The following is a 56,711-nucleotide window of genomic DNA, read 5'->3' as shown; positions in this document are numbered from 1 at the left end:
CCAGGCGCCACAACGGTCTCGCCATCACTCCCCTCGACCTGATCGAACAGGACATCCCCGATCTTCCGGCTCAGCGAGTAGTGTTCGGCCTCGTAGCCGAAGGAGCCGGCCATGCCACAGCAACCCGAGTCCAACGCGTCGACCTCGTAGCCGACCGTCTCGAGCACCGTCGCCGCGTGGCCGTCCTTCTTCGTCGCCTTCTGGTGGCAGTGGCCGTGATAGGTCAGTCGCTCGGCGAGTTCGCCGTTCCCGGTCGGCAGCCCCTCTGCGAGGTCGAACTGGTCGAGGTACTCGAGAACCCCGTAAGTGTTCGCCGCAACCAGTTCCACGTCGGGCCCCGAGAGCAGGTCCAGGTAGTCCGACTGAAACATGACGGCGTCGGAGGGCTCGACGAGGACGACCTCCCAGCCGTCCTCGAGTTCGGGCGCGAGCGCGTCGACGTTCGTCCGGGCGCGTTCTCGAGAGACATCCAGAAAGCCCTTCGAGTGCGCCGGCCGTCCCGTCGACGTCACGCCCTCGGGAATCCGAACGTGGACGCCCGCGGTCTCGAGCACCTGTACCGTCGCTTTCCCGGCCCGCGGGTGGTTGTAGTTCGTGTAGGTGTCGGGGAAGAGCAGCACCTTCCGGTCGGCTTCCGCTTCCGAAATCTTCGGCCCCCGTTTTGCGAACCAGTCCTCGAAGCTCTCGTTCGCGAATTTTGGCAGATCGCGCTCGCGGGCGATGCCGACCGTCTTCTCGGCGATGGTACCGGACCCCGGCACCGAGGCGGCCCAGTTCGAGAGCGGCGCGAGCGCGGAGCCGACGGCGTTCAGCCGGTCGACGTTCGCAAAGAGCTTATCACGGAGGCTCGAGCCGTTCTCCTGGTGGTTCGCGTGCTCCACTTCGGCCTTGAGCTTCGCCATGTCGACCTCGCTGGGACAGTCCCGCGCACAGCCCTTGCAGCCGATACAGAGGTCCATGATCTCGGCGAGAAACTCCTCGTCCGTCGATTCGGCGTCGAGTTCGCCGTTCATCGCGCTGCGGAGCATGTTCGCCCGGCCGCGGGTGCTCAGGCTCTCCTCTTCGGCCGCGCGGAAGGTCGGGCACATCACGCCGCCGGTGGTCTCCTGATCGCCGCGACAGCCGCCGCAGCCGTGACAGAGTTCGGCCATGCCCTGAAAGCCGTTCTCGTTCTCCCAGTTCAGGTCCGGCTCGAACCCTGCCTCGAACTCGTAGTCGGGGTCGAACCGCAGATTCTCGGTCATACTGTGGTCGCCGCAGACGTTCCCCGGATTCAGGAGCCAGTCAGGATCGAAGACCGTCTTCAGCTCCCGGAAGAGCTCCCAGACGTCGTCGCCGTACAGTTTGTGGTTCCACTGCGTTCTGGCGCGGCCGTCGCCGTGCTCGCCAGAGACGCTGCCGCCGTATCGGACGACGAGGTCCGTCACGGCGTCCGAGATCGATTCGAACTCCTCGAGTCCTGCCTCCGTCTTCGTGTCCACCAACGGCCGCATGTGCATACAGCCCGGTCCGGCGTGGGCGTAGAAGCTGGCGAAGGTGTCGTACTCCGCTAACACCTCCTGAAAGTCCGCGACGTAGTCCGCGAGATTTTCGGTCGGGACGGCCGTGTCCTCGATAAAGGAGATGTGTTTCGCGTCCGAGGTTCGCGAGAGCAGGATCGGCGCCGCGCTCTTGCGGAGCTTCCAGAGTTCGGCGATACCTGCCGGATCGTGAGCCTCGAGGGCGTCGAACGCCCGGACGGGGTCGCTTACGTCTCCGCCACCTGCGCCAGTCACGTCCCCCTCGTCGTCCGCGTCTTCCGCGTCGGCCGTCGGGTCAGGCACGTCCGCATCCGGCAGTCGGTCGGCCAGCAGCTTCCCCACTTGCTCGCGACCGTGATCGTCGTCCTCGGCGTAGAACTCGACGAGCAGCGCCGTCTCGGTCCCGGCGGGCAGTCGATCGACGAGGTCGGCGAACTCCTCCGTGTTCGACGCGAGTTCGATCAGGACGTCGTCGATGGCCTCGATCGCCGCCGGGTCGTGGTTTTTCACGATGGTGTCGACGTCGGCCATCGCCTCGAGCAGGTCGTGGTAGGTCAACAACGCGACGGACGTCGTTTCCGGCACGGGCTCGAGCGAGACGGTCGCCCCCGTGATCACGCCGAGGGTCCCCTCACTGCCGGCGAAGACCCGCGCGAGGTTGACCGTCGCGTCGGGATCCGGTTCGGCGTCCGTAGCGATCGTGGACCCGTCACCCGCGCTCTCGTCGAACGCCTCGGGTTTCCCGTAGGCCTCCGCAACCAGTCGGTCGAGGTTGTAGCCCGAAACGTTGCGCTTCAGTTGTGGGAAGACCTCTCGAATCGCCTCGCTCTCCTCGTCGATCACACGGCGCAGGGCGTCGTATATTCGCTCGAGCAACTCCCCCTCGGGATCGGCCCGCTCGCGAAGCTCGGCAACCGTCAGCTCGCCGAACTCCTCGACGGAGCCGTCGGCGAGGACGACCTCGCAGGCCTCGACGTAGGCGTCGGTCTTCCCGTACTGCAGCGAGTGGGCGCCGGTCGAGTTGTTCCCGATTGCGCCGCCGATCGTGCTGCGATTCCCGGCGGCGGGGTCCGGCGCGAACTTCAGGTCGTGCGACGAGAGTTCGTCGTTGAGATCGGCCAGCACTGTGCCCGCCTCGACGCTTGCTCGTTGCTCGTCCGGATCGACGGAGCGCAGGTCGCCCATGTGCGTCGTGAAATCGAGGACGACGGCCTCGTTGACAGCCTGCCCGGCGAGGCTGGTGCCCCCGCCGCGCGGGAGGACGGGAATGCCGTTGTCCGCACAGTATTCGACGACGTTCGCGACGTCCGCCGTCGAGCGCGGCAGGACGACGCCGATGGGAGTCATCTCGTAGGCGCTCGCGTCGGTCGCGTACAGTTGTCGAGAGTAGTCGTCGAACCGGACCTCGCCGTCGATTCGCTCCTGCAGGGCGGAGACGAGTTCGGGTCGGTCGACATCGCCGCCGACGTAGTCGTAGGCGGCCCGGGCGTCCGCCGCCGGATCACCCTCGCGCGGATCGTCCGGCGGCCCCAGATGAGTCTCGTCCGAGGTCGACGTCTGGTCGCTGTGGTCGGTCGTCGAGGGCGAGTCGTCGGTCGCGGACGGCGGATTATCGGTGGACATCGGTTTCGTCAGTTCGACTCCGGTCGGTAGACGGCGTTCTCGAGGTCGCTGCCCGTCCCGTCATCGAGCACGCCGACGTTGTGTGCGACGATGTCGGCCAGCCGGTCCCAGTGTTTCGGCGTGTGGCCGCCCGTGTGAGGCGTGATCAGGCAGTTCTCGAGGTCCCAGAGCTCGTGATCGTTGGGCAACGGTTCGGGCTCGGTGACGTCGAGCGCCGCGCCGCGGATGCCGTTGAACTGCAGCGCGGAGACGAGCGCGTCGGTGTCGATGATGCCGCCCCGGGCCGCGTTAACGATAACTGCATTCGGCGGGAGGGTCGCCAGCGCCTCGGCGTCGACGAGGTTGCGCGTCAGGTCGTTGAGCGGACAGGCGAGCACAACGTACTCGCTGCGCGAGAAGGCCTCGTGGATGTCCGCCTCCTCGAAGCTCAGCACTTCGTCGGTCGGGCCGCCCTTTTCGGGCGTGTAGCGGATGCCGATCGTCTCGACGTCGAAGCCCTCGAGTCGCTGGACGATCTCCTGGCCGATCGAGCCGAGACCGACGACCGTAACGGTGCTGTCGGTAAACTCGTGGGACTGGAAGTGACGCCACTCGCCGTTTTGCTTGCGCCGCCAGCCCTCGTGGAGATTTCTGGCGAAGACGAGCATGTTGGCGATCGACTGCTCGGCGATGCCGGGGGCGTGGATCCCGCCCGCGTTGGTGACGGCCACGCCGTGGTCGGCCAGGGCGTCCATCGGCACGTGGTCGGTTCCGGCGAACGTACACGCGAACAGTTCGATTCGGTCGGCGGCCTCGAGGAGGTCCTCCTCGATCGTAATGCCCGTCACGACCCGCGCTTTCGGGACGAGTTCGCGCTCCTCTTCGGGCGTTCGCGCGAGCGCGACGGTGTGGTCGGGAAGCCGGTCGCGAAGCGTCTCGGCGTACGATTCCATCGACAGCCCTTCCGTTCCCTCTCGCAGAACGACGACGTCTGGATTCGTGGTCATGGTGGTGAATGTGTGCGCTACCGCGGCCCGTCGCCGCTGCCACGCAGCTATACTCTACGGTTGTCATCGTCTCTCTTATCCTTTTTGTGTAGTCGGCGTCAACACTCATTGTGTATAATTAAGTCATTGGGGCGCGTCAGTGACTGGCATGAACGAGCCGATACGGGACCGCCTCGTTTCCCTCCGCCGCAGTTTGCACCGCCACCCCGAGCCGGCGTGGCGCGAGTTCTACACGACAGCACGGATCGTCGAGGAGATCAGGGCCATCGGCGTCGACGAACTGGCCGTCGGCCCGGACGCCTACGATCCCGCGGACCGGATGGCCGTCCCCGAAGACCACCGACTCGCGTCGTGGGGCAAACGGGCCCGCGAACGCGGTATCGATCCGGACCTGCTCGATCGGATGGCCGGCGGCAACACCGGCGCCGTCGCCGTCATCGATCGCGGTGACGGCCCCGCGATCGGGTTGCGGGTCGACATCGACGCGCTGTTCATCGAGGAGTCGGACGAGACGGGACACGATCCGGCCGACGAGGGCTTTCGCTCGGAGATCGACGGCGCGATGCACGCCTGCGGCCACGACGTCCACATGACCTGGGGGCTGGCCGTCCTCGAGGCCATCACAGAGAGCGATTTCGCAGGCAAACTGGTCGTCTTCTTCCAGCCCGCCGAAGAGACCAGCGGCGGCGGCTGTCCGATGGCCAAGAGCGAGTTCGCCGCCGATCTCGACTATCTCCTCGCGGCCCACGTCGGACTCGACCATCCGACGGGCGAGGTAGTGGCGGGGATCGAGAAACCGCTCGCGATGGCCCACATCGACGCGACGATTCACGGCACCTCCGCACACGCCGGGAAGGCTCCCAACGAGGGCGACAACGCGATGCACGCTATGGGGGCCGCGATCGTCAACGCCTACGGCATCCCCCGCCACGCCGACGGGATGACCCGGGTGAACATCGGCTACGCCGAAGCCGGCTCCGCGAGCAACGTCATCGCCGAGGAGGCCCACATGGAGACCGAAGCCCGCGGCGAGACCACCGAACTGATGGAGTACATGACCGACGAACTCGAGCGAACCGTCAAATCGGCCGCAACGATGCACGGCTGTCGGGCCGACGTCGAGGTGGTCAGCAAATCGCCGCGAGCCGACAGCGACCCCGAACTGCAGGCCCTCGTCAGCGAAGTCGCGAGCGGCGTTCGCGGAATCGATCACGTCGTTCCCGCCGCCGATTTCGGTGCGAGCGAGGACGCCACGTTCCTGATGGAGCGCGTCCAGCAAGACGGCGGGCTGGCGACCTACCTGATCGTCGGTACCGATCATCCGACGAGCCACCACACCCCCACGTTCGACGTAGACGAGGACAGCCTCGAGCACGGCGTCGACGTGCTCGTGGAGACGATCCGGGAACTCGAGCGTCAGCATCCGGTCCCACACGTCGAAGCCGCGGCAGATCTCGAGCGTCCAGTAGACGCCGAGGGCCCGGCGGACGCGGAGGGCGGTGAATGAGCCGGGATCGCGAGACGGAGCGGGCGCTCGTCAGCCTCGAGGACGTCGAAGACGCGCGCGACCGGATCGACGACGTCGTCCACCGGACGCCGCTCGACACCTCGAGCACGTTCGCCGAGCTGAGCGGCGCGGCGTCGGTCGGGCTCAAACTCGAAAACGTCCAGCGGACGGGCTCGTTCAAAATCCGCGGCGCGTACAACACGATGGCCCAGCTATCCGACGAGGAACGCGACGTGGGCGTCATCTCCTCGAGCGCGGGCAACCACGCCCAGGGCGTCGCGCTGGCCGGCCAGCTACTCGATATCGAGACGACCATCGTGGTGCCCGAAGTCACGCCCGCCGCGAAGATCGAGGCCACCCGCAGCTACGGCGCCGAGGTCGTCGTCGAGGGCGACATCTACGAACGGTCCTACGAGTACGCCCTCGAGCGGGGCGAAGAGACCGGCGAGACGTTCGTCCACCCCTTCGACGATCCGGCGATCATCGCCGGCCAGGGAACGATCGGCCTCGAGTTGCTCGAGCAGTATTCGGCGCTTGACACCGTCCTCGTCGCCATCGGCGGCGGCGGTCTCATCTCGGGGATCGGGACGGTGCTCAAGGCCCACGATCCGGATACTCGAGTCATCGGAGTGCAGCCCGAAGGTGCGTACCACGCGAAACCGTCGCTCGAGGCCGGCGAGATCCGCGAACTCGAGGACGTCGACACCGTCGCGGAGGGGATCGCGGATACGCGACTGCTCGAAACCACGTTCCTGAACGCTCGCGAGGTCGTCGACGACGTCGTGAGCGTCAGCGATCGCGAGATCGCGACCGCCGTGACGTTGCTCGCCGAGCGCGCGAAGACGGTGGTGGAGAGCGCGGGAGCGGCACCCCTGGCGGCCGCGTTATCGGATTCGGCCGATCTGGACCTCGAGGGTGACCACGTCGGCGTCGTCATTTCGGGCGGGAACGTGAATCTCTCCGAACACGCCGAACTGACTCGGGCCGGGCTCCACGAACTCGAGCGCTACACTGAGGCACGATTGGCCGTCGAAGGGTGGCCAACGACCGTCGGTGACGTGGTCGAAACCGTCGAATCGGAGGGCGCCGAACTCGACGTCCTCGAGCGTGCACGGCGGGGTCCCGCCGACGAGCCGAACCGAATTCCCGTGAGGATCGGACTCGAGGGGAGCGGCCGGGAGCATCTCGAGAGAGTGCTCGAGGCGCTGTCCGACGTAGACGGCGTCTCGGTCCTCGAACGCTCGCTCGCGTAAGGATCGATTGGCGGCTGGCTACCGGCAGTCGGCTGCGGCGCCAACGCGATTCGAGGCGAACGTAACGAAAGCGGGGAATCGGGCTCAGAACGGGCGTTGGTCGACCAGTCCTAGCTGTCGCATGAAGCCGAGCGCGTCGTCGTTGACCCATCGCTCGACGAGTTTGCCGTCCTCGACGCGGTCGAACATCGCGCCGGTGACGTCGATTCGGTTGCCCGTCGGTTCGACTCCGAGCAGTTCTCGCTCGTGCGTGCCGGTGGTCCGGAACCGAGTCGCGACGACGTCGTCGTCCTCGATCATCTGTTCGACGGCCATCTCGAAATCCGAGACGGCGCCGCGGAAGTTCTCGACGAGCCAGCGGTAGTCTTCGGGTCCGCGGACAGGCTCTTCGACCATCGGATTTCGGTAGACGAATTCGTCGGCGACGAGCGCATCGATCGCGTCGAAATCACCGCCGTTCCAGACGTCTTCGATGTCCTGTCGGACGGCCTCCATCGGTGTTCGTGAGGTCACTGACATTCACCGACGTGGTACACGCTCACAGGGTTCATAACCCTTTGCGCCTGCCTCTGATAGGTCAGAGAACGGCACTAGTATAACCCGGGGCGAAACTGCGGCCCCCGTTGTCCGATCGATTACGCTCGAACCGTCGCGCCCGCGGCGTCGATCGCCTCGAGGAAGATCCCGATCCCGAGTTCGATCTCGCGTTCGCTCGAGTCCAGCGGCGGGAGCAGTCGAATCGTCTTCTTGCCACAGCCGAGGGTGAGCATGCCGCGTTTCAGCGACTCTTTGACTACGGCGGTCCGTCGCTCGGGCGTATCGAAGGTGACCGCGAGCATCAGCCCCTTGCCGCGGACATCCTGGACGTAGTCGGGCGAGTCGTCGCGCAGCAGTTCCTTCGCCTGCTCCCCGCGTTGGGTCGCGTTGTCGAGCAGGTCGTGTTCCTGAATGGCCTCGAGGGTGAACGTGCCCATCATCGATCCCAGGAGATCCCCACCGCCGAACGTCGAGCCGAGCCGGTTCTTCTCGCTGGGGAAGATCTCGGAGCGCGAAATTGTCGCGCCGACGCGGAGCGCCTTCGCGGCGGAGATGACGTCGGGCTCGATAGGGTAGTGATCCGAAGCCCAGATTTTGCCGGTGCGGCCGACGCCGGACTGGATTTCGTCGACGACCAGCGGGATGTCGTACTCGTCGGTGACGTCCGCGACCTCCTGCATGAACGCCTCGCTGGGGAAGCGGTAGCCGCCGACGCCCTGAATGGGCTCGAGGGTGAGGAAGGCGATTTCGTCGGGGTTGATGTGCCCGCCCTCGGGCGACAGGGAGTTTCGAAGCTGCGAGCCGGCGCCGGTGAAGAAGCCGCAGTCGCAGGTGCTCGCGTCACAGCCGCGATCGGCACAGAACGGGATCGTCTCGATGCCGTCGATCTGTGGGTAGTGGCGCGTGTAGACCTCCTTCGATTTCGTGATCGAGAGCGTTCCGAAGGTGCGGCCGTGGAAGCTCCCCGAAAACGCTACGCCGTACTTCGAGGGGGCGCGGTAATCGTTGGTGATCTTCATCGCGTTCTCCATCGCCTCCGCGCCGGAGTTCGAGAGGAAGACCGTGTCCATATCGTACTGTCTCGAGACCTCGACGAGTTTGTCCATGAGGTGACTCGAGCCCGGCACGTCGGACTCCTCGGGGGTCGGGCCGGCGCCGAAGTACATGTCCTGGCCGGCAATTTTCATCGGCTCGACGAGGTCGAACTCCCGAAGCTTGTCGGTGAGCTTCGGGTTGTTGTAGCCGAGGGGTGCCGCGCCGATGTGGCAGGTAAAATCGAGTAGTACGTTGCCGTCGACGTCAGTCACGAACGGCCCGTCGGCCTCGCGGGTCACGTCCCAGACGAACTCGTGGGAGTACTCGCTCGGTGCCGCGTTCGCGCCGTGGAACTCGACCCACTCCTGGGCGTTGGGGCCGGGAAAGGCATCCACGTTCGGTTCCGCTGTATCCCTATCCATACACAGATAATGTGTACGTCATACATTAAATGTTGTTATAGATGAGCACGATAGTCGCCGAAGGAGACGCCCCATCGGGGCAGCAACGACAACTCTCGCCGTTCTGCGTAACTATTCGGAGTGTGATACGCAAAAACGAAATTCGCAGACGGGTCAGTCGTCGTCGCCCGGTTCGGCGGCCGCCGCCGGCTCGTCGTCGGACTGTCCTCGAGCCGAGCCGAAGATGACCGTCTTCTCCTGGAGCAGGACGCGGCCTCGCGAGCCGCTGAAGTCCTTGACCAGACAGAGCAAGGCGAGGAAGCAGACGATCGCGAACGGCGCGCCCGTGATGACGACCGCGTCCTGCAGCGCGCCGGCACCGCCCTCACCGCCGAGGATCATGAGGATCGCGGCGGTCAGACCGAGGACGATTCCCCAGAAGAGGCGGTTGATGGTCGACGGAGACGCCTTGCCGCCGGTGGTCATCATCGAGACGGCGAGCGTCGAGGAGTCCGCCGAGGTGACGAAGAACGTCGTCACGATGACCATGAAGCCGAGTATCAGGAACGAACCGATCGGTATCGAGACCCCGGCGACTGAGAACGATAGCGCGTCGAACAGGATGAATCCGGATACTTCTGGACCGGGACCCCCTGGTGCGATCACTTCACTGAAGTCGGCGAGGCCGGTGTGCTGTGCCCACACCGCAGTACCGCCGACGAACGTGAACCACGGGACGGTTGCCGCCGAGGTCGCGACGATACCGGTAAACGCGACCTCGCGGACGGTTCGTCCCTTCGAGATGCGGGCGATGAACAGCCCTGCGAACGGAGACCACGAGAGCGCCCAGGCCCAGTAGAAAACGGTCCAGGCCTCGACCCAGCCGGTGGCTCCCTCCTCTCCGGCACCGGTGTAGAGGCTCATCGACACGAAGTCGCTGATCATTCCGCCCATGGCCTGCGAGCCGAGCAACAGGAGGAACATCGTCGGCCCCGCGATAAACGTCACGACCATGATCACAGCGAACAGCCCCATGTTGAAGTTCGACAGTCGCCGGATCCCCTTGTCGACCCCGAGCACCATCGAGATCGTAAACAGGATCGTCATGGTCGTCACCACGATCAGGATGCCGGCGTCGCCCATGTCGATTCCCCACTGATAATCGAGCCCGCTGATGAACTGACTGCCGATGAATCCCAACGAGGTTGCGACCCCACCGATCGTCGCGAAGACGGCGAGGATGTCGATCACCTTGGCGGCCGGACCGTCGAGGTTTTCTTTCCCGAGAATCGGCGTAAGCGCCGAAGAAACCCGCAACGGGACGTTATCGTAGTTGTACGCGAAGTAGCCGATCGCGATGCCCATGATGGTAAACACCGCGAGCTGGGGCAACGCCCAGTGGAACAGCGTCTGCTGGATCGCGTACGTCATCGCCGCGCTGGATTCGGCTTCGACGCCGAACAGGGGGTTCGGATCGGCGTAGTAGAACAGTCCCTCCGTCGGCCCCCAGAACACGACTCCCGCGGCGAACCCGGCCGAATACAGCATCGTGAAAAACGAGAAGAAGCTGTACTCGGGGTCCTCGTCTCCCATCTTGATCTTCCCCCACGGGCCGACGATCAGGAACAACAGGAAAAGGACGATCAGGAAGACGATCACCAGCAGCGCCCAGTTCATGTAGCTGACCATCTCCCCTTGGACGGTCGTGATCCCGTTTGCGACGAAGTCCCGATCGATGAAGAACGCGACGATCACGCCGACCGTCAGCAGTGCACCGAACGCGAAGACGATCGGGTCGAGCTCGTCGAAGAACCGATCGACTGCCCCCTTCTCGTCGCTGCTCATGCGCGTTCACCCCCGGACCTCGAGCAGCTGGTAACCGATTGCACACACCGTCCCCGTGTTGCATCTACCATGCTTCGCGATAGCATACCGGACCAATTGTCAGTCTCTCGCATAAATATTTCCTTTTTGTATCTAACATACACAGTTTACGTTTATCGGACGCGTCTGTTACGGAGAGCCTCAACGATATGTTATACCGACCGATTGTTTTATTATTCTCACCCTACTCCACAATCACTGCGTACCCTCGGAATATAACCCAAAACCACAAACCGATGACTTCGGGATACCCATGTCTGGGTGAATGTGTGGATATTCGGACTAGGTCATATACCGTAGTCACTGCGGACGACAGGAGTGAGGCGGGCAACTGCGAGAGCGGGCCGGGTCGAAACGAGAGCGCGCCGAACGAACGACGTGGTGCTCGAGGCGGCAGTCGAGCACCGACGGGACAAACAGGACGGGGAGCCGGGATCGAAACTCTCCTCGACGTCTTCGGCTCGAGTCGACGCCACGCCGTCGTACGGCAGTCAGTTCGTGAGTTCCTCGAGTTTTCGCTCGCGCTCCGCGGCGCTCTCGCTGACCTGATTAGTGTACTCGTCGACCCGGTCCTTGATCTCCTCGCGGGCCGATTCGGGCGAGAACTCGTCGGACATGGTTAGGAGGCGCACGAACGCGCGGAGTTCCTCGTCGGTAAGCTGAGCGAACTCCTCGTTCTCGAGTTTCTCGACGACTTCGTCGACGTCGATCTGGCCGACCGGTTCGACGTTGAACTCGACGTTGACCATCCGGTAGTTCGAGCCGGCGAGGCGCTGTTCGGCCTGGCCGACGCCCTCCGAGAGCATGTCCTTGAACGGCGTGTGATAGCCGATCGTCCCGAGGTGCAGAAAGGCGAGCATATCGGTGATCCCCTGCGTGTAGGCGTCGCGTTCGTCGTCGTCGGGATCGAAGACGGTCTTGCGGTCTCGTTCCTCCATGTACTCGAACAGAATGCTGAAATCGAGAACCGCGTTTCGGACGCGGCGGCGAATCCGGTTGCGTTTCTGCTTTTTCGAGTGGTCGGTGTAGTCCGTCTTTCGCCCGAGGAGGAAGTCGCGATCGGAGGGCGTAAGAATTCCGCGCGGTCGATCGGCATCGGCTGCCGTCTCCAGAGACGCCGGCACGTCATCCTGACTCATACTGGGTACACGGGCATCCCGCGAATTAACGTTTCTGATTCAGCAAACATGTGTTTTAATTCACATATCGGCGATGTGGCGCTCGTACCGAGGACGAAGCACTCGAGGAAAGCGCGATCAGGGTCGTCGACGGGCGCACTCGAGGACGGTGTCGGTCAACACCGAGACGCCGATGTCGAGGCTCTCCTCGTCGATATCGAAGGTGGGCGTCTGGTGATTGGTCGGGTGGTCCGTTCCGACGAGGACGTACGAGGCCAGTCCGCCGGACTCCTGGACGCGTTCCATCAGGTAGGTCGCGTCCTCGCTCGCGCCGAGTTCCGCAGTCTCGATTACTTCGTGGACGCCGGTGGTCCGTCGCGCGACCTCGCCGACCAGGTCCCGCAGCGCGGGGTCGCTGTCGACGCTCGGCGACTCGCTAATCATTCGCGGGGTCACGTCGCAGTCGTGCATCTCCGCGGCGGCGTAGCAGACGCGCTCGAGTTCCGTCCGCGTGTACTCCATCAGCGCCGTCGTCTCCCCGCGGACCTCGCCTTCGATGGTGATCTCCTCGGCGATGACGTTGCTCGCGGTGCCGCCCTCGATGCAGCCGAAATTCACGCGGGTCATCCCCTCGTCGTGGCGCGGGATCGCGTAGGCGTTCTGAATCGCGGTCGCGACCGCCTGCATCGCGTTGGCTCCCTCGTTGGGGGCCTTCCCCGCGTGTGCGCTGGCGCCCTCGAACGTCACCGTGATGTGAGCCATCGCGAGCGGCTTCTCGACGCCGGCGACGACGGACCCCGTCGGATGATCGAGCCCCAAATGCACGGCGAGCAGGTAGTCGACGTCGTCGAGATACCCCCCTTCGGCCATCGCCTTGCCGCCGCCCGAAATCTCCTCGGCGGGCTGGAAGAACACCGTAAACGTCCCCGAAAACTCGCTCGCCGCGACCGCCTCGAGCGTGCCGAGCGCCATCGCGACGTGGGCGTCGTGGCCGCAGGCGTGCATGTAGCCGTCGTGTTCGGAGCGAAAGCTCTCGTCGGCCGGCCGGTGGCCGGGTTCGTCGGACTCGCTGATCGCCGTGGCGTCCATGTCGACGCGCAGGCCGACCGACGGCCCCTCGCCGCGATCGAGGACGGCCACGACGCCGGTGTGGCCGTCAGCCGTCTGCTCCAGCACATCCTCGCGAACGCCGGCCTCGCGGGCACGCTCGAGCCAGGGCTCGATCTCCGCTTCGTCGGGGACGGCCATCCGCGCGTCGGTCGCGAGACAGTCCCGACCGATCGCAATCTCGTCGACGCCGATCCGCTCGAGTTCCTCGACGATCCGCCCGGTCGTCCGGAACTCCCGCCAGCCGGGTTCGGGATAGCGGTGGAACTCCCGCCGGAGGTCGGTCAACCTGTTTCGCACGTCGTAGGCCATTCTTGCCGGTTGTAGGCGGGGGAGCTACTTAACCGTGGTCGATACCGGGAGGTGCCACGCGCTCCCCGTCGAGCACTCGATCTAGCGGGTGCGAAGTAACGGCGGAGTTGCAGTCCGCTCGAGTGCGGGCAAAGTGAGTCGAGTACGGGGCTGAAGTGAATCGGGTGAGTGGAGTACGGGACGAAACGAATCGGTGAGTCGAAAAGGGGGCGGAATCACCGTCCTCACCGTCGGCGATTCGATCGTCGAACTACCTGGTCCGGCTGACCTATCCGAGGTGCGCGATCGCGTCCAGCTCGACGCGAACGTCCTCGGGCAGCCGCGAGACCTCCACGCAAACTCGAGCCGGTGGTTCCGCGCCGAACTTCGCGCCGTAGGCCTCGTTGACCGCATCGTAGTCCTCGAGGTCGGTCAGGTAAACGGTGACTTTGACGACGTCCTCGAGACCGTCGCCGCCGGCTTCGTCGACGACCGCCGCGATGTTCTCGAGCACGCGGTCGGTCTGCTCTCGAATATCGCCGTCGACGACCTCGTCGGTCTCCGGATCGACGGGACCGTAGCCGGAGACGTACAGCGTGTCGCCAGCCCGGACGCCCTGCGAGTAGGGGTTGTCGTTGCTCGGTGCGCCGTCGGTTTCGATGGGATCCGTATCGGACATGTCAGTCGAATCGGTTTCAGAAGGGAATCGAGGGGTTGGTCGTGGGTCAGTTCGGTCGTTACGCGTCGTCGACTGCGTGTTCGATTCCGTCGACGATGACGTCCAGCGCCGTCTCCGCGAGGTCGTGGGTGAGCACGAGCGGCGGGATGCACCGCAGGATGTTGCCGTGGCGGCCGGCCGTCCAGACGAGGACGCCGTGTTCGAAGCAGTACTGCTGGATGTCGTCGACGAGGTCGCCGTCGGGCTTCCCGTCGCTGTCGACGAACTCGGCACCGATGAACAGCCCCTTGCCGCGGATCTGGCCGAGACGGTCGGTCTCGTCGGCGGCCTCCTGCAGGCGGCCCTGGATGTACTCGCCGAGATCGCGGGCGTGGGCGAGGAGGTCGTGTTCCTGGATGTACTCGATGGCGCGGGTGCCGGCGCGCATAGCGACGACGTGGCCGCGGTAGGTGCCGGCGTGGTCGCCCGATCCCCACGTGTCGAGTTCCTCTTTGTACATCGTCGCGGAGAGCGGGAAGCCGACGCCGCCCAGCGCCTTTGCGGAGGTCATCACGTCGGGCGTGACGCCCTCCCAGTCGCAGGCCCACCACTCGCCGGTGCGGCCGAGTCCGCTCTGGATCTCGTCGAAAATGAGGACGATATCGTTTTCGTCCGCGATGTCGCGTACGCCCTGAAGGAACCCTTTCGGCGGCGTGACGATGCCGCCCTCGCCCTGAATCGGTTCGACGATGATCCCGGCCGGATTCGCGAGGCCGCCGTAGGGGTCCTCGACGATGGCCTTGAGCTCCTCGAGCGCGTGATCGACCGCTTCCTGTGACGACTTGTCCTGGCGGAACGGGTACGGGTACGGCGCGTGGACGACGTCCGAAAGCAGCGGCGTGTAGTGGCCCTTGAACTTCTTGTTCCCGGTGACGCTCATCGCGCCGGTCGTCGCGCCGTGGTAGGCGCCGCGGAACGCGATGAGGCCGTCGCCGCCCGTGTTGTACTTCGCCAGCTTGATCGACGCTTCGACCGCGTCGCTGCCCGTCGGACCGCCGAAGACGACCCGATTGTTCCCCTGCATGCCGGCCGGCGCGATCTCGTCGAGCTTCTCGATCAGCTCGAGTCGCGCTTCCGTCGGGAAGTCGACCGTGTGGACGAACTTGTCGGCCTGCTCGTGGACGGCCTCGAGAACGTAGGGGTTCGAGTGACCGACGTTGAGCACGCCGATCCCGGCGAACATGTCGATGTAGGTGTTGCCGTCGGCGTCGCGGACCGTCGCGCCTTTTCCTTCCTCGAAGGCGATCGGGATATCGTTCGGGTAGGCGACCGCGCTGCTGTCGATGTCCTCCTGTTTCTCGAGCAGCGCTCGCGTGTTCGGTCCGGGAACGGAGTCGACGTTCGGTGCGTCATCGAAGTGGATGTCGTCGATCGGCGGTCCTGCCGTCATACGTGACCTCAGGTGAAACAGATATTAATATCTTGTCCACAGTATCCATACAGAGCATATACAGATTTTGAACACACTGACGAGCGAGGTCGATCGGGAACGATCCGCCGCGACCGACTCGAACGGACCGTTTTACACACAAACCCCCTTAGGACTGGCAGTCCAACGAGGAAACATGATCCCGCCGATCGCGAACCGCTTCGTCGCTGGAGAGTCACCCGCACAGGCGCTCGATCACGTCCGACAACTCAACGGTCGAAACGTGCGGGCGATCGTCAACCTGCTTGGCGAACACCACGATGACCGCCCGCCCGTGCGATCCGACGCCGCGGAGTACCGGGCGTTGGCCGGCGACATCGCGAACTCGAACCTCGAGGCTACGATCTCGATCAAGCCGTCTCAACTCGGGCTCGACCTCGGGGAAGACATCTTCCGCGAGGAACTCGAGGACGTCGTCGCGGCGGCGGCCGACCACGGCGTCTTCGTCTGGATCGACATGGAAGACCACACGACGACCGACGTCACGCTCGACGCGTTCGAGGACCTCGCTCGCGAGTACGGGGGCGACGACGAGTACCGGGTCGGCGTCTGCGTGCAGGCGAATCTGAAACGCACCCGCGCTGACGTCGAACGGCTCGCGGACGTCCCCGGAAAGGTCCGATTCGTCAAGGGAGCGTACAACGAACCCGACGAGATATCCTACTCGAGTTCGGCGCGGGTCAACCACGAGTACGAGGCGCTGCTCGAGTACGCGTTCGAACACTACGACCGCGGAATCGCGGTCGGCAGTCACGATCCGGCGATGATCGATCGCGCAATCGAGCTTCACGAGGAACACGGCACCGAGTTCGAGATTCAGATGCTCATGGGCGTTCGAGACGACGCCCAGTACGAACTCGCCGCGGAGTATCCGGTCTACCAGTACGTCCCCTACGGCGACCGGTGGAAGTCGTACATGTACCGTCGCGTCACCGAACGGAAAGAAAACCTCTGGTTCGCCCTCCGCGCCATCCTCGGACGCTAAAGGGAAGGGCTCATAATCCCCTAGTGTGAGTTGGAGTACATGGCTTCGTGGAAGCGAGATTTCGCGAGCGGGCTCATCGTTCTCGGCCCCATTCTCGTCACCCTCTACGTAATTTACTGGCTCTACGGGCTCGTCGCCGGGCTCACTCCCGGGCTCATCCTCGAGGCGGAAGCCCTCGAGCCGCTGATCCCGGGTGACGGCGGCCAGGCCCAGCAGACTCGGGAACAGCTCGCGCAGTTTCTTCGCGTCGTCGTCGCCCTGACCGTCTTCACCATTCTCACCTTCTCCGTCGGCTACCTCATGCGGACGACCGTCGGCGGACTCGTCGAACGCGTCGTCGACAACGTCGCGAACCGCGTCCCCGTGATGCGAGTCGTCTACAACGCCTCGAAGATGGCCGCCGAAACGGCCTTCGGCGAACAGGACTCCCTCCAGAAACCCGTCAAACTCGAGACCTGGAACGGGCTGCGAATGACGGCGTTCAAGACCGGAAAAGTCACCGACGACGGACGCGAAGTGCTGTTCCTCCCGACCTCGCCGAACATCACCACCGGGTTCGTCATCGAGGTCGAATCCGATCGGATCACCGAACTCGACGAGGACGTCGAGGACGCCCTCACCCGCGTGTTGAGCGCCGGGTTCGGCGACGCGAACCGGAATCGCGGGATGGAAGCCGGCGTCTCGATCGACGTCGTCGACGAGGCGAAAGCCGGCTCGCTCGAGAACTCGAAGAAGGGGGCCGGCGACGGCGCGACGGCGGAGAACGACGACGACTGACGGCGACTGACGGCGACTGATGGCGACTGACGGCGACTGACGGCGACACGAACCTCGCGGTTGTCGATCGCGGTACATTTATGCGTTGGACGGCTGTCATCCCTCAGTACCGATGTTTCCGGTAGCCTCCACCGAATCGATATTTAGCGGCGACATGAACCCGCTCACGCGCGCCTATCGAGACGTCGTGATCTACGACGACGCCGGCGCCGACGCGGAGCCCCTCTACGAGGGACCGATCGTCGTCCACGGGAATGGCTGGCTCGAACTCGAGGGCGGTCGACTCCTCTCGCCGAGTGCGGTCCACCACATCGACATCTACGACGATATCGACGAGAGCGGGGATCGGGGCGCTGACGAGCGGAACACTGACGACGACAACAGCGGCGACTATCGGACCAGTCGGTTCAGTCCTCGCTGACGTTCGGTGATTACCAGTAATCGGTCTGCGGTTTCGGTATTGAGAGTTAGGTGCGGTAATGAAACACCCGGTTGGGCAACGCCAGATGCTTACTGGTCGGCAGGAATCCTACCAGATCCGGGTGATGTTCGTAGCCTGGTGCAATGATACCCTGAACGTATCTTTCAGTGCCAGTCGTCGATTTCGGAAGCGGCCGTACCGAACGACAATAAACCGAGTTGATCTACCGACACTGTTATGCCATTTGCTATCGTGTAACACACAGCGTCTTCTCGAGTGATCTCCTGATTGCCCGAGCAACTCACGGAGACGGGGAGGGGTATTACGACTCCGATTGGATCCGCTCGCGAGAAGGTGTGAGAATATGGATGAAACAGACTTTGCTGGCGTGACCGAAAACCAGAAGGAGACGTGGAAATCTGGCGATTTCAACGAGATCGCCCGCCAAAATGTGGTCATGGCTGAGGCGCTCTGCGAAGCGGTCGATCCCCATCCCGGCCAACGCGTGCTGGACGTCGCGTGTGGCAGTGGAACAGCGGCACTGGTTGCGGAGCGACGATACTGTGAGGTCACAGGCATCGACTACGTCTCCGGATTGATCGATCGTGCCGAGGCGCGTGCCGAGGCCAATGGGCAAGATATCGACTTCCACGTCGGTGATGCTCAGGACATGCCGTTCCCTGACGACAGCTACGATGTGGTGCTCTCCGTGTATGGGGTCCAGTTTGCGCCCGATCAGGAGCGGGCAGCACGCGAGTTGCTTCGGGTGTGTAAATCCGGTGGCAAAATCGGTCTGGCGGGTCCGATGCCGGAGGGTTGGAGTAGAGATTGGTTCGCTGCGCACGCCGAGTACGTGCCTCCACCGCCTGACGTTCACTCTCCCCTTCGCTGGGGAACGAGCGAAGGGCTTGAAGAACTACTCGGTTCAGGTGTTCGGTCAATCGAGAATAATCGACGGACGGCCCTCCAATACTACCGGTCGATCGACCACGCTGTGGAGGTGTTCAGCACGTACTTCGGCCCGACGATCCGAGCGCTCGAGACGATCAATCCCGATGACCAAGAGAACCTTCTAGACGACCTCGGTACCGTCATGAGTCGATACAATCGCGCGACGGATGGGACTGCAATCGTTGAGAATCAGTACCTTCAGACCGTCGCGACCAAAGAGTGAGTTCAAAATAGCGGCCATCGACCGGCGTTCTCGGCCCTCTTCTACCGAAACCTGGTTGACGGTTATGAACGCCGTATGTGCCACGTTCGTGTGAATATTCAGTCCGGTAAGTGAGGGATACACCCTCCGTATTTCGCACGCCGTTTCTGACAAACAACGTATTATTTAGCAGGCTGAGTGATGGGAAAATCTCCTGATATACCGCGAGTTTCACGGATGATTCGGAATACCGAGACCGTGCTACTATCGAATCAAGTCTCGGAGAGCAGCGACCCATAGCCGGACGCCCCCTCCAACGTCCCGCGACCGTCGCTACACGCCCTGACTCATCAAGTGACTGCGCAACACGTCACCCTCCTTGTTCCCAGAGGCGGTGTTGACGACGACGACCGTCTCGCTCCCGTCGAACTCGCCACGCTCGGCGAGTTCCCAGACCCCGCTGGCCGCCGCAGCCGGACTGGGGGCCAGCTCGAGTCCTTCGTGCTGGGCCACCTGCACCGCGGCCTCGAGGATATCCCGGTCCTCGGTGGCCACCGCGCCGCCGTCGGTCTCGCGTAGCGCTTCGAGTACCCGCGCACTCGCGGGCGGATCGGCGATCTCGATCTCGCCGCAGATGGTGTCCGGCGTTTCGACCGACTCGTGCTCGTCCCGGTCGTTTTCGAATGCGTCGACGATGGGGGCACAGCCGTCGGCCTGTGCGGCGTACAGTCCGGGGAGGCCGTCGACCAAGCCGAGTTTCTGGAGTTCCGTCGCGGCCTTGTACGCCCCGACGAGACCGACGCCGACACCGGTCGGGTAGACGACGACGTCGGGGACCTCCCACTCGAGTCCCTCCACGATTTCGTACAGCGTCGTCTTCGCGCCCTCGTGGCGGTACGGCGTGACGAACGACTGAACGGAGTACCACTCCTCGTTCTCGGCCAGCCCCTCCTCGAACGCGCCGACGGCGTCGTCGTACCGGCCGCCGACGACGTTCATGTCGCCGCCGTGGACGTTGATCATCGCCTTGTTCGAGAAACTCGAGCGCGAGGGGACGTAGGAGTGTGAGGCGAGTCCCGCTCGGCCGGCGTATGCGGCGGCGGCCTGTCCCCCGTTCCCCGTCGTGGCGAGCGCGACGTCGCTCGCGCCGTGCTGGCTGGCGGCCGTCAGGGCGACCGACTGGCCGCGATCTCTCGTCGATCCAGTCGGATTTCGTCCGTCGTCCTTGATCAGCAGTCGCTCGACACCCAACTCGTCGGCCAGGTCGGGACAGTCCACCAGCGCCGTCGCACCTTCGTTCGTCGTCACCGCGGACTCGCGCGTGAACGGGAGCAGTTCCTCGTAGCGCCACAGCGAGTCGAACGGCCGGGCGGCGAGCGTCTCCCGATCTAGTTCGATCGTGTCGTAGTCGTACGTTGGGTCGAGAAATCCGTCGCAGTCGGGACAAGTGTGGTGCTCCGCCGCGGCGTCGAAGGAAGCCCCGCAGTCGACACAGTCGAGGCCGGTAAAAGCGTCCGTCGTCTCCATAGGTGAGTGTTCGTGGCCCGCGACTTGTAGCCACTGAAAGGCGATACGCGTCCGTCCGGGGGATGGCTGTGCTTACTCGGTGTAGAGCACGCCGAACGCCGCGTTCGAGTGCCACCGACCGTAAACACCGACAGTCGGGAGCCGACAGTGGGGACTCGAGGTCGGTGGAAACAGAAGCGAAGACGGCAGAAACGTCGCGGTTAGTTGTCGCCGGTCTTCTTCTGCCACTCGTAGCTGCGGCGTTTGGCGGATTTGCCGAAGCCACAGGACGAGCAGACTTTCTTCTTCGTGTGATACGATTTCTCTCCGCAGCGACGGCACTTCGTGTGTGTCGTCGTGTTCTTCTTTCCTTGGCTCGGGGTTCCTGCGCCAGTCATGGAGTGATCGAAACGACGTTATCGCCGCGTATAATGGTTGTGTCTTCGGCCGGCGTCTCTGCGTCCACTTCGCCCTCGAGGGGGATCGTCACGTCCTCGAGCACGAGATTCATGTGCTGATCGTAGCCAGCGAGGTCGCCGTCGTACTCGTCGCCACTCTTGAGTCGTACCGTGACACGTTCGCCGAGCGACGCCTCGAGGACATCCAGCGGTCGTCCACTCATACGAAAGAGCGCAGGTGATGGACACTTAATCGTACCGGTCCTGACTCCATCGAATCCCATTTCAGGGGCGACTAAACCTCGCTTTCCGACCGTGTTGAGAGCGATCGTACTGTCTCGTGCCAACCTTGCGCACACAGTGCGGTTCCGATCCGTAACACCCAGCAAACAGTTTGACATCCTCCTCCGCCTGAAGGCGGAGGAATCCCGAGTCACGCGAATCGAAGTGGTTCGAGACGGCAAGCCGTCTCGTCATGCCGAAAGGCGCAAGCGCCTTTCGTAGCAATTCGCGTACATCGCAAATCTCCGATTTGCTCAGCGTTGGGATATTAGGGTTTGCAGTCTCCCTGTTCTCTCGTTTTGAACGTCCCGCTCTCGCGGTCGAACAGGAAGACTCCCGGCTGTGCCAACCAGCCGTTACTCATATCCCCCGTCGGGGGACTCTGAGTTATCTTTCGTCGGATATTCACTGCACCGTTCACGTCCGCATTCATCGTCGTTTCGCATGATGAACAGACGTACAGACCACGCTCCACGCGGTTGCGGTTTCGAATCTGCCCGCAACACGAACACGTTTTGCTCGTATTCTCCTCGTCTACGCGGTCAACGAGGATCCCGTGTTCCTCGGCCTTGTATTCGAGCAGGTTCGTGAAGCGGTTGAACTCCCATCCGTGGAGTTTCTTGTTCCCCGACTGGCCCCAGTTCCGCGAGTCACCGTTCTCGTCTTCACGGATGTCGCTGAGGTCGCCAACTGCGATCTTCTCCACGCCTTCTTCGACACACCGATGGACAATGTGTTTTGAGAGCGTGTGGAGGAAGTGGTCTTTGCGCCAAGAGAGTTTCCTCCGGGCTTTCCGCGCACGCTTTGACGGCCCGTTCTCACCTTCGGTCTGGTACTCGTCGCGGGTGAAGTAGTGCTTGTCCTCTTTCAGCACATTCCCCGGATACAACTCCGAAGAGCCGTCTTCGTAGTCAATAGCGAGGTAGTTGCTGATACCGAGATCGATACCCGCCGTGTTGTCGCCGGGAGCGTCTTCGACTGGAATCTCTTTCTTACAGACGAGGTGCAGTTCCCACCCGCCTCCGTTCCAGACGGCACGCACCTGCTGGATGTTCTCGACTTCTACGTCGGGCCGAGTTTCGTACTCGGCGAGGATGAAGTCTGACCGCGACTCTTTCAGGTTGAATCCTTTCGAGAGTCGGAGTTGGCCGTGCTTGTCGTCGTGCTTGATCGCTCGCTTCTTCCAGGTGACGGTGGAGCGTGGGTGGTCGTCGCCACGTTTCCGGTAGCCCGGTGGGTTGTTGCCGTCGTCGGAGTTGTACCAGCCGGTGAACGCCTCAGCAAGTTCCTCGAGAACTCGCTGGCTTGACTGAGAATGCAGGTCACTGTAGCGTTCGTGGTCTTTCAACTCCGATTTTAATTCGGCTTCGTCGGGTATCTCGCCGTCTTCATCCCACCGGCCTTGAATGTAGTAGCGTCCGACGTTCCACAGTTTTGATGCTGCGAACCCGCACTGGTCGAGGTCGTCACGAACCTGACTGTGGTTCGTGATGCGTGCGACGTAGGTGCGGGTCGTCTCCAGCATTAGACTGTGTTCATAACCAGTTATGGAATAGTGTATGTTAAAATCTATGTTTAACGTGGAATATCCGGGTCTGTCGGTGCCGGAGGAATGTGTCACTGAGTGACGGCGCGTATCCACGGCCTGAAGGCCGTGGTATTGAGCCTGTCCAACCTATAAGTGTCCACTCGTCGAACACCGACGCATGGGAAACACCAAATTCACCCTCATCGAGTTGCATCTTGACGGCGACACCCAGTTCGGACTGGGTGCGCTCGATACCGCACTCCCGTTCGGTACCACCGAGGAGTCGACTGAGACGACGGAGTACGAGACCGAAACCGAGGACGAAGCCGAGGATGACGGCTCGGGCGGCAAGGCTATCGGCGCAATCGTCGCGCTCGTCTTGCTCGTCGCCGCCGGCGTCGCCGCCAAGAAGTTCCGCGGCGACGACGAGCCCGAACTCGAGGAGGAAGAGCAGCCGGACGTCATCGTTAACTAATACTGTCGGACAGAACTACGTGAAGATCGGTCGCGAATTCGCGACCGACTTCGTATTGACTTCTGGCCGACAGTATAACCCGACCGATCGCCATCGATCCGAACCGGCCGAACGCTTTTGCGCGTGCTTCCCGTACCGACAAACGTGAACCTCTATCGTAGCGCCCGGGCCGTCGCCGGGGCGTCCGGTGACGACGTAATCGACTGGCAGTCGGCCGCCGACGCCGCGAAGGCGGTGACCGATCCCGGCTCGCTCGAGCTCGAGCCGGGCGAGCGCGAGGCCTACGCACGCGACGTTCGTGACGCACGGGAAGCCGTGCGAACGGTGGCGGACGTCGAGTTCGACGTCCCCGACACCGTCGAGATCCAGAACCGCCACCACTGGATCGACGCCAACATCGCGACCTTCGAGCGCGTCATGGGCACCCTCGAGAACCAGTTTCAGACCGGCGCCTTCCCCGGCGTCGCCCGGACCGTCAACACGGGGACGATGACCGTCCTCCTCGCCTTTCTCGGGCGGAACGTGCTCGGCCAGTACGACCCGCTCCTCCTCGCGGAGAACCCCGAGGAGAGCCACGCGCTGTACTTCGTTCGACCGAACATCCTCAACGCCGCCGAAAAACTCGACGTCGACGCCGATCGTTTCCGCCGTTGGATCGCCTTCCACGAGGTCACCCACGCCGCGGAGTTCGGTGCCGCACCGTGGCTGTCGGGCCACCTCGAGGCGCGCATGGAAGAGGGCATCGCCGCGCTCTCGGACGGCTCGTTCGACCGGAACGCGTTCCGCGACCTCGACGCCGCGATGACCGTCGTCGAGGGCTACGCGGAGCTCCTGATGGACCACGCCTTCGACGACGAGTACGAGGACCTGCGCCGGAAACTCGACGCGCGTCGGCAGGGCCGCGGCCCGCTCCAGAAACTGTTCCGCCGGCTGCTCGGGCTGGGACTCAAGGAGCGACAGTACGAGCGCGGGAAGCACTTCTTCGAGACGGTCGTCACGGGCCACGGCCTCGAGACCGCGACGCTGGTCTGGGAGGGTCCCGAGATGCTGCCGACGCAGGACGAACTCGACGACCCGACGCTCTGGCTCCAGCGGATCGATCGATAGTCGTCACCGCGAGCCGCTTCGGCTGGCGGTCGCCCGAATTATTCTAGGCAAGGATCCACAGCATGTACCAGAGCAACGCGCTGCCGGCGACGATGCCGACGGTCGACGCCAGTCCGACGACGGCCAGCGAGGCCCCACCCTGTAACGCCATCATGCCGCCGGAGAGTCCGACGAGCAGGACGAACACCACTTTGAGTCGGGCGGAGGGACTCGTGAGTCCGTTCGACTCGGCGTGGCCGCGCTCGTCCGGGTCGCGGTCGGAACCGCGCCTCCCGTCTCTGCGGGGGCCACGTCCCGAACTGCGGCTCATAGTTCGCCGGCCGCGCTGACGTGCATCGTGGCGAACTGCCACTCGTGCTCGCCCGCCCGTGTTGATTCCTCCTCGGGCCGAACCAGCGTGCCGCTCCAGCGTGTCTCGAACCGCCGACGTTCACCGTTTTCGGCGTCCGTCCAGGCCATCGTCACCTCGTCGGCGAACGTCGCGCCCCCGTCTCGATCCGTCACGGTGAGGGACCGGCTCTCGACGGTCCACTCCGCCGTCGTCTCGGTCTGTTCCTGCAACGCCTCGCTTACCTCGTCGTAGCCGAACAGCGCCTCGCTGATGCCGAACTTCACCGTCGACTCGTCGGCGAGGAAGTACGGCTCGAGGGGATCGCCGTTCCGGAGTGCGTCGTAGTAGTCGCGGACGACGGATTCGGGACCTTCGCTCATGGGCGTACCGTCGGGGTCGTCGCTCAAAGGCCCACCGGACGCAGACGCAGGTCGCGACTCGACGGCCTATCGGTCCGCTGCGTTGCAGGTGCAGCGCGAACAGCCAATTGACGGGTAGTCCGGAGTACCTATCGGAGCCAAGAGACATGTCAGCCACCCCTACCCGATGTCGTCTGCGAGATGCATCGATCAGCACCGAATGCGAACACCATCGATCGATCTTTCCCACCCGATGACCACGGACACCGGAGCACTCGACATCGACGAATTACCGGAGTCGGAGTGGGGAGCGATCGATCGGTCTTCGCGGCCGAACGTCGGCCGGTTCGAACGAGTGGTTTCGGCCGCCGCTGGCGGCGCGCTCCTGTGGCGCGGCCTCCGGCGCCGGTCGCTCGGCACGACGCTCGCCGGCGGCGTCCTGATCGCTCGCGGCGTCAGCGGCCATAGTCGGCTCTACGGACGGCTCGGCATCGATACCGCGTCCGATCACGAGCGGCTGGACACCAGTTCGACGACCGACAGGCCGACGATCAAACGCTCGGTAACGGTCGGGAAACCGGCCGACGAACTCGAGACGTTCTGGCGCGATCCGGAGCAGTTGAGCCGCATCGTCGGCGAGTTTGCCGACGTCTCCTCGACGATGGGGGACGGGGATCACCACCACTGGCAGGTCTCGCTCCCCGCCGGTCGACAGCTCGAGTGGCAGACGCGACTCGTCGAGGAACAGTCCGGCGAACGCCTGCAGTGGGAAACCCTCGGCGGAGCACCGATATCCTACGAGGCGACGATCCGATTCCAGCCGGCACCCAACGACCACGGAACGGAGGTCACGCTCGAGATTCGGTTCGACCCGCCGGGCGGGACGCTCAGCAACGGTGCAATGAAGCGCCTCGGGATCGTTCCGGAGAGTCTCGCGGGCACCGTCCTCGATCGGTTCAAGAGCCTCGCGGAGACCGGGGAGATTCCGTCGCTCGAGACCAACCCCTCCGACCGCGGGGAGGGAGATTATCTCTGAGATCAGTCGGTGGGCCGTTCCTCCGGCCTGCCGAACCGCTCGGGCCGCCCGCGGTCGGCGGGTCGCTCTCCCGGTCGCTCGAGCGACCACCCTGACTCGGGGCTGCGTTCGCGCGGCCGGCTGCTGTCGGCCCTGCTACCGCCATCGGCTTCACGACCGCCAGCACCGCTGCGATCGACTCCGGATCCGCGCTCGAGTGACGATTCGCGCGCCGGCGAATTCACGTCAACCCCAACCCGACCGGTCGTCTCGTCGAAGACGTGGTGGGTGTGGGGATAGGCGATTTCGACGTCCTCGCCCTCGAAGGCGTCCCACGCTCGTCGGTGGATCGCGGATCGAACCTTCAGCGGGAGATAGGGCGCCTCGATCCAGCACTTGAGATCGATCAGAATGCCGTGATCGGCGAACTCCCGAACGAACGCTTTCGGCCCCGCCGGAAACCTCGACCGGCCGACGCGGATCGGCGGGCCGCCACCGATAACGCCGTCGACGTCCCGAGCGGCGCGCTCGAGCAGTTCGCACGCCCGATCGAGGTCGCCCTCGTAGGTGACGCAGACCTCGAGCGACAGCCTGCTGCGTTCGTCCTCGGCCGAGAGGTTTCGGACGTCGCGCTCGCGCATCGTTTCGTTGGGGATAACCAGAAACGAGTTCTCGAGGGTGTAGACTCGCGTATAGCCCAGCGTGATGTCGTCGACGTAGCCGCGTTCCTCGCGGTCGACGAGTTCGATCATGTCGCCGACCTCGTAGGGCCGGTGGACGAGGATGAAGAGGCCGCTGATGTAGCTGCGGCCGACCGGCGCGAGCACCGCACCGAGGACGAGCGAGATGACGGTAAACGAGAGGAAGACGTTCTGCGGCCGGAAACCGAGCAGGCCGGCGATGGGGACGAACGCGTACGCCACGATCGCGATGCGAGCGCCCAGCAAGACGGCGTTGGCGGTCGACGGCCGGAGCACGCGCTCCTCGAGTCGCGGCCGGAGCCGCTCGGAGAGCAGTCTCGAGCCGAACCACGCGGCGATCACCGCGAGAATCGCGAGGAGCCAGGAGACGTCCACGAGATCGGCAACGCTGCCAATGATGGCAACGTCGCTTGGAGCGGAAAGCGACAGTGGTAGTGACGACACTACCGTCTCTATCGTCGGCGGCTGAAAAAGGACGAGCGTGGCAACAGCCGGGGTCCGCTCGGTGACTGCGTTCCGACCCGGAGCGACGCCGCGCTCACATGAAGCCGCGATCGACTTCGTCGGTCTCGATCAGCTCCTCGAGTTCGGCGCCCAGCAACTCGTCGGCTTCCTCGAACCGGTCGCCGAGCTCCTCGAGCCGATCGGGCCGGTCGTACTGATCGTACTCCATCGGCCCGAACGCGGGGCTCTCGATGGCTTCCATCACGTCGTCGAAGAGGTCCTGCGGCCGGGTCGGGGCGTCCGCGTGGGTCTGGAGAACGGTCTCGAGGCGCTTCGAGACCGTCTCGACCTGGTCTTCGTCCTCCGGCGGCGACTGGACGGCGAAGCGGCCGCCCGCGTCCTCTCTGGGGAGGAACGACCCGATCTCGTCGTCCAGATTGCGGGCGACCCGCGTGCCGACGCCGCGAACTTCGAACGGGTTCTTCGCGTAGGTCTTCAGGAAGAAGACGCCGGCGCGTGGATGCGCGAGGTACATGTCCTCGCCGACGCCGCCGGCTCGGTCACCGGCGACCGCGCGCCACCCTTCGGGGTCGACGTCCCGCTCCGTGACGTCTTCGAGTACGTCTTGCCACTCGCGAATCCGCATACGCGACCAATGTGGCGCGGGCAGAATGAACGTATCGGTCGTGACGAACGATGCCGACGACCCGATACGTCGCCGTCGAAACTGGCCCAAATCGAACCAAAAGGAATAGGATGGTTCCCCCGACAGGATGGGTAACCGACGTTTGACCATGTCCGTCAGCCGACCACTCTCGTTCGTCGAACTGTTTCGGGCCACGCCAGCGACGAGTGCGCTTCTCGCGCTGGGTCCACTCGGGCTGGCAGTCGGGCAGCTCGCGAACGGCTACGTCAACGGCGTCTCTCCGACCGTTTCGGTCGGGTTCGCCGCCGTCATGGTCGCGTTCGCCGTCGTCGCAATGGGCCACCACGCTGCTGAGTATCGGTTGCGCCGACTCGAGAACGAGGTCGACGGCGAGCGCGAGTCGGCGGGCGACGCGACGCGGTGATCGGTACGCGGTCAGTTTTCCAGCCGTTTCAGGCGCGCGAGGATTCGGTCGCGACGCGTCGCGCGTCTCGCGCATCGTAGGCGTTGTAGCCGGCTAGCGCCGCGATGAGCAGTCCGGAGCCGAGCGTGCTCCAGAACGGACTCGTGGTTAGCCCCAGCCCCGCCTGCATCTCGAGGAGCGCGGGCGAGACGATCAGCCAGATTCCCAGCAGCGCGACCAGCCCCGAGACGCCGACGCTGAGCGGAATGTCGTTGACGACGCGGTAGTAGTTGTAGCCGGCCGCGAGGAAGACGACGCTGCCGACGAGAACGTTGTTCCAGAACGCCGCCTGCGAGACGTCGTAGAGGGCGACGACTGAGAGGACGACCCACGCGCCGATGACGGCGACGATCGCGCTGATGACCGAGACCTTGCGCCGCCGCTCCTCGTTCGCGATCTGCGTGGCGTCGTCCCGCGGGTCCCGGCCGGGATCGTCACGGTCGCCGACGCCGGTCCCGGAGTCGACGTCGTCGGCCGGCGCCTCCCTGCGCTCCTCACGTCCGGTTCCGCCGTCGGTTCCGCTTGCGGTTTCCGGATCGCGGTCGTTGCTGTTGGAGTCACTCATTGGTACTTCCGGCTTCCCCGTCGCCGTCAAAAAACGACGACGACCGTTCCGTCACGCGATAGAGACACTCGTCGGTAATCGATCGTTACGATAGGTCGAGCTGCTGAATTGAGCAGCTCACTGATGATGGTGTCGATCCGTTTCGAACGATGAATCCACACGCGACCGATAGCGTTTTTGACGGCTCGCTCCTGACGAACACTCGTGCACGTACGCGGAACCGTCGCGGGCGACGTCGAAGTGAAGTCGGTATCGACGAGCTACGGCGAGAGCGACCTCGCCGAAGTGCCGCTACGACTCGCGAGCGACGGCGACGAATCGACGCGATCGGAACCCGTGTCTCGAGACGCTGTAGGCCAACCCGACATCGCTGACGGCCACGACGTCACGACGGTGACACTCTGGAACAAGTGGACGGAGTCGGCGGAGTACCTCGAACCCGGGCTGGAACTGCTGGTCACGAACGCCGAGGAAAAGGAGTACCGGGGCGAGACGCAGTACTCGACGACGGGCGACTCCTACGTCGTCGTCGAGCCGACCTTTCTGGTGAACGTGACGTCGATCCGCAACTGGGTCGAGTGTCCCCGGCTCTACTTCCTGAACAAGCTCTCCGGGGTGCCGCTGAACTACCCCGTCGTGAAGGGGACGCTGGTCCACGAGGTCTTCGGCGACCTCCTCCGCGGGCGAGAGTTGGAGGAGTCCATCGACGCCCGCGTCGACGAACGGGGTCTCGAACTCGGCTTGCTCGGCGAGACGGCCGACGCCGTCACCGAGGACGTCCGGGAGAACGCGAAGGCGATCGAGGGCTGGCTCGAGCAGGGCCGCCTGACCGAGGAGGACAGCTGGCGATCCGAGCAGTTGCTCATCAGCGAGACGTTCGGCATCCGCGGTCGCGCGGACGCCATCCGGCGGGGCGCGCCGGTCGAACTCAAGACGGGGAAGAACCTGAAGAAGGAGCCGCGATTCAAAGACAAGGTGCAGGCCGCCTGCTACGCGCTCTTGCTCGAGGAACACGGCGGCGACGTCGACACCGGAACCCTGCTCTACACCAAGAACTCGGCGCTCGACAGGAACGAGGAGACCGGTGACCTGACCCCGGCGAAGGACTTCTCGATGGGCGACGGGCTCCTGAAGTTCGTCGTTCGGCTGCGCAACGAACTCGCGGCCATGGAGATCAAGGGCGAAATTCCGACGGGCTACGAGGGCTCGGCGAAGTGCGAGTACTGCTTCGAGCAGGACACCTGCATGGTCGTCTCGGGACGGCTCGACCAGGAGTCGAAGGCCGGCCAGATCGGACAGGCCCTCCCCGAGGAGGAACGCGAGTACTTCGACCGGTTCTACCGCGCGATCGAGGAGGAACGACGAGAGGTCCACCGCGAGTACGCCAAACTCTGGGAGCAAGACGCCCAGGAACGGGCCGACGACGACCGCGCGCTGATCGACCTCGAGTTCGTCGAGAAACGGCCGCTCGAGGGCGGGCGCTGGGAACTCCGAGCACGCCGAACGAGCGGCGCGAACTCGAAGATTCGAGAGGGCGACTTCGTGCTGGCGAGCGACGGCCACCCGGTCCGCGGGAGTTCGGAGCTCGCGATCATCGAGCGGCTTGACGAGGAGGTCGTACTGACGGCCGACGAGCCGGTCGAAGTGACGCGACTGGACGTCTATCCCTCCGAACTGACGACCGATCGGCTGCTCGCCGCGATGCACGACGCGCTCCTCAAAGGCGACGAACGCCGGAAAGATATCCTGTTCGGACGGGCCGAGCCCGAGTTCGAAGATCCTGAAGAGTCGTTCATCGACAACAACGCGGCCCAGAACGAGGCCGTCACGAAGGCCGTCGGCGCGCAAGACTGCGCGCTGATCCACGGTCCGCCCGGTACCGGGAAGACCTACACCATCGCTCGCGCCATCCGCGCGATGGTCGAGCGTGGCGAGCGGGTCCTGCTCTCCGCGTTTACGAATCGCGCGGTCGACAACGCCCTCGAGGCCCTGCTCGAGCAACTCGAAGAACACGGTGAGATCGAAACGGACCGCGTAGTCCGCGTGGGCTCTGAAAGCGGCGTTCGAGACGATATGCAACCGTACCGTCTCGAGCGCTCGGGCGACCCCGAGGACCGACTCGCCGAGCTGCAGAACGCGCAGGTGGTCGCCGCGACGACGGCGACCTGCGGCTCGCGAGTGATGAAAGAGCAAGCGTTCGACGCCGCGTTAGTCGACGAGGCAGCCCAGTTGACGGAGCCGGGCACCTGCGCGGCGATCAACCTCGCCGAGCGCTTCGTCCTCGTCGGCGACCACGAACAGCTGCCGCCGGTCGTCCGCGCGGAGAACGACCTCACCGAGTCGCTGTTCGAACGCCTCGTCGATCTTCACCCCGACGCGGGCGTGATGCTCGACCGCCAGTACCGGATGAACCAGCGCATTCAGGCCTTCGCCTCGCGGGAGTTCTACGATGGCGAACTGCGCCCGGCGGAGCCGGAGGTCGCGGCGCGGACGCTCGACGATCTCGAAGGCGTCTCCCGCGCCGAGTTACCCGACGAACTCCGGGACCCGGTCGCGTTCGTCGATGTCGAGGGCACCGGTAGCCAGTACACCGACAGCGAGGAGGCCGCGCGGATCGCCGATCTGGTCGAAACCTACGAGAAGGCCGGAGTCGAGCACAGCGATATCGGCGTCATCGCCCCGTTCCGCGCCCAGGTGTCCGAAATCACGAGCCACGTTCCCGACGGTGTCTCGGTCGACACCGTCGACCGCTTCCAGGGCTCGAGTCAGGAGATCATCATCGTCTCGTTTACCGCGACGGGATCGCTCGAGGGTCCGATTTTCGAGGACTACCGGCGAATCAACGTCGCCTTGACCCGACCGAAACGCGCGCTTGTACTCGTCGGCGACTCGGGAGCCTTGGCGACGGATCCGGTCTACGAGCGGATGCTCGAGTGGGCGAACGGGTAACACGCTCTCGACTGAGACAGATGTCAATTATCGGAATGTATTTGTGTGCGGTACCGTACACCCCGAACAATGACCAGTTTCTCGAGGCGAACCGTCGTCGCAACTGGGTGTGCGTTGTCGGGTCTACTTGCCGGCTGTCTCGGCGACGTTACTGGACCGAGTGACGGGTCGGACGACGAGTCGACCGACGACGACTCCGAAGCGAACGATGGCGAATCGGGCCCGCTAGCCGACGCCGTCACGACCGACGGCGAAGTCGACTATCCCGCGTTCGTCGACGACGACGTGACCGTCGACGAAGACGCAGGCCGGCTCGAGTACGCCGAGCCGGATGTGGAGTTCGTGCTCGAGGCCATCGTCGAAGACCAGGTTCCGACGGACGACGAACTCCGGATCGGTCGCGATCTCTCATCGGAGACGATGGCGGCGTTTATCGCACCGGCATTCGACGACGACGAGTTCACGTATCACGTGTTCGCGAACGCGACGTTCGTCGAGTACGCCGACTGGTACGCAGCGTTTTCCGACGGTAACAGCGTGGTCGACGGCCGGCACGTCAGCTTCGACGAACTGCAACACGGCGTCTCCCATCTCTCTCTGACACCTCCGGATGCTGCCACCGTCACTGGGATCGTCGACGGCGATTTCGAAGCACCCGAAGCCGACGACGCGGAGACGACCGGTGTGGCTATCGCGAAGCACCAACCGGAGACGACGCCGCAGGCGACGTTCGAAGTCGATTCCGGATCGACGGACGACCGGACCGTCACCGTCGTCCACACGAGCGGCGACGACCTCGAGACGGCGCATCTCGCTATCGTGGTCGACGGCGAGCGGATCGAGGACCCCTTCGAGAGCGACACGGTCGGTGTCGGCGAGAGGGTGAGGATCGAAGACGTCCCCGACGACGCCGAGTTCGAAATACGCTACGACGATGGCAGTGACGACGTACAGCTATTCTCGACGACGATCGTTCGATAATCGCGTGCCGGGTCGCTGCAGGCCGCCGACTCGAACGCTGTCGTCCTTCGTTCACCCGCGAACCGACCGCGAGAGTCGACGGACAGCCAGAATTATGTGCGTCAACGAACCAGTCACAGCGTGTGATGCGACTCGAGGAGGAGAGTGCGGTCATCCGCGACGCGATTTCGGCCGAGTACGCCGATATCGTCGTCGCCGTCACCGAACTCGGCAGTCCGACGACGCTGCTGGTGCTCCTCGCGGTCCTGTTCTGGTGTGGCAGCCGCCGCCGGAGCGCGCTCGTGATCAGCTACGGCGTCGCCGGACTCGGCTTTATGCTGGCCCTCGAGACGCTGCTCGGACTCCCGCGGCCGCCGGAATCGGTCTATCTCACGTCGATCGACGTCGAGGGCTACGGCTTCCCGAGCGGTCACGCCTTCGCGTCGGTCGTCGTCTACGGCGGACTCGTCTCGGCGTACGACCGACTGCGAGATCCGATCGCACTTTTGAGTGCCGGAGCGCTCGTCGTCGCCGTCTCGCTCTCGCGAGTCGTCCTCGGCGTCCACTACCTCGGCGACGTGGTCGTCGGCGCGATACTCGGCGTCGCTTTCGTTACCACGATGAGCCGTGTCTGCCGCGGCATGCCGACGATCGGCTTTGCGGTCGCCCTCGCCCTCGCGATTCCTGCCGTCTACGTCACCGGCGCAGCCGCGTACGCGATCCTCGCGCTCGGCGCAGCCATCGGCGGGCTACTCACCACGGGCTGGATCGATCGGCTGCCGCGGCTTCGGTCCCGACTCGAGGGGGCCGTACTCGTCGCCGTCGGTATCACGGTTATCGTCGCCCTTCGGATCGTCGAAACGATCGTCGACGTCACGCCACTCCTCGTCGCCCTCTACGCGGTGCTCGTGGCGTGGATCGTGTTCGCCCCTGCGCTCGTCGACCGAGTCGGAGGTACGATCCTCGGGTCTCCAAGGACGGATTCGTGAGACTGCCTCGGATTGACGCCGCGGACGACGTTTCGGACGCGCTCGAGGCGGGAAGCGGGATACTTGTAACACCGGCCGCGACGAACACGCTGTTCGTCGATCGATGAACGGGTATCGGACCGACGGGGGGCCGGTACCTCGGAGTGACCACACCCCCATCAGTTTCGCTCGTTCGTCCTCAACGTCACACCGGTCAGTCTTCGCTATCGGCTTCCGCCCAGAGGGGGTAGAGGTCGTCCTCGACCGGCTCCGTGATCGACGCTCCGTCGAGAACGAGTTCGAACGTCCCTTCGCGGATCGTCCCGATCTCGGCCCCCTCGAGCCCCGCGTCCGCGAGCGCCTCGAGGCAGTCGTCGACCGCGTCGCTCGGAACGGTCGCGAGCAGTGCCCCGGAGCCGAAGATCCGGAGCGGATCGACGTCGGCCGCCTCGCACAGCCGTCTCGTCTCGTCACGAACCGGAACGGCCTCGCGATCGATCTCGAGTCGGACGCCCGAGGCCCGGGCGATCTCGAGTGCGCCGGCCGCGACGCCGCCCTCCGTCGGATCGTGCATCGCGGTCGCGAAGGTCCGGATCGCGCGAGCGTCGGGGGCGACGCTGATCTCCTCGACGAACGTCCGGGCGCGCTCGCAGGTCTCCTCGTCGACCCCGAGTTCGTCGCCGAAATCGGCCGCGAGAATAGCTGTTCCCTCGATCCCTGCAGCCTTCGTCAGAAGAACGCTGTCGCCGGGTTCGGCCCCGCCCGTCGGAACGAACGTCTTGGCCGTCCCCATCGCCGTCAGCGAGAGGATCGGCCGCTCGAGTTGGTCGACGTACTCCGAGTGGCCGCCGACGATCGACGCACCGATGTCGCGCGCGGTGGCGTCGAGATCGCGCGTGATCGCCTCGAGATCGGTCTCCTCGTCGGGGAGCATGATCACGGCGGTCAGCCAGCGCGGATCGGCGCCGGAGGCCGCGACGTCGTTGCAGGCGACGGGGACGGCCAGCGTGCCGACCCCCTCCGCCGCGAGCGAGATCGGGTCGGAGCTGACGACGAGCGTCTCGTCTCCCTCGGAGAGTGCGATCGCGGCGGCGTCCTCGCCGTCCGCCGGTCCCTGCAGGACCGTGTCGTCGTCGGCCGCCGTTCCCGTGCGGCCGAAGACGTGTGCGAGCAGGTCGTCCGGACTCACCTTGCCGGGCATACCACGAACTGGGAGGATCTGCGGTTTGTAGCTGTCGGGCCGTCGGCGTCGGTTTGATTATCGCGATGGCGATGCGTCGATTCTTCGTTCGGTAGAGGCGGAGGCGTTACCACTTCGGACCGATCAACCCACGTGCGGTGGCGTGCGCTGAGCCGTGGTGAACGATGAGTGAACCACGGCTCGAATTCGCACGAGGGATGAGGGAGCGAGTTTGCGAGCGACCGAATCGGCTGGGGAGGACGTGGCAATCACCGCTGCCAGCGAGAGCAGAACACTCGTCTTCAGTTCCCGTCGTCTATACTCGAGCGTTCAATAAGCCAATACCGCGTTCACCACCTATCCGGGTCCGAAGGTCGCCATATCGGCACCCACCGTCGCCAGTGCGTCGGCGGGGTTCGGGTCGCTGTCGGCCAGATGCGTGTACCGGTGGACCGGGATGCTCGAGAGCGCCGTCGTCACGGCCTCGCTATACCTCTCGACGCCCGGTTCCGTCGGATCGTCGCCACCCCAGACGTCTCGGATGACCGTCATCGAATCGATGCGGACCTCCACCCTGCGTGGCTCGTAGCGCGCCAACAGCTCGGCGAGCCCGAGCTGGAGGGCGACGTACTCGGCGGTGTTGTTCCCCGTTCGGGAGCCGACAGGTCGGCCGAGGCGGGCGAGTTGGTCCCCCGAAGCGTCGACGATGACAGCGCCCGCCCCTGCGGGGCCGGGGTTCCCGCGTGAACTGCCGTCGACGTAGAGGACAAACGCGTCGCTCGTCGGCTCGGGGATGGGTGGCCGCGTGAGTCCAGACTCGAGGAGGCTCTCGAGTGCGCGACGCAGTTCGGCTGAGGTAGTATCGGGGTCGAACAGACCGCCGTAGCCGGGGACGGCGTCGTCGACGGCGTCGGTGGCGGCCGCTACCTCGTAGCCGACGCCCGCGAGCACCTCGTCTACGAGTGTAGCCAGCGGCGAGCGGTGTTCGGCCGGGAGCGGATCGTTAGTCACGTCACTTCTCCCCTTGAGTTTCGATTCCAGGAACTCACACTCTCGTTCCCGGGTGATCTCGTCGGCTTGTCGCACCACTGCATATCGGATATCGGGGGTCGAGCGGGATAATCCCTTCAGGTAGTGTTAAGAAAAGGATGCTGGATATAGAGCAGTAGTGTAGCACAACGACCCATTTGTTTCGCGCCGAAAGTGATGAACTATCTGCTCACGACACCAGAGTACTTTTACACTCTCGAGTTAGGGATTTTACAGATGCCTGAAAGCACTGCTGAGACGGGAACCCCTCTTTCTTCCATCCACCGAATTCTTGTCGCACTACTCACGATAGCGGGCCTCGCTGGACTCTATTTCGCAGTTGGTGTTCTTTTTGTAGGAAGTGGTCTCGTGGATACTCTGCTTGGTTTCGTTGGATTGGTGGTTGCAAGTTCTGCCGCCTACTGGATTTTTCACCTCTATACTAATTTGAAGAACGCCAAGAAGGACAATGTGTGTGCGGAATGAGACTCCTGTACTGGCGGATCACTAATTCTCGCGGATCTCGTCTCAGTCTATACCGTATCTGTGCCCAGTGTTCAGTACACTCGTTCGAATATCTATCAGCCCAAACAAATCGGCTACTCTCCAATGAGCCCCCTCGAGTGAACGCGAGAGTCAGTTCGGTCGTCGACTATCGAACCCGTGTTACCGGCTACGGAGAGGTATCGTATTCAAATTAGCCGTTACACACCGCCTCGAGTCGTGTTCACGACGACGGCGAGAACCGCTGCGTACGTGTCGACGCGGCCGAGCCCGTCGCGGGTGGACTGCCGATTCCGGCGTCAGGACGCGTCGGGTGCGACGGCTTCCATCGTCTGCTTGACTGTGTCTTCGTCAGCCCCGCGCGGGAAACTGATCGCGATCGAATCGAGCCCCTCGACGGCCTCGTAGGCCTCGAGTTGCTCTCGCGTCTCTTCGGGCGTCCCGAACGCACAGAGATCGTCGAGGATGCTCTCGTCGACCAGTTCGAGCGCGCGCTCGCGATCGCCGTCCTGCCACGCGTCGTGGATCTCGGGAGCCTCCTCGTAGCCCTGGCGCTCTAAGGCGTCGCGGTAGAACGTGCCCATGCCGCCGATGTAGAAGCCGATGTGCTGGCGCGTGAGTTCGCGCGCCCGGTCGGCGTCCTCGAGGGCACAGCAGGTGACGCCGGTCGTGACGTGAACGTCGTCGGGATCTCGGTCCCCGAGTTCCGCACCGCGCTCGATGTCCTCGAGTCGGTCGGCCATTCCGTCGGGCGTAAGCATGATGCCGTGCCAGCCGTCGGCGAAGCGACCGGCGAGTTCGACGGCCTTCGGTCCCATCCCGGTGACCTCGATCGGCGGGGACGGCTCCGGCGCGTCACAGCGCAGCCGGAAGCCCGAGAGCTGAAAGTCATCGCCGTCGTAGTTGACCGGCTCTCCGGAGAGCACCTCGCGGACGATCTCGACGGTTTCGCGGGTTCGCCGGAGCGGGTTGCCGTACTCCATCCCGTGCCAGTTCTCGATCACGACGGGGCCGCTCGGGCCGAGGCCGAGGCGGAACCGACCGTCGGAGACCTCCTGCATCGTTGCCGCCGTCTGGCCTAGCAGGGCCGGCGAGCGCGAGTAGGTGTTGAGGATGCTCGAGCCGATATCGATCGACTCGGTCCGTTCGGCCATCGCGGTCAGGACGACCACGCCGTCTCGGCCCCACGTCTCGGGGAGCCAGGCGCAGTCGTAGCCACCCTCCTCCGCCAGCGTGGTGTAGTCGACGATCGAATCGACGGTCGGTTGGGCCGCGACCGGGAGGTGAACGTCTCTGTCTGTCATCGTCTTTCATAGACGAAACGCGGCCTTTTGGGTGTATGGGAACCGGTGGCGACGGAACGAGCGTTGTTTCGTCTCACTACGAGACATCAAACGACCCGATGTACACGTCGAGAGCGGGAATCACTCCGGGTAGACGGTCACCGACGGAAAGTACGTGTCGTAGAACGCCGTATCGAAGCTAACCAGTCCATCGGTGTCGACGGTCGCGTGACCACCGATGACGAAGTCCGCAGCGATATGCTGACGTGGGGCGAGATCCTCACTGCATTCCTCACAGCGGACCGTCTGCTTCGCTCCGCAGGCTGGGCACTGCAGCCCGTCCGGTCGCCGGTCTGCGTATCGCTGAAATCGTTCACCCGCTCGAATCAAGGCTTCTCGTGACGGCTCGACGAGTTGGATACTGAGATCCTCGAGGAAACGATTCAGGTCCGAAGCGCTGTCGAAGTGGCCATCCGCCGCGAGTTCGGCGTACACGACCGACGTGATAACGACTCGTCCCTCTCGATAGGCGCTCCGAAGCGCCGCCTCGCTGGCGTCGGCATAGTCGTCTTCGTATAAGAGTGCGAGAAGGGCGTTCGTATCGACTGCCGTCGTCACGCTTCGATCCCCGATTCCTCGCCGTTTTCGTCGCTTTCGTTGCGGGGGTACTCACCGCGAAGCCGACGCATTCGTTCGGGCATCGTTTCGTCGCTGTCGGCGCTTCCACGATACTTTTCGAAGGGGTCGTCCCCGTCTGCTGTAGTCGGTTCTTCCTTTCGTATCTCGTAGCCGGAGTCGGTCTCCTCGAAGGTGACCTCGTCGCCGGGTTCGATTCCGAGCGTGTCTCGAATCTCCTTCGGAATCGTGACCTGACCCTTAGTAGTCACGCGTGGCATCTCTTACGTTGAACTACGGAGTAATACCTTATGAGTATTACCCACGCTGTCGTACGGCTGTTTCATCGACGGGAACCTACGATCGAGACGGAAAGGTAATCGACCGAACGGAAACGTACCGTGCTATACGTCTCGCTCTTCGCTGATCTGCGGGACGCCCTGGACGGTGATCGTCTCGCCGACGACGTACGACGAGGCGGGACTGGTGAGGAACTGCGTCACGTCGGCGATCTCTTCGACGGTGCCGATTCGGCGAGCGACTTCTTCGCGATCGATGTTGTCTGCGGAGACGCCCATCTGGCTCTCGACGCCGGGCGTGGCGACGAAGCCGGGGGCGATACAGTTGACGCGGACGCCCTCGTGGGCCCACTCGTAGGAGAGCGTCGTGGTGAGGTTGATGACGCCCGCCTTGGAGGCCCCGTAGGGGCTCATCAGCGGCGAGCCGTGCTGGCCGGCGACGCTCGCGAAGTTGACGACGGTGCCGCCGCCGTCTTTGAGGTGCTCAGCGGCAGCGTGCGTGCAGTTGTACGTGCCGTGGAGATTGATGTCGACGATGGTCTTCCAGCCGTTCTCCGAGACGTCGTCGAAGTCCGCCATGAACGACGCGCCGGCGTTGTTGACCAGCACGTCCAGACCGCCGAACTCCTCGACGGTGGCCTCGACGAGCGCCTCGACGGCCTCGCGTTCGGTCACGTCGCACTCGATCGCCAGCGCCTCGCCGGGGCTGTCGCTCGCGTTGATCTCCTCCGCAACGGGGTCGACGTTCTCCTGTTCGCGCGAGCAGACGACGACGTCGACGCCGTCGGCGGCGAAGCGTTCGGCGATGCCGCGGCCAATTCCGCTCGAGGAGCCGGTGATAATGGCGACGTCGCCGTCGACGCTGAACTGATCGGTGCTCATACGCGGTCACCTGCGAACCGGTGGTGGGTTACCATTGTTAGATCCATCCGGACATATGAAGACACTGTTAATAAAGATGGGCGTCGGTACCGAAGAGCGTAGGATTAAGTGAGTGGCAACCGCTGGCACAGATACACGGACAGCGACGGGCTCACATCGACTATCGGCACGGATTGCCCGTCGCCGGAGCATCCATGACAGACGACACTCCAGAAGACACCCCACAGTACGGACCGAAGCGACAGCAGGACGTGTATCGAAAGGGCATGCTCGAGGGGCAACCCCCCGAGTTTCCGGTCGCCTACGAGGAGCTGGTCGAGCGCGCCCGCGAGAAACTGAGCGACGAGGCGTTCGCCTACGTCGCCGGCGGGGCCGGCTCGGAGTCGACGGTGCGAGCCAACGACCGGGCGTTCGACGACTGGCAGATCGTTCCCCGGATGATGCGGGACGTCTCGAGTCGCGACCTCTCGATCGAACTCTTCGGCCGCGAGTATCCGGCCCCGGTCATGCTCGCGCCGATCGGCGTTCAGGGCATTCTCCACGGCGAGGCCGAACTCGCCGTCGCCCGCGCGGCGAGCGAGTTCGGGATTCCGATGATCCTCAGTTCGGTCTCCTCCTACACCTTCGAGGAGGTCGCCGAGGAGCTGGGCGAGGACCCCGGCTGGTTCCAGCTCTACTGGAGTTCCGATCGGGATGTCGCGGCCAGCTTCCTCGAGCGCGCCGAAGACGCCGGCTACGAGGCCGTCGTCGTCACCCTCGACACGCCGAAGATGGGGTGGCGCGAGCGCGACATCGAACTCGGCTATCTTCCCTTCCTGCAGGGCCAGGGCCTCAAGAACTACTTCGAGGATCCGGCCTTCTGCGACCGACTTGAGGGCGACGATCCGTGGGCCGACCCCGAGGCGTCGATCGAATCCTGGAGCGAGTGTTTCGGCGACGCCTCGCTCACCTGGGACGACCTCGAGTGGCTGGACGAGCAGACGGACCTCCCGGTCCTCGTCAAAGGGATCCTCCACCCCGACGACGCCCGCGAGGCGGTCGAGCGCGGCGTCGACGGCCTGATCGTCTCGAATCACGGCGGCCGACAGGTCGACGGCGCGCTCCCCGCGCTCGAGGCGCTGCCGGACGTGGTCGACGCCGTCGACGACGCGACCGACGAAGACGAGGACGTCCCGGTCCTCTTCGACAGCGGAATCCGCCGCGGGAGCGACGTCTTCCGCGCCGTCGCACTCGGTGCCGATGCGGTGTTGCTGGGACGCCCGTACGCCCTGGGACTGGGAATCGGCGGCGAGGACGGCGTTCGGGCGGTCCTCGAGAACCTGCTCGCCGACGTCGACCTGACGGTCGGGCTCTCGGGCTGTGCGAGCATCGACGAGGTCGATCGGTCGAACGTACGGAGGGCAGACCGGTGAGCGGCGACGACCGAGAGAGCGACGGAGGAAGTGGCGGCGAGGCCGACGCGACCGACACCGCGGCGTGGGACGCCGTCTTCTGGGACATCGGCGGCGTCATTCTCGAACTCGAGTCCGTCCAGGCCGCCCACGCCGCCTTCGTCGAAGAGTTGGTCGAGGACCACGACCTCGAGCTGTCAGTCGAGGAAGCCGTCGATACGTGGCGAACGGCCGTCGGAACCCACTTTCGCGAGCGCGAGGGCACCGAGTTCCAGTCGGCCCGCGAGGCCTACGCGGTGGGTGTCGAGGCGCTCGTCGGCGAGGACCTCCCGCGCGAGCGGTGGGTCCCAGATTTCGAGCGACACGTCGAGTCGTCGATCGAACCGATTCCGGGCGCGGTCGAGACGATTGAGGAACTCGCTCGGCGCGATATCCACGTCGGCGTCGTGAGCGACGTGGACGACGACGCGGGCAAGGAGATGCTCGAGCGCTTCGGCGTCCGCGAACAGTTCGACTCGATCACCACCTCCGAGGAGGTAGGGCGGACGAAACCCGATCACGCGATGTTCGAGACCGCGCTCGCAAAGGCCGACGCCGCGCCCGAGCGGTCGCTGATGATCGGCGACCGCTACGACCACGACGTGAAAGGCGCCGACGAGATGGGCATTCACGGCGTCGCCTTCGGCGCCGATGACGGCCCTGCCGTGGCGTATCGGATCGAGTCGCCCGAGGAGGTGCTCGAGATCGTCGAACGCGAGCAGCCGAATAGCTGAGGGGCGGACTCGGAGCGGGATTCGACTCGAGGCGGCGGCGACCGATACCCAAACCCTTTTTTGGATATTTTGCGACGGAAGAGATAATATGGGGGCCAACGCCGACGGCGAGCCCGTCGACACCGAGGAGGCGATCATGCAAGCCACGTACCGTGCGCTCTGCAAACACGGCTACGCGAACCTAACGATGCAGGCGATCGCCGACGAGTTCGACAAGACGAAAGGTGTCCTCCACTACCACTACGACACCAAGGAGGCCCTGCTGGTCGCGTTCCTCGAGTATCTGCTCTCGGCGTTCGAGCAGAACATCGCCGTCGAGGGCCGCGGCGACCCCGACGAGCGCCTCGAGGCCCTGATCGACACGCTGCTGTTCGGCCCGCCCGAACGCGGAACGTTCGACCACTGGGAACTGACGACCGCGATGCTCGAGGTGCGCACGGAGGCCCCGCACAACGACGAGTTCTGCCGGCAGTTGAGCCGCAACTACGAGACCGTCGAGGCGACCGTAATTGCGATCGTCGAGGAGGGGATCGAACAGGGCGTCTTCCGCGACGTCGATCCGGAGCAGGTCGCGACGCTGCTGCTGGCGAGCATCAACGGCTCGCGGATCTATCAGGTGACCCTCGAGCGCGACGACGTCGCGGAGATCACTCGAGCGAGCCTTCGGGCGATCCTCCGGGAGTGGCTCTATCGCCCTGATTCGACCGACGAAGCCCACTGAGGAACAGTGGACGGTTTGGCGTGCTGTACGCCGATCCATGGCTCAGTACGCTCCGCCGAGTCGGATTGTGTCGATTCGCCGGCGCTACTCGGACTCCCGCGGGTCTCGGTCCTCACCGATCCAGTTCTCCGTGACGTCCTCGAGTGACTCGCCGATCTTGTGTCCCCGATAGCCGAAGATATCGTCCGCGCCGTCGGCGGACATGATGATCGGCCAGAACGGCTCGTCGGCGGTCAGCTCCTCCCCGTCGACGGTCGCGTAGACGGTGCCCTCGGGAACGCGTTCGAAGTTCTCGACGTGTACCTCGTACGACTCTCCGTCGGGTTTCGGAACGGGCTCGCCCATGTGGAAGAAGTCCGGATCGGCCTCCGGTGGGTCACCGGGGAGCGCGTCCACACGCTGGAGGAACGCGCGAGCCTGATACTCGGCCGAATCGGCCGTCTCCTCGGAGTTCTCCGCGGCGAGTTCGATCTCGACGGTGAAGCCGCACGTCGTGATCGTGTGCTCGTTCACCCCCCAGTGATCGACGACGTGCGGAACCGGGAGCTCCGAGGCCAGTTCGAACTCGCGCTCCTGGGCGCTGTGTATCAGCGCGAACGGCGTGGGCCCGGCCTCGGTACCGTGCAGCGAGAGCGACGTGCGGCCCTCGACCAGCTCGCAGAGACGGGCGGCGATGCGTTCCTCTCGATCGCCGTCCGGATCGCCGGGAAACACGCGGTTGAGGTCCGAGTCGAGGTAGCGTTCGCCGGCTTCGATGGCGGCCGGATTAGCGAGGACGAACGCGACGCCGCGCTGGAGGTCGAGGTCGGCCTCGCGCAGGCGTCGCACCGCGCGGATACCGCTCATCTCGTCACCGTGGACGCCGGCGACGACGACGACCTCGGGCTCTCCCGGTCCCCGAAGGGTCACGTCGAGCGGACCGAAATCCTCGTCTGTTGTACTCATTCTAGTGTCAACTACTGTAGTCGACAGTCGGTAAAGACGCCGGTGCTTGCGTCTGTCGAAGAATTGAATACTGCTTCGACGGCCGTTCAATCGGCGTGTTCCGACGTTCGACTCGACGCGCGCGCCGACTCCTCGAGCGCTTGCAGGTTCGGGAGGAATCGGCCGGTCTCCCGGTAGACGCCGCCGAGCAAGATTGCGCCGGCGACGACGGGGAGTACCGCACAGGCCACGTAAATCGGCCAGAAGCCGAAGAGATCGACGAGCGGGAGGGAGACGATCGGGCCGAGTCCGCCGCCGATGTCCCCGAGGACGTTGTTCGTCCCGACCGCACGCCCCATCCGCTCGTCGGGGGTGAGGTCGGCGAGCAGCGCCATCAGCGGACCGCTCGTCCCGCCCTGACCGGCGCCGATCAGCAGACACGCAACCGTGAGCGTAACGACCGAGTCGGCCATCGCGAGCATGATGAAGCCGATGAATGACGTGGCGAGGAACACCAGCAGCGTCGGAATCCGCGACTCCGTCCGGTCGCTGACGTAGCCGCCGAGGAACATGAAGACGCCGGCGGCGACGACCGTGACGGCCATGAAGATCCCCGACGACGCCTGCGCGTCGAAGCCGAAGACGCTGAGATCGTTCCGGTCGAGAAAGAGCACCAGCGTCGCGAACAGCGCGCCGATGTAGGCGAACAGCACCGCGAAGTTCACCAGTCCAACGGTCAGCGCCGGAACGCTCGTATCGACGTCCCACGGCGAGACCGAGCGATGTTCGTCGCCCTCGATGTGAGTCTCGGGGATCGTCGCGTAGGCGATCACGCTCGCGAGGACGGCGAACAGCGTCGCGACGACGAACGCCGAGACCGTCCCCGAGAGCTCGCTGATGAGCCCGCCGATGACGACGCCGCACGGAAATCCGAAGAGGACGCCGCCGCGGATGAGTCCCATGTTCGCGCCCCGCGAACTTCCGTCGCTGACGTCGGACGCGATCGTGTACGCGGTCGCGAAGACGGCCGCGCTGCCGACGCCCCAGATGATCCTCGAGCCGAGGAACCACGCCGCGGGAATATCCGGGAGGAACCATAGTTCGGGCCGTGCCGAAATCATGGCGACGACGTAGCCGAACGTCGCGACGGACTGGACGATCATCCCGGCGACGAACGGTTTGCGCGTACCGACGCGGTCGACGAGCACGCCGGCCGGCGCGTTCGCGAACAGCCGAGAGAACCGGTTCGCGCTGAGGATGAGTCCGACGAGAAACGGCGAGATGCCGAGGACGATGCCGAGGTTCGGCAGAATCGGGAAGATCACGCCGCCGCCGAAGCCGACGAAGAACGTACTGAGGATAACCGCGCCGATTACGACGGAGTGACTCGTCTCCGCGCCGCTCACGGCGTCTCGCAGTCGCCGAATGGGGTTTTTCGAGCCCACGGCGCTACGACCCGCGCCCGTCGGTTTCGTTCGCTCGATCAGCGAGACCTCGACGATCGGTCGGCCTCGAGTTGCTGGGGCCGTCGCTGCGTTTCTTCGTCACTTGACTAACCAGTTAGTCAGTTCCGCTCAAAAGGGTTTGGGATGACGATGGTCGTGTGCAGCGCACTCACTGATCACTCGTTCGACCGACCGGTCGAAGCTGTCAGTGCCTCAACTGCGGACCGTCGCTGAAGCCAGGCTGAACGCGCGTACCCAACGTGTCGTGATCCACACGCAGACGGTCGAAGCAGTAGTACGATAGAGACAACTCGTGTGAGAAAATTGTCACCAGCTAACGTCCCAACGATGTTAGACTAAATTACACCCAAAACTACTTTCGTTAAGCAGAGAAGTAATGGTACCGTACACCATCAGTACGAACCAGCGTTCGAGAGACGACACCACAGTCGTCCGATCGGACGGAGTTCACCAGCCACTATGAGCGATAACTACTACGAACGTCTCGTCGACGAGGACGCGCTCGCCGCGCACCTCGAGGAGCACCTCGGCGAGGCGGACGACTACGACGTCGAGCGGCACCAGGAAGGGCATTCGAACGAAACGCTGTTCGTCACGTGGGGTGACCGCGAACTGGTCATCCGCCGGCCGCCGCCGGGCGAGACCGCCGACACGGCCCACGACGTCATCCGGGAGTACAGCGTCATGAACGCGGTCGCAGACACCGACGTTCCCGTCCCAACTCCGGTGCTCGCCTGCGAGGATCACGACATTATCGGCAGCGACTTTTACGTGATGGATCGACTCGAGGGCGACGTGCTTCGGGAGGACGAACCGGAGCGGTTCGCCGCGCCCGAACAGCGCGAGCGAATCGGCGAGGAACTCGTCGACACGCTGGCGAAGATCCACCGACTCGACTACGAGGAGATCGGTCTCGGCGAGTTCGGCCGGCCCGCCGGCTACACGCAACGGCAGGTCGACCGCTGGGGTAAACAGCTCTCGTGGGCGTTCGAGGTCACCGAAGACGAGCGGGAAGTTCCCGTCCTCCACGAGGTCGGTGACTGGCTCCGGGACAACGTACCCGAAGAGCATCCACACACGCTCGTCCACGGCGACTACAAGCTCGACAACGTCATGTTCGCGCCGGGCACGCCGCCGGAACTGATCGCCGTCTTCGACTGGGAGATGTCCACCCTCGGCGACCCGCGCGCCGACCTGGGCTGGATGCTCTCCTACTGGCGCGACGCGAAGGACCCCGAGCCGTCGATCCCCGAACTCACCACGCGCTTTATGGAGCAAGAGGGGTACTCCAGCCGAGCCGAGCTCGTTGAGCGCTGGGAGGACCTCACCGGACTCGAGTTTGAGCACGAGCGGTTCTACCGCACGCTCGCCGTCTACAAGCTGGCGGGTCTCGGCGAGATGTTCTTCCGACGGTATCTCGAGGGCAACAGCGACAACCCGATGTATCCGAAAATGGAGGAGCGCGTGCCGGCGCTGGCCGATCGCGCGAAGCGGATCATCGACGGCGACGAGCCGCTGTAACGGGCTTTCGAGCGAATACCCGGCATTCGTTATACGGCCGACGCTACTCGAGCGAACGCAGCGAACGCTGTTGGCGCGCTGAACCGCGACCCCGTCGCGGTTCGAATCGCGAGGGATGAGCGAACGAAGTGAGCGAATCGGTTGGGGAGGGCGTGGCAATCCCTAGTGGCCAGCTCGAGTTCGAATTAGCTGTTCCTGTCCCCTCAATCATAGCGGCTCTTGCTGGAGTACTCGAAGTCTCAGATACGTTTTGCGACCATGGCAACGGGGACTTCCACGTCCTCCCCAGCCGACTCGCTCGCTTACGGGTCGTCCTACCCGTTCACTCGCTCATCCCTCACGCGAGATCGTCGGCCAACCTCACTTTCGTTCGGCAGCCGACAGCGCGTGCCACCGCAGAGCGGTTTTTCAGTATTCGATCTGCCCAGGAATCGATATCGTTCGTTTCATCCTACCAGAGTCCGCTCATCCTGATCAGCATCCGTTACGATATCGGGGAATAAACTCGAGTCATCATTACCGAAGTTCACCGAAAACCCGAGGAGACGTACGAGCGGAACAACCGGAAACAACGTGCTTAACATTGCTAATTCGCTGTCGGTGGTATTAAGATGATCCCGGTAGACCACACGACCATGTCACTGGACAGCATCGACCGCGTCGCCGTGCTGGGCGCGGGCAACATGGGGCACGGGATTACCGAAGTGACCGCGATGGCCGGCTACGACGTCACGATGCGCGACATCAAAGACGAGTTCGTCGAGGACGGCTACGAGTCGATCGCCTGGAGCTTAGAGAAACTCGAGGAGAAGGACCTGATCGACGAGACGGCCGACGAGGTCCTCTCCCGGATCGAGACGACGACCGACCTCGAGGCGGCCGTTTCCGACGCCGACCTCGTCATCGAGGCCGCGCCGGAGAACCTCGACCTGAAACACGACATCTTCAGCGACCTCGAGGCGTACTGCGACGAGGAGACGCTGCTCGCGACGAACACCTCGAGTCTCCCGATCTCGGACATCGCGGAGGCCGTCGACACGCCCGAGCGCGTGCTCGGCCTGCACTTCTTCAACCCGCCGGTCAAGATGGACTTAGTCGAGGTCATCTACGGCCAAGACACCAGCGACGAGGCGGCCGAAGCCGGCTACGAGTGGGTCGAGTCGATCGACAAGACGCCGATCTACGTCCGCAAGGACGTCCGCGGCTTCGTCGTCAACACCATCGTCGGCCCCTTCGGCGGCGAACCCGCGTTCATGGTCTCGGAGGGCGAGGCGACGATCCGGGAGGCCGACGCCACGATGGCCCACGAGCGGGGCTACCCGATGGGGCCGTTCGAACTCGCCGACCTCACCGGCATCGACGTCGGCTACCACGTCCGCAAGGAGGGCGGCAGCCCGATCCCGCCGATCACGGAGGAGAAGGTCGAAGCCGAGGAGCTCGGCCAGAAGACCGGCAAAGGCTTTTATGACTACGAGGACGGCGACGGCGCCGACTACCAGCCCGACGACGTCGACGACTTCGACTGGCTGCGCGTCGAGGCTCGCATGATCAACCGCGCCGCGTTCCTCGTCGGTGAGGGCGTCGCCACACCCGAAGAGGTCGATACGGGCGTCCAGCTCGGACTCGGCTTCCCCGAGGGCATCTGCCGCCGGGCCGACAAAATCGGTCTCGACAGAGTTCTCGAGAAACTCGAGACGCTGTACGAGGAGACCGGCTCCGACCGCTTCGAGCCACACCCCTACCTCACGGAACTCGTCGAGGAGGCCGGCGAAGGCTTCTACGAGTATGACGGCGACGACGGTGGACTCGACTCCTATCACGATCTCAACGCCACCCTCGAGGACGGCGTGCTGCGAGTCGAACTCGACCGGCCGTCTCGCATGAACGCCCTCTCGGGCGACCTGCTCGAGGAGATAGACGACCTGTTCTCGTCGGTCGACACCGACGAGGTTCGGTGTGCGGTAATCGAGGGTGCGGGCGACCGCGCGTTCAGCGCCGGTGCGGATATCTCCGGCTTTAGCGGCGTCGAACCGACCGACTTGATGGACGTCACGCCGGCCTTCGAGACGGTCAACGACTTCCCACGGCCCGTTGTCGCGAAGGTCGACGGCTACTGTCTCGGTGCCGGACTCGAGCTCGCACTGGCCTGCGATCTGCGGCTCGCGACCGAGCGCTCGGAGTTCGGCGCTCCAGAGATCAATCTCGGCCTGATCCCCGGCGGCGGCGGTACTCAGCGACTCCTCCGCGTCCTCGGCGAGACTCGCGCGAAAGAGATGGTCTTCCGCGGCGAGCACATCGACGCCGACCGCGCCGAAGACTGGGGCCTGATCAACCGATCCGTCGACCGCGAGAAGTTCGACGAGACCGTCGACGAGTTCGTCGACGACCTCCGCAACGGCCCGCCGATCGGCCTCGAGGTCGCCAAGAAGGTCATGAACGAGGGCGAAGACGCGAGCCTCGAAGCCGCCCTGACCATGGAGAGCCAGGGCTTCGGGCTCCTGACCAGCACGGACGACGTGCTCGAGGGCACCATGGCCTTCGCCGAGGATCGCGAGCCCGAGTTCGAAGGCGAATAAATGTCGCCGGAACCCGAATCGGAGCCGAAATCGGAGCCGTCGACCGACTGGCCCGAGTGGGCATCGTTCGTCGAGCGCCACGGCTATCTGTCGTGGCTCGACATCAGCGTCGACCAACTCGAGGACGGGACGGCCGTCCTGACCATCGACCACGACGAGGAGTTCGAGAATCCGGTCGGAAACGACGGCTACAATCCGGTCCACGGCGGCATCGTCGCGACCCTGATCGATACCGCCAGCGCGTTCGCGCTGCGGACGACCTTCGAGAAGCCGAGTCAAGCACGCCTGACGACGACCGATCTGAACGTCTCGTACCTCCGCCCGGCGACGGGTAATCTCCGCGCCGAAGCGTCCGTAGTGCGGGCCGGCGGGACGACCGGTGTCACCGAGGTCTCCGTCACCGGCGCCGACGGCGAGGCGGCCGTCGGTCGGACCACGTATCGACTGTTTCGGGACAGAGACGTGGACGAGAACGAGACGTAGCCGACTCGGATCCCGGGCGTTTCCTTTCGGGGACGATGCTCGAGCGTGACGGGGCGTCCTATTCGGACTGTTCTTCCCGTAGGCCCTCGTAGATTCGCGGATCCGTCCGGAACTTCAACACGTTGTGGACCGACGAGTTTCGGATGTTCGCGATCACGTCGCCGTGTTCCTTGTAGCAGTTGTGGATCCACTTCGAAATCTGTTCGGAGCCGCGGAACATCATGACGGTTTTCCACTGATACTCGCCGTCCGAGAGGAAGAAAAACAGGGTGTGTTTGTCTTCTTTGATGTGTGTCATCGCGTCTCGCCAGCTGTCGGCGAAGTGTTCGGTGTTGAACTTGAACTCGAACAGCGCGAAGGTATAGTACTCTTCGTTGGGGATAATCGCCTCGCGAAAGACGCCTTCGTCGCGCATTCGGCGGATCGATTCGCTAACGGTAACGTGTGAGACGTCGATGTCGTACTCGGATTTGAGCACGCTCGTCAGCTCCCGCGAGGAGAGCTGTGGATCGTCCGAGAGCTCACACAAAATGGCGATATCGCGGTCTTTAAAGTCCCAGTTCGGCGATTCGTCGTCGGTCATGCTATCGTCTCCATCTGTGATCTCTGAGTGTGCAGTCGTTCAATCCAGACCGTCTGAGAACCGATCGCCGCAGGCGGCCGGTCCCGGTCGTGGTTCTATCCGTGTCACATCCCCGATTGGATTTCCATTGTAAAGTTGTTTTGGATGGGTTTCGAGGTGTACATCGGACCCTCCGCTACCACACTCTCGTAGAACATTCCCGAATAGCTATATGTTCTTGCATTGGGTGGTAACCCATATACTAAGAGTACGGTCAGTTTCCCGCCTCTCGACTTCTATGGTACCATGTGCTCGAAGCGTCCGTGACCATACAGTAGGATGGTTTTCCGACACAGGTGAGTAAATGGGGTTATGTTGGACGAATGTATACTAATACCCATTATTTAATTCAGTACATGGTCATATGTCCCGAGTTCAATACTCTCTTCCGTTCATCATTTCACGAATTCACCTTGCCCCCGGGAGACATATGTGATTTTCTAACTCTCTTGACTCTGCTAAATACCAGATACCATATCACTCTGTGTATTTGTCTGTCATGGGTTACCGATGTCATCAAGTGAGGTTCTACCAGTCAACAAATGATATTTTATTGATAAAGAGTCGAGCCGCGGAGCGAGAAGGTATCCGCGTTCTTACCCGACACAACTGCCTCGAGTGCCCACTCGTCCAATCGAACTGATCGTGAAATCGTCGGTTGTGAACAGTCGTCGTGAAAGTACGAGGCGAAAGCCCGCCCGAAAGGGCGGGAAGATAGCACAGTCGGATAGACCATACCGATGGCTCTCCCGGATCGTGACCGCACGGCCTCGTCGGTCACGTCACGTGTGTCACTCCCTTCGCTTGATGAGGAACTTCATATCGCCCTGGAAGACGACGGTATCGTCCTGATTCGTCATTTCGGTGTCGAGGATGACGATCCCCGCCTCGTCGTGATCGACGTCTTTTGTCTCGCTGACCTCCATCTCGAGCGAGATCGTATCCCCGATGTACACCGGATTCGGGAGATCCATGTAGTTCATGCCGAGGAACGCGTACGCCGTGCGCTCGACGATTCCGGACCGGTAGACGAAGCCGGTCGCGTGGACGAACGTCATCGGACCGTGGGCGATTCGGCCGTCGAAGGGGCCCTCCTCCGCGTACTCCTTGTTGGTGTGCAGTTCCGTCCAGTCGCCGGCCAGTGCCGAGTGCATGACGAAGTCGGATTCGGTGACGGTTCGGCCGACGCTCTGGAACTCTTGACCCTCCTCGAAGTCTTCGAAGTGATGTGGCTCGTAGCTGTATGCCATATGTGGACATCCCAATCACGGTACAAATAGTTTACTTCGACGACGAGAATCGGAGATCCGGCGCAGGATTGATGACGCGTCTCCGTTCGAATCGGCAGCGGACGCCACTCACTCGACCGTCGTCGCGACTATCGGTGGTCGTAAACGCGCTTTACCTTCCCGACTTCCGTCCGTTCGATGCTGTCCGGATCGACGATCTCCAACTCGTCCGGCGTAAACGAGAGGACGTTCGACAGGCGAGTGAGGATGCGGTCGCGGAGGTCTTCGACGTCGCCGTCGAACTCGGGTTCGAGCTCGATCGTGAGCTCGAGGGTGTCCAGGTTGTTCTCGCGATCGAGGTCGATGCGGTAGTAGGGGGCAACCGCGTCGAACTCGAGGACGACGTCTTCGATCTCGCTGGGGTAGAGGTTGACGCCGCGGACGATCAGCAGGTCGTCGGCGCGACCGGTGACGTTGTCCATCCGGACCATCGTCCGTCCGCACTCACACTCGTCGTAAGTCAGCGTCGTGAGGTCGCCGGTGCGGTACCGAAGCGCCGGCAGGGCCTCCTTCGTGAGCGTGGTCAACACGAGTTCGCCCTCCTCGCCTTCGGGAAGCACCTCGCCGGTCTGGGGGTCGATCACTTCGGGATAGAAGTGATCCTCCCAGATGTGCAGGCCCTCCTGAGCTTCGTGGCACTCGTTGGAGACCCCGGGACCGATGATCTCCGACAGCCCGTAGATGTCGATGCCGGTCACGTCGAGTCGCTCCTCGATCTCCTCGCGCATCGGATCTGTACAGGGTTCTGCACCGAAGATCACCGTCGACACCGGGAGCTCTTTGATGTCGATTCCCATTTCCTCGGCCGTCTCCGCGAGGTACAGCGAGTACGACGGCGTACAGGTGAGGACGTCGCTCTCTAAGTCCTGTAACAACTCCACCTGTCGTTGGGTCTGCCCGCCGCCGATCGGGATCACCGTCGCGCCGAGTTCCTCGATTCCGTAGTGGAGCCCGAGGCCGCCCGTGAACAGGCCGTAGCCGTAGCCGTTCTGGACCGTATCTCCCGGCTCGACTCCCGACGCGGCGAGACAGCGAGCGACGACTTCGCTCCACACGTCCAGGTCGCTCTGGGTATAGGAGACGATCTTGGGTTTGCCGGTGGTCCCCGAGGAGGCGTGAATCCGCCGGAGTTCGTCGTCGTCGACAGCGAACAGGCCGTCCGGGTACTCGGCACGGAAATCCTCTTTCGTGGTAAACGGGAGCGTCCCGATATCGTCGACCGTTTGCACGTCCTCGGGTGCGACGCCCGCTGCGTCGAGTTCCTCGCGGTAGTAGTCGACGTTCTCGTAGGCGTGGCGCACCGTTTCACGGAGCCGTTGGTTCTGCAGCTCTCGAATCTCCGTTCGAGGGGCTGTCTCTATCTGCTTATAACTCATCCTCACTCGACAATCCGGAGCGCCTCGACAAAAATCATGTGGTATGCACACGTGTCACTGATTACCACCGGGGGTGATAGAACGCGGCCGGTCGAGCGCTCGAGGTCGATTCCGAGAGGACGCGCGAACGCCGTATAACGCCGTCAGAACTCGACTGCAGCGGTGTCGACCGAAACATCCGCGTTATACGACGACCATCAGCGGGTCGCCGCCGGTCAGGTCGGTCGCTCCGCGGGCGGTAACTGAACCGTCTCGACGATCGGTTCGTCGAACGACAGTCGCATTCGGAGATCGTTTCCGTTGCGCTCGACCGTCTCGAATCCCATGCGGTGGTAGACGTGGACGGCCCGTTCGTTCGCTGCATCGACATCCAGCACGAGCGCCTCGTGTCCGGCGTCAGCAGCGGCAGCGATAACGTGCCGACAGAGTTCACTCCCGATTCCGCGATCGTGGACGGCCGGATCCACGAACACGACGAACTGGGGTTCGACGCTCGAGCGTGGCGAGTACGCTGCGTGGCCGATAACGCGGCCTCCGCGGACGGCGACGACGGTGAAGCCCCGTTCGAGCAGCCGCTCGATCCAGTCTTCGATCCGAGCGCGCGTGGCCGGCGGGATTCCCATCGAACGGTGGCGCTGGGGGTAGTCGACGTACATGGAAACGAGGTCCTCGAACCGCGAAGCCGAGTACGGTTCGACGAGGACGGGGTCGCCGCGTTTATCGATAAACCGGGGACAACGCGGCGGACAGCCCTCGGTTCCCGTACAGTTCGCCGGATCCCACGCGGAGCAGGTGTCGGTCGTCATGGGCGTTCACACTCGAACAGTGGTGTCGAAACCACATCACGGTCGACCCGTGTATTTACGGCGTTTATAAGCAACCGAAACGCGAGTAGCTCGAGAACCTCGAGAACCAAACGGCTACCGACGTCGGTGTTCGAGGTGCTCAGTCAGCTGTCACTCGCCCGGGCTGACGGTGACCACCGGCCTGTCGGTTCCGAGGATAACCGACTGAGTGACGCTTCCGAAGACGACTTTACCCGTCGGCGACCGTTTGCGTCCGGAGAGACAGAGCATGTCGACGTCCAGTTCGTCGGCGACCGCAATTAGCTCCGGCGCCGGTTCGCCGCTCGCTTCGTAGTACTCGTAGTCGATACCGTATTCGTCGAACGCCGCGGCCGCGTGGCGAACGCCGTCGAGTTGTGGTATCGACCGTCCTTCGGGGTTGTCCTGGAACACGTGCATGAGTACGGCCGTGATCTCGTCGTTCGCCCCCGGAAGCGATTCGATCATCGACGCCTGTGCCATCGCTCGGTCTTCGTCGGTTTCGACACCGACCAGTATCCGATACATAGAACGGTACTTGTGTGCATCTCACATAACGTTCCGGTCTCGTTCCCACACACTGGGCCGGCCCAATGGAATCGGTGCCGTACGTCGGCGGGCGCGATTGTACGCGAAAGCGAATAGTCAGCGTCCGCCGGCTATCGGGGGTGAACTCGCACAAGTCGTCTAATCGATCGTCACGAGAACCAGTCCGCCGCTCGTGAACAGGATCTGCCTGCCAGACGCGTACGAATCGGTCAGTTGGTATGGTAGAGCGGCTAACGGTATCGTGGCGAACCGGTGGATCGGATATCTGCATATCGATAGTAGAGCCGTATATTGCCGATATATACTTATAAAACCGCCATAAAACGGGGTCGATTTTTATGGTCGGGTGTACTCTACAGAAGGTATGACTCGAGGTGGCAAGTCACAGGGGCGTAGACGTGATATTCTCAAGGCGATTACCGCTGGTGGTGTCGCCGGAATAACCGGGCTGGCCGGCTGTGTCGGCGATCCAGACGAGATGGGGAACGGAGACGACGACGACTTCGATACGGTGCAGTTCGGAGTCCTCGAGCCGTTCACGGGGGAGTTCGCCGACCTCGCGGAAGAACGACACCAGGGAACCGAACTCGCGATCCAGGAGATCAACGAGAGCGACGAGTACGACTTTACGATCGAGTACGACGACTACGACACCCAACTCGATCCCGCGACGGCAACCCAGCGGGCCGAACAGGCGGTCCAATCCGACGGGGCGCAGTTCATTACCGGCTGTATCTCGAGCTCGGCCGCGCTGGCCATCAACGATTTCGCTCTCGAGAACGAGGTCGTCTACACGCCCGGCGCGGCGGACACCTCGATCACGGGCTCGAACTGCAACGAGTACGTGTTCCGATTCGAGACGAGCACCGCACAGATCGCGGAGGTGATGGCTCAGTGGACCGCCGACGAACTCGGCGATCAGATCGTCTACCACATCGCCGACTACGCCTACGGCGAGTCGGTGCTAAACGAGGTCGAGACCCGAATGGAGTCGATTAGCGACGAGTACGAACAGGTCGGTGTCACGCGATCCGATCCGGGGTCGACGGACTTCGAGGCGTTCATCAGTCAGATCATGGGCGTCAGCGACGAGGCCGACGCGCTGGTCGTCGGGATGACCGGTGCCGACCTCGGCCTCTTCCTCTCGCAGGCAAGTGCACGCGGACTACAGGACGAGATTCCGATCGTGACGACGACCGGTTCGTTCCGGGCCGTACGGATCGGGGCTGGAGACGGTGCATACGATATCTACAGCGGCGTCCGCTACGTGCCGGAACTCGAGTTGGGAGACAATCAGGAGTTCGTCGAGGCCTACGAATCCGAGTACGACGATCCGCCGGACAACTTCTCGCGCGTCGGCTACGAGTCGATCCGGATGGTCGCCAACGGCATTCGCGAGGCTGGATCGCGGAATCCGTCGACGGTCGCGGAGACCCTCTCGGGGATGGAACACGACACGATTTTCGGCCCGAACGAGTTCCGTGAGTGCGATCAGCAGGCGATGAACCCGGTCTGGATGGGCGAGTGCGTCGAACCGGATTCGGGCGAACTCGCCGATGTCGAACTCCTCGGGGAACTGTCCGGTGAAGAAGCCGCACCCGACTGTGAGGATACGGGCTGTGAGCTGTAATACGGATATCGATCACCTGTCTCGATAACCAATGATCACTGCATTCTTACAACCGCTCGTCGACGGGCTGACGATCGGCGTGGTCTACGTGCTGTTAGCAGCCGGACTCTCCGTTATTTTCGGCGTCATGCACGTCATCAACTTCGCACACGGTGAACTGTTCGCGCTGGGTGCGTACTTCGCACTGGCGCTGGTCGTTCCGTTCGGTGGAACAGCGTTCTTCGTCGCCCTGTTCGCCGCGCCGTTGCTCGTCGGTCTCATCGGTGTCGCGATCGAACGATACACGGTGAGACCGTTGTACGGGCGAAACCCGCTGTATCACATCCTGCTCACGTTCGGACTGGTGCTGGTGATAAACGACCTAATCTACCTTGTCTGGGGAACGGGAAGCGTCAATCTCCCGGTGCCAGAGATCCTCACGGGAACGATCAACGTGCTCGGAATCAACGCCAGCGTGTACAACACATTCATCATCGTCTTCGGTGGCGCGATGGCGCTCGCCGTCTGGGCGATGCTCGAGTACACGAAGTACGGGTTGATCATCCGCGCTGGCTCGCAGGACCGACAGATGGTTCGCAACCTCGGGATCGACATCGACCGGTACTACTCGCTCGTGTTCGGCATGGGTGCGGCGCTCGCCGCCGTCGCCGGGATCATCCTCGGCGGCTACCAGGCGGTCAGTCCCGAGATGGGGATGTCGGTCATTATTCCCGCGTTCGTCATCGTCGTCCTCGGCGGACTGGGGAGCTTCAAGGGTGCCGTCGTCGGCGGTCTCGCCGTTGGCATCATCCAGACGTTCTTGCGCCATTACGCACCGATCTTCGAAGGGTTGGTGATCTTCCTGCTGATGATCGCCGTCCTCCTCATCCGGCCCCGCGGACTGTTCGGCGTCGAAACGGAAGAGGAAGGTGGCGACTTACTGACCGGCACCGACGGCGGACTCCTCGACAATCGGACCCGCAAACGACTGGGGCTCGCCATGGTCGGCCTGCTGGCGGTGATCCCGCTCGGCGTTGGGACGCTGTACTCGCCGTACGCCGTCACGCTCATGATCGAGATCATCATCTGGGGCCTGTTCGCGCTCAGCCTGGACTTCGTCATGGGGTATACGGGGCTGGTGTCGCTCGGTCACGCCCTGTTCTACGGGCTCGGCGCCTACGCCGTCGCGATCACGCTGTTACACGTGAGCCAGTCCGCGTTCGTCGCGATCGGTCTCGCTATCGTCATCTCCGCGGCCATCGCGTGGTTCGTCGGCTACCTCTCGATTCGGGTCGGCGGCGTCTACTTCGCGATGATCACGCTCGCGTTCGCGGAGCTGTTCTACAACATGCT

At 63.7% G+C, this 56,711-nt stretch carries 53 protein-coding genes (2 of these 53 cut by a window edge); 22 read left to right on the top strand and 31 right to left on the bottom strand.

Annotated features, from left to right (window positions below; translation table 11 throughout):
• Together ACSFDB_RS07140 and ACSFDB_RS07135 are read right to left on the bottom strand one after the other, a co-directional pair.
• Positions 1-3,143: the 5' portion of an FAD-binding and (Fe-S)-binding domain-containing protein gene (locus tag ACSFDB_RS07140; RefSeq protein ID WP_440770328.1), read on the bottom strand. The gene continues 94 nt to the left of window position 1, outside the view; 3,143 of the gene's 3,237 nt are visible here — the first part of the coding sequence; its start codon is at positions 3,141-3,143; its stop codon lies beyond the left edge, outside the window.
• Positions 3,144-3,151: 8 nt separating this feature from the next.
• Positions 3,152-4,129 carry an NAD(P)-dependent oxidoreductase gene (locus ACSFDB_RS07135; protein ID WP_440770327.1) on the bottom strand — a complete coding sequence of 326 codons (978 nt, stop codon included), beginning with the start codon at positions 4,127-4,129 and terminating at the stop codon, positions 3,152-3,154.
• Positions 4,130-4,277: 148 nt separating this feature from the next.
• On the opposite strand from ACSFDB_RS07135, the gene ACSFDB_RS07130 reads away from it, so the two are divergent.
• A complete protein-coding gene (locus tag ACSFDB_RS07130) occupies positions 4,278-5,636 on the top strand; it encodes an amidohydrolase (RefSeq protein ID WP_440770326.1) in 1,359 nt (452 codons plus the stop codon).
• On the top strand, positions 5,633-6,889 hold the full coding sequence (gene ilvA, locus ACSFDB_RS07125) for a threonine ammonia-lyase (protein WP_440770325.1): 1,257 nt from the start codon (positions 5,633-5,635) through the stop codon (positions 6,887-6,889). The genes ACSFDB_RS07130 and ilvA overlap by 4 nt, the downstream gene beginning before the upstream one ends.
• An 84-nt stretch (positions 6,890-6,973) precedes the next feature.
• Here the strand turns inward: ilvA and ACSFDB_RS07120 are convergent, their stop codons facing one another.
• The 7 genes from ACSFDB_RS07120 to ACSFDB_RS07090 form a co-directional block, all read right to left on the bottom strand.
• Positions 6,974-7,408: an ester cyclase gene (locus tag ACSFDB_RS07120; RefSeq protein WP_440764046.1), complete on the bottom strand. Its 435-nt coding sequence runs from the start codon at positions 7,406-7,408 to the stop codon at positions 6,974-6,976.
• Between the two features lie 116 nt (positions 7,409-7,524).
• Positions 7,525-8,883, bottom strand: a complete 1,359-nt coding sequence (locus ACSFDB_RS07115; protein ID WP_440770324.1) for an aminotransferase class III-fold pyridoxal phosphate-dependent enzyme — start codon at positions 8,881-8,883, stop codon at positions 7,525-7,527.
• 153 nt (positions 8,884-9,036) lie between these two features.
• Positions 9,037-10,707, bottom strand: coding sequence for a BCCT family transporter (locus ACSFDB_RS07110; protein ID WP_440770323.1), 1,671 nt, complete (start codon positions 10,705-10,707; stop codon positions 9,037-9,039).
• Positions 10,708-11,237: 530 nt separating this feature from the next.
• Positions 11,238-11,885 (bottom strand): DUF8102 family protein, encoded by a 648-nt coding sequence (locus ACSFDB_RS07105; RefSeq protein WP_440770322.1) that lies wholly within the window; start codon positions 11,883-11,885, stop codon positions 11,238-11,240.
• A 117-nt stretch (positions 11,886-12,002) separates the two neighbouring features.
• Positions 12,003-13,283, bottom strand: coding sequence for an amidohydrolase (locus ACSFDB_RS07100; RefSeq protein ID WP_440770321.1), 1,281 nt, complete (start codon positions 13,281-13,283; stop codon positions 12,003-12,005).
• A gap of 268 nt (positions 13,284-13,551) precedes the next feature.
• Positions 13,552-13,941, bottom strand: coding sequence for a Rid family detoxifying hydrolase (locus ACSFDB_RS07095; protein ID WP_440770320.1), 390 nt, complete (start codon positions 13,939-13,941; stop codon positions 13,552-13,554).
• Positions 13,942-13,999: 58 nt separating this feature from the next.
• Positions 14,000-15,370 carry an aspartate aminotransferase family protein gene (locus ACSFDB_RS07090; RefSeq protein WP_440770319.1) on the bottom strand — a complete coding sequence of 457 codons (1,371 nt, stop codon included), beginning with the start codon at positions 15,368-15,370 and terminating at the stop codon, positions 14,000-14,002.
• Positions 15,371-15,545: 175 nt separating this feature from the next.
• Between ACSFDB_RS07090 and ACSFDB_RS07085 the strand changes: the two genes are divergently transcribed.
• The 4 genes from ACSFDB_RS07085 to ACSFDB_RS07070 all read left to right on the top strand — a co-directional run bounded on the left by ACSFDB_RS07085 (position 15,546) and on the right by ACSFDB_RS07070 (position 18,766).
• The gene (locus ACSFDB_RS07085) at positions 15,546-16,394 is read left to right on the top strand and encodes a proline dehydrogenase family protein (RefSeq protein WP_440770318.1); all 849 of its coding nucleotides are present in this window, start codon (positions 15,546-15,548) and stop codon (positions 16,392-16,394) included.
• 39 nt (positions 16,395-16,433) lie between these two features.
• Positions 16,434-17,171, top strand: coding sequence for a DUF502 domain-containing protein (locus ACSFDB_RS07080; protein WP_440770317.1), 738 nt, complete (start codon positions 16,434-16,436; stop codon positions 17,169-17,171).
• 112 nt (positions 17,172-17,283) lie between these two features.
• Complete coding sequence (locus tag ACSFDB_RS07075; protein WP_440770316.1) at positions 17,284-17,592, top strand: hypothetical protein; 309 nt, start codon at positions 17,284-17,286, stop codon at positions 17,590-17,592.
• A gap of 364 nt (positions 17,593-17,956) precedes the next feature.
• The gene (locus ACSFDB_RS07070) at positions 17,957-18,766 is read left to right on the top strand and encodes a class I SAM-dependent methyltransferase (RefSeq protein ID WP_440770315.1); all 810 of its coding nucleotides are present in this window, start codon (positions 17,957-17,959) and stop codon (positions 18,764-18,766) included.
• Between the two features lie 312 nt (positions 18,767-19,078).
• Here ACSFDB_RS07070 and ACSFDB_RS07065 read toward each other — a convergent pair whose 3' ends face one another.
• From ACSFDB_RS07065 to ACSFDB_RS07050, 4 genes are all read right to left on the bottom strand, one after another.
• Complete coding sequence (locus ACSFDB_RS07065) at positions 19,079-20,272, bottom strand: threonine synthase (protein WP_440770314.1); 1,194 nt, start codon at positions 20,270-20,272, stop codon at positions 19,079-19,081.
• Between the two features lie 200 nt (positions 20,273-20,472).
• Positions 20,473-20,649 (bottom strand): 50S ribosomal protein L37e, encoded by a 177-nt coding sequence (locus ACSFDB_RS07060; protein WP_006090391.1) that lies wholly within the window; start codon positions 20,647-20,649, stop codon positions 20,473-20,475.
• Positions 20,646-20,873, bottom strand: a complete 228-nt coding sequence (locus ACSFDB_RS07055) for an LSM domain-containing protein (protein ID WP_006090390.1) — start codon at positions 20,871-20,873, stop codon at positions 20,646-20,648. The genes ACSFDB_RS07060 and ACSFDB_RS07055 overlap by 4 nt, the downstream gene beginning before the upstream one ends.
• Positions 20,874-21,199: 326 nt before the next feature.
• Positions 21,200-22,456 carry an RNA-guided endonuclease InsQ/TnpB family protein gene (locus tag ACSFDB_RS07050; RefSeq protein WP_440770313.1) on the bottom strand — a complete coding sequence of 419 codons (1,257 nt, stop codon included), beginning with the start codon at positions 22,454-22,456 and terminating at the stop codon, positions 21,200-21,202.
• A gap of 181 nt (positions 22,457-22,637) precedes the next feature.
• Between ACSFDB_RS07050 and ACSFDB_RS07045 the strand changes: the two genes are divergently transcribed.
• Together ACSFDB_RS07045 and ACSFDB_RS07040 are read left to right on the top strand one after the other, a co-directional pair.
• Positions 22,638-22,934 carry a hypothetical protein gene (locus ACSFDB_RS07045; protein WP_440770312.1) on the top strand — a complete coding sequence of 99 codons (297 nt, stop codon included), beginning with the start codon at positions 22,638-22,640 and terminating at the stop codon, positions 22,932-22,934.
• Positions 22,935-23,078: 144 nt separating this feature from the next.
• Positions 23,079-24,041: a zinc-dependent metalloprotease gene (locus tag ACSFDB_RS07040; RefSeq protein ID WP_440770311.1), complete on the top strand. Its 963-nt coding sequence runs from the start codon at positions 23,079-23,081 to the stop codon at positions 24,039-24,041.
• Between the two features lie 43 nt (positions 24,042-24,084).
• Here the strand turns inward: ACSFDB_RS07040 and ACSFDB_RS07035 are convergent, their stop codons facing one another.
• Both ACSFDB_RS07035 and ACSFDB_RS07030 read right to left on the bottom strand, forming a co-directional pair.
• A complete protein-coding gene (locus ACSFDB_RS07035; protein ID WP_440770310.1) occupies positions 24,085-24,351 on the bottom strand; it encodes a DUF8527 family protein in 267 nt (88 codons plus the stop codon).
• Positions 24,348-24,752 (bottom strand): nuclear transport factor 2 family protein, encoded by a 405-nt coding sequence (locus tag ACSFDB_RS07030; protein WP_440770309.1) that lies wholly within the window; start codon positions 24,750-24,752, stop codon positions 24,348-24,350. The genes ACSFDB_RS07035 and ACSFDB_RS07030 overlap by 4 nt, the downstream gene beginning before the upstream one ends.
• A 232-nt stretch (positions 24,753-24,984) precedes the next feature.
• Here ACSFDB_RS07030 and ACSFDB_RS07025 point away from each other — a divergent pair, with 232 nt between their 5' ends.
• Complete coding sequence (locus ACSFDB_RS07025) at positions 24,985-25,767, top strand: SRPBCC family protein (RefSeq protein ID WP_440770308.1); 783 nt, start codon at positions 24,985-24,987, stop codon at positions 25,765-25,767.
• A gap of 2 nt (positions 25,768-25,769) precedes the next feature.
• Here ACSFDB_RS07025 and ACSFDB_RS07020 read toward each other — a convergent pair whose 3' ends face one another.
• Together ACSFDB_RS07020 and ACSFDB_RS07015 are read right to left on the bottom strand one after the other, a co-directional pair.
• Positions 25,770-26,891, bottom strand: coding sequence for a mechanosensitive ion channel family protein (locus ACSFDB_RS07020; RefSeq protein ID WP_440770307.1), 1,122 nt, complete (start codon positions 26,889-26,891; stop codon positions 25,770-25,772).
• A gap of 94 nt (positions 26,892-26,985) precedes the next feature.
• On the bottom strand, positions 26,986-27,537 hold the full coding sequence (locus ACSFDB_RS07015; RefSeq protein ID WP_440770306.1) for a hypothetical protein: 552 nt from the start codon (positions 27,535-27,537) through the stop codon (positions 26,986-26,988).
• Positions 27,538-27,685: 148 nt separating this feature from the next.
• On the opposite strand from ACSFDB_RS07015, the gene ACSFDB_RS07010 reads away from it, so the two are divergent.
• The gene (locus ACSFDB_RS07010; RefSeq protein WP_440770305.1) at positions 27,686-27,961 is read left to right on the top strand and encodes a hypothetical protein; all 276 of its coding nucleotides are present in this window, start codon (positions 27,686-27,688) and stop codon (positions 27,959-27,961) included.
• 28 nt (positions 27,962-27,989) lie between these two features.
• On the opposite strand, the gene ACSFDB_RS07005 is transcribed toward ACSFDB_RS07010, so the two are convergent.
• On the bottom strand, positions 27,990-28,565 hold the full coding sequence (locus tag ACSFDB_RS07005) for an SPW repeat domain-containing protein (RefSeq protein WP_440770304.1): 576 nt from the start codon (positions 28,563-28,565) through the stop codon (positions 27,990-27,992).
• A gap of 204 nt (positions 28,566-28,769) precedes the next feature.
• Here ACSFDB_RS07005 and ACSFDB_RS07000 point away from each other — a divergent pair, with 204 nt between their 5' ends.
• From ACSFDB_RS07000 to ACSFDB_RS06990, 3 genes are all read left to right on the top strand, one after another.
• A complete protein-coding gene (locus ACSFDB_RS07000) occupies positions 28,770-31,514 on the top strand; it encodes an AAA domain-containing protein (protein WP_440770303.1) in 2,745 nt (914 codons plus the stop codon).
• A gap of 69 nt (positions 31,515-31,583) precedes the next feature.
• Complete coding sequence (locus tag ACSFDB_RS06995) at positions 31,584-32,495, top strand: type IV pilin N-terminal domain-containing protein (RefSeq protein WP_440770302.1); 912 nt, start codon at positions 31,584-31,586, stop codon at positions 32,493-32,495.
• 125 nt (positions 32,496-32,620) lie between these two features.
• Positions 32,621-33,463 (top strand): phosphatase PAP2 family protein, encoded by an 843-nt coding sequence (locus tag ACSFDB_RS06990; RefSeq protein ID WP_440771088.1) that lies wholly within the window; start codon positions 32,621-32,623, stop codon positions 33,461-33,463.
• Positions 33,464-33,656: 193 nt separating this feature from the next.
• Here ACSFDB_RS06990 and ACSFDB_RS06985 read toward each other — a convergent pair whose 3' ends face one another.
• Both ACSFDB_RS06985 and ACSFDB_RS06980 read right to left on the bottom strand, forming a co-directional pair.
• A complete protein-coding gene (locus ACSFDB_RS06985; RefSeq protein WP_440770301.1) occupies positions 33,657-34,643 on the bottom strand; it encodes an AIR synthase family protein in 987 nt (328 codons plus the stop codon).
• Positions 34,644-34,979: 336 nt separating this feature from the next.
• Positions 34,980-35,633, bottom strand: coding sequence for a ribonuclease HI family protein (locus ACSFDB_RS06980; RefSeq protein WP_440770300.1), 654 nt, complete (start codon positions 35,631-35,633; stop codon positions 34,980-34,982).
• Between the two features lie 195 nt (positions 35,634-35,828).
• On the opposite strand from ACSFDB_RS06980, the gene ACSFDB_RS06975 reads away from it, so the two are divergent.
• Positions 35,829-36,137, top strand: coding sequence for a hypothetical protein (locus ACSFDB_RS06975; RefSeq protein WP_440770299.1), 309 nt, complete (start codon positions 35,829-35,831; stop codon positions 36,135-36,137).
• A 317-nt stretch (positions 36,138-36,454) separates the two neighbouring features.
• Here ACSFDB_RS06975 and ACSFDB_RS06970 read toward each other — a convergent pair whose 3' ends face one another.
• The 4 genes from ACSFDB_RS06970 to ACSFDB_RS06955 form a co-directional block, all read right to left on the bottom strand.
• On the bottom strand, positions 36,455-37,459 hold the full coding sequence (locus ACSFDB_RS06970) for a TIGR04024 family LLM class F420-dependent oxidoreductase (protein WP_440770298.1): 1,005 nt from the start codon (positions 37,457-37,459) through the stop codon (positions 36,455-36,457).
• Between the two features lie 120 nt (positions 37,460-37,579).
• On the bottom strand, positions 37,580-38,056 hold the full coding sequence (locus ACSFDB_RS06965; protein ID WP_440770297.1) for a PIN domain-containing protein: 477 nt from the start codon (positions 38,054-38,056) through the stop codon (positions 37,580-37,582).
• Complete coding sequence (locus tag ACSFDB_RS06960; RefSeq protein WP_440770296.1) at positions 38,053-38,334, bottom strand: AbrB/MazE/SpoVT family DNA-binding domain-containing protein; 282 nt, start codon at positions 38,332-38,334, stop codon at positions 38,053-38,055. The genes ACSFDB_RS06965 and ACSFDB_RS06960 overlap by 4 nt, the downstream gene beginning before the upstream one ends.
• 123 nt (positions 38,335-38,457) lie before the next feature.
• Entirely contained in the window at positions 38,458-39,234 is a 777-nt protein-coding gene (locus ACSFDB_RS06955) for an SDR family NAD(P)-dependent oxidoreductase (protein WP_440770295.1), read from the bottom strand.
• A 194-nt stretch (positions 39,235-39,428) separates the two neighbouring features.
• Between ACSFDB_RS06955 and ACSFDB_RS06950 the strand changes: the two genes are divergently transcribed.
• From ACSFDB_RS06950 to ACSFDB_RS06940, 3 genes are all read left to right on the top strand, one after another.
• Complete coding sequence (locus ACSFDB_RS06950) at positions 39,429-40,646, top strand: lactate 2-monooxygenase (protein WP_440770294.1); 1,218 nt, start codon at positions 39,429-39,431, stop codon at positions 40,644-40,646.
• A complete protein-coding gene (locus ACSFDB_RS06945; RefSeq protein ID WP_440770293.1) occupies positions 40,643-41,398 on the top strand; it encodes an HAD family hydrolase in 756 nt (251 codons plus the stop codon). The genes ACSFDB_RS06950 and ACSFDB_RS06945 overlap by 4 nt, the downstream gene beginning before the upstream one ends.
• A gap of 88 nt (positions 41,399-41,486) precedes the next feature.
• The gene (locus tag ACSFDB_RS06940) at positions 41,487-42,119 is read left to right on the top strand and encodes a TetR/AcrR family transcriptional regulator (RefSeq protein WP_440770292.1); all 633 of its coding nucleotides are present in this window, start codon (positions 41,487-41,489) and stop codon (positions 42,117-42,119) included.
• An 84-nt stretch (positions 42,120-42,203) separates the two neighbouring features.
• Here the strand turns inward: ACSFDB_RS06940 and ACSFDB_RS06935 are convergent, their stop codons facing one another.
• Together ACSFDB_RS06935 and ACSFDB_RS06930 are read right to left on the bottom strand one after the other, a co-directional pair.
• Positions 42,204-43,064, bottom strand: coding sequence for a M14 family metallopeptidase (locus tag ACSFDB_RS06935; protein ID WP_440770291.1), 861 nt, complete (start codon positions 43,062-43,064; stop codon positions 42,204-42,206).
• Positions 43,065-43,150: 86 nt separating this feature from the next.
• A complete protein-coding gene (locus ACSFDB_RS06930; protein WP_440771087.1) occupies positions 43,151-44,449 on the bottom strand; it encodes an MFS transporter in 1,299 nt (432 codons plus the stop codon).
• A 519-nt stretch (positions 44,450-44,968) separates the two neighbouring features.
• On the opposite strand from ACSFDB_RS06930, the gene ACSFDB_RS06925 reads away from it, so the two are divergent.
• From ACSFDB_RS06925 to ACSFDB_RS06915, 3 genes are all read left to right on the top strand, one after another.
• On the top strand, positions 44,969-46,030 hold the full coding sequence (locus ACSFDB_RS06925; protein WP_440770290.1) for a phosphotransferase family protein: 1,062 nt from the start codon (positions 44,969-44,971) through the stop codon (positions 46,028-46,030).
• Positions 46,031-46,665: 635 nt separating this feature from the next.
• Positions 46,666-48,606: a 3-hydroxyacyl-CoA dehydrogenase/enoyl-CoA hydratase family protein gene (locus ACSFDB_RS06920; RefSeq protein ID WP_440771086.1), complete on the top strand. Its 1,941-nt coding sequence runs from the start codon at positions 46,666-46,668 to the stop codon at positions 48,604-48,606.
• On the top strand, positions 48,607-49,089 hold the full coding sequence (locus tag ACSFDB_RS06915; RefSeq protein ID WP_440770289.1) for a PaaI family thioesterase: 483 nt from the start codon (positions 48,607-48,609) through the stop codon (positions 49,087-49,089).
• Between the two features lie 58 nt (positions 49,090-49,147).
• Here the strand turns inward: ACSFDB_RS06915 and ACSFDB_RS06910 are convergent, their stop codons facing one another.
• The 5 genes from ACSFDB_RS06910 to ACSFDB_RS06890 all read right to left on the bottom strand — a co-directional run bounded on the left by ACSFDB_RS06910 (position 49,148) and on the right by ACSFDB_RS06890 (position 53,728).
• Positions 49,148-49,672 carry a winged helix-turn-helix domain-containing protein gene (locus ACSFDB_RS06910; protein ID WP_440764083.1) on the bottom strand — a complete coding sequence of 175 codons (525 nt, stop codon included), beginning with the start codon at positions 49,670-49,672 and terminating at the stop codon, positions 49,148-49,150.
• A gap of 830 nt (positions 49,673-50,502) precedes the next feature.
• Positions 50,503-50,961, bottom strand: a complete 459-nt coding sequence (locus ACSFDB_RS06905; RefSeq protein WP_440770288.1) for a MaoC/PaaZ C-terminal domain-containing protein — start codon at positions 50,959-50,961, stop codon at positions 50,503-50,505.
• Between the two features lie 128 nt (positions 50,962-51,089).
• Entirely contained in the window at positions 51,090-52,376 is a 1,287-nt protein-coding gene (gene paaK, locus ACSFDB_RS06900) for a phenylacetate--CoA ligase PaaK (RefSeq protein ID WP_440770287.1), read from the bottom strand.
• A gap of 215 nt (positions 52,377-52,591) precedes the next feature.
• Positions 52,592-53,182: a GNAT family N-acetyltransferase gene (locus ACSFDB_RS06895; RefSeq protein WP_440770286.1), complete on the bottom strand. Its 591-nt coding sequence runs from the start codon at positions 53,180-53,182 to the stop codon at positions 52,592-52,594.
• A 150-nt stretch (positions 53,183-53,332) separates the two neighbouring features.
• The gene (locus ACSFDB_RS06890; protein WP_440770285.1) at positions 53,333-53,728 is read right to left on the bottom strand and encodes a universal stress protein; all 396 of its coding nucleotides are present in this window, start codon (positions 53,726-53,728) and stop codon (positions 53,333-53,335) included.
• A 385-nt stretch (positions 53,729-54,113) separates the two neighbouring features.
• On the opposite strand from ACSFDB_RS06890, the gene ACSFDB_RS06885 reads away from it, so the two are divergent.
• Together ACSFDB_RS06885 and ACSFDB_RS06880 are read left to right on the top strand one after the other, a co-directional pair.
• Positions 54,114-55,379: an ABC transporter substrate-binding protein gene (locus tag ACSFDB_RS06885; RefSeq protein ID WP_440770284.1), complete on the top strand. Its 1,266-nt coding sequence runs from the start codon at positions 54,114-54,116 to the stop codon at positions 55,377-55,379.
• A 31-nt stretch (positions 55,380-55,410) separates the two neighbouring features.
• On the top strand, positions 55,411-56,711 hold the 5' portion of the coding sequence (locus tag ACSFDB_RS06880; protein ID WP_440770283.1) for an ABC transporter permease. It continues 661 nt past the right edge of the window; 1,301 of the gene's 1,962 nt are visible here — the first part of the coding sequence; the start codon lies at positions 55,411-55,413; its stop codon lies off the right edge, out of view.

It is taken from the genome of Natronorubrum amylolyticum (assembly GCF_052040145.1).
GTDB lineage: Archaea > Halobacteriota > Halobacteria > Halobacteriales > Natrialbaceae > Natronorubrum.
Note: the sequence above shows the minus strand (reverse complement) of the source record. Positions and strands in the feature narration are given on the sequence as shown.

Bases quoted from the DNA above. Each gene is read 5' to 3' on its own strand.
- ACSFDB_RS07135 (WP_440770327.1), bottom strand. From the start codon at position 4,129: ATGACCACGAATCCAGACGTCGTCGTTCTGCGAGAGGGAACGGAAGGG.
- ACSFDB_RS07130 (WP_440770326.1), top strand. From the start codon at position 4,278: ATGAACGAGCCGATACGGGACCGCCTCGTTTCCCTCCGCCGCAGTTTG.
- ilvA (WP_440770325.1), top strand. From the start codon at position 5,633: ATGAGCCGGGATCGCGAGACGGAGCGGGCGCTCGTCAGCCTCGAGGAC.
- ACSFDB_RS07120 (WP_440764046.1), bottom strand. From the start codon at position 7,408: ATGTCAGTGACCTCACGAACACCGATGGAGGCCGTCCGACAGGACATC.
- ACSFDB_RS07115 (WP_440770324.1), bottom strand. From the start codon at position 8,883: ATGGATAGGGATACAGCGGAACCGAACGTGGATGCCTTTCCCGGCCCC.
- ACSFDB_RS07110 (WP_440770323.1), bottom strand. From the start codon at position 10,707: ATGAGCAGCGACGAGAAGGGGGCAGTCGATCGGTTCTTCGACGAGCTC.
- ACSFDB_RS07105 (WP_440770322.1), bottom strand. From the start codon at position 11,885: ATGAGTCAGGATGACGTGCCGGCGTCTCTGGAGACGGCAGCCGATGCC.
- ACSFDB_RS07100 (WP_440770321.1), bottom strand. From the start codon at position 13,283: ATGGCCTACGACGTGCGAAACAGGTTGACCGACCTCCGGCGGGAGTTC.
- ACSFDB_RS07095 (WP_440770320.1), bottom strand. From the start codon at position 13,941: ATGTCCGATACGGATCCCATCGAAACCGACGGCGCACCGAGCAACGAC.
- ACSFDB_RS07090 (WP_440770319.1), bottom strand. From the start codon at position 15,370: ATGACGGCAGGACCGCCGATCGACGACATCCACTTCGATGACGCACCG.
- ACSFDB_RS07085 (WP_440770318.1), top strand. From the start codon at position 15,546: ATGATCCCGCCGATCGCGAACCGCTTCGTCGCTGGAGAGTCACCCGCA.
- ACSFDB_RS07080 (WP_440770317.1), top strand. From the start codon at position 16,434: ATGGCTTCGTGGAAGCGAGATTTCGCGAGCGGGCTCATCGTTCTCGGC.
- ACSFDB_RS07075 (WP_440770316.1), top strand. From the start codon at position 17,284: ATGTTTCCGGTAGCCTCCACCGAATCGATATTTAGCGGCGACATGAAC.
- ACSFDB_RS07070 (WP_440770315.1), top strand. From the start codon at position 17,957: ATGGATGAAACAGACTTTGCTGGCGTGACCGAAAACCAGAAGGAGACG.
- ACSFDB_RS07065 (WP_440770314.1), bottom strand. From the start codon at position 20,272: ATGGAGACGACGGACGCTTTTACCGGCCTCGACTGTGTCGACTGCGGG.
- ACSFDB_RS07060 (WP_006090391.1), bottom strand. From the start codon at position 20,649: ATGACTGGCGCAGGAACCCCGAGCCAAGGAAAGAAGAACACGACGACA.
- ACSFDB_RS07055 (WP_006090390.1), bottom strand. From the start codon at position 20,873: ATGAGTGGACGACCGCTGGATGTCCTCGAGGCGTCGCTCGGCGAACGT.
- ACSFDB_RS07050 (WP_440770313.1), bottom strand. From the start codon at position 22,456: ATGCTGGAGACGACCCGCACCTACGTCGCACGCATCACGAACCACAGT.
- ACSFDB_RS07045 (WP_440770312.1), top strand. From the start codon at position 22,638: ATGGGAAACACCAAATTCACCCTCATCGAGTTGCATCTTGACGGCGAC.
- ACSFDB_RS07035 (WP_440770310.1), bottom strand. From the start codon at position 24,351: ATGAGCCGCAGTTCGGGACGTGGCCCCCGCAGAGACGGGAGGCGCGGT.
- ACSFDB_RS07030 (WP_440770309.1), bottom strand. From the start codon at position 24,752: ATGAGCGAAGGTCCCGAATCCGTCGTCCGCGACTACTACGACGCACTC.
- ACSFDB_RS07025 (WP_440770308.1), top strand. From the start codon at position 24,985: ATGACCACGGACACCGGAGCACTCGACATCGACGAATTACCGGAGTCG.
- ACSFDB_RS07015 (WP_440770306.1), bottom strand. From the start codon at position 27,537: ATGCGGATTCGCGAGTGGCAAGACGTACTCGAAGACGTCACGGAGCGG.
- ACSFDB_RS07010 (WP_440770305.1), top strand. From the start codon at position 27,686: ATGTCCGTCAGCCGACCACTCTCGTTCGTCGAACTGTTTCGGGCCACG.
- ACSFDB_RS07005 (WP_440770304.1), bottom strand. From the start codon at position 28,565: ATGAGTGACTCCAACAGCAACGACCGCGATCCGGAAACCGCAAGCGGA.
- ACSFDB_RS06995 (WP_440770302.1), top strand. From the start codon at position 31,584: ATGACCAGTTTCTCGAGGCGAACCGTCGTCGCAACTGGGTGTGCGTTG.
- ACSFDB_RS06990 (WP_440771088.1), top strand. From the start codon at position 32,621: ATGCGACTCGAGGAGGAGAGTGCGGTCATCCGCGACGCGATTTCGGCC.
- ACSFDB_RS06985 (WP_440770301.1), bottom strand. From the start codon at position 34,643: ATGCCCGGCAAGGTGAGTCCGGACGACCTGCTCGCACACGTCTTCGGC.
- ACSFDB_RS06975 (WP_440770299.1), top strand. From the start codon at position 35,829: ATGAACTATCTGCTCACGACACCAGAGTACTTTTACACTCTCGAGTTA.
- ACSFDB_RS06970 (WP_440770298.1), bottom strand. From the start codon at position 37,459: ATGACAGACAGAGACGTTCACCTCCCGGTCGCGGCCCAACCGACCGTC.
- ACSFDB_RS06960 (WP_440770296.1), bottom strand. From the start codon at position 38,334: ATGCCACGCGTGACTACTAAGGGTCAGGTCACGATTCCGAAGGAGATT.
- ACSFDB_RS06955 (WP_440770295.1), bottom strand. From the start codon at position 39,234: ATGAGCACCGATCAGTTCAGCGTCGACGGCGACGTCGCCATTATCACC.
- ACSFDB_RS06950 (WP_440770294.1), top strand. From the start codon at position 39,429: ATGACAGACGACACTCCAGAAGACACCCCACAGTACGGACCGAAGCGA.
- ACSFDB_RS06940 (WP_440770292.1), top strand. From the start codon at position 41,487: ATGGGGGCCAACGCCGACGGCGAGCCCGTCGACACCGAGGAGGCGATC.
- ACSFDB_RS06935 (WP_440770291.1), bottom strand. From the start codon at position 43,064: ATGAGTACAACAGACGAGGATTTCGGTCCGCTCGACGTGACCCTTCGG.
- ACSFDB_RS06925 (WP_440770290.1), top strand. From the start codon at position 44,969: ATGAGCGATAACTACTACGAACGTCTCGTCGACGAGGACGCGCTCGCC.
- ACSFDB_RS06920 (WP_440771086.1), top strand. From the start codon at position 46,666: ATGTCACTGGACAGCATCGACCGCGTCGCCGTGCTGGGCGCGGGCAAC.
- ACSFDB_RS06915 (WP_440770289.1), top strand. From the start codon at position 48,607: ATGTCGCCGGAACCCGAATCGGAGCCGAAATCGGAGCCGTCGACCGAC.
- ACSFDB_RS06910 (WP_440764083.1), bottom strand. From the start codon at position 49,672: ATGACCGACGACGAATCGCCGAACTGGGACTTTAAAGACCGCGATATC.
- ACSFDB_RS06905 (WP_440770288.1), bottom strand. From the start codon at position 50,961: ATGGCATACAGCTACGAGCCACATCACTTCGAAGACTTCGAGGAGGGT.
- paaK (WP_440770287.1), bottom strand. From the start codon at position 52,376: ATGAGTTATAAGCAGATAGAGACAGCCCCTCGAACGGAGATTCGAGAG.
- ACSFDB_RS06895 (WP_440770286.1), bottom strand. From the start codon at position 53,182: ATGACGACCGACACCTGCTCCGCGTGGGATCCGGCGAACTGTACGGGA.
- ACSFDB_RS06890 (WP_440770285.1), bottom strand. From the start codon at position 53,728: ATGTATCGGATACTGGTCGGTGTCGAAACCGACGAAGACCGAGCGATG.
- ACSFDB_RS06885 (WP_440770284.1), top strand. From the start codon at position 54,114: ATGACTCGAGGTGGCAAGTCACAGGGGCGTAGACGTGATATTCTCAAG.